The 57,671-nt window shown below is 52.2% G+C and carries 50 protein-coding genes (2 of these 50 cut by a window edge); 21 read left to right on the top strand and 29 right to left on the bottom strand.

What is annotated here, in order from left to right; genetic code table 11:
- The 3 genes in view from AJE_RS15665 to AJE_RS15655 are tightly spaced (at most 11 nt apart) and all read right to left on the bottom strand, a layout consistent with a single transcriptional unit that may run on beyond the window.
- Positions 1-2,466, bottom strand: partial view of an efflux RND transporter permease subunit gene (locus AJE_RS15665; protein ID WP_008951666.1) — the 5' portion only. The gene continues 582 nt to the left of window position 1, outside the view; only the first 2,466 of its 3,048 coding nucleotides appear in the window; the start codon lies at positions 2,464-2,466; the stop codon falls past the left edge of the window.
- Positions 2,467-2,477: 11 nt separating this feature from the next.
- Positions 2,478-3,530: an efflux RND transporter periplasmic adaptor subunit gene (locus AJE_RS15660; RefSeq protein ID WP_008607870.1), complete on the bottom strand. Its 1,053-nt coding sequence runs from the start codon at positions 3,528-3,530 to the stop codon at positions 2,478-2,480.
- Positions 3,527-4,069 carry a TetR/AcrR family transcriptional regulator gene (locus tag AJE_RS15655; RefSeq protein ID WP_008951665.1) on the bottom strand — a complete coding sequence of 181 codons (543 nt, stop codon included), beginning with the start codon at positions 4,067-4,069 and terminating at the stop codon, positions 3,527-3,529. Before AJE_RS15655 ends, AJE_RS15660 begins: the two co-directional genes overlap by 4 nt.
- 303 nt (positions 4,070-4,372) lie before the next feature.
- Between AJE_RS15655 and AJE_RS15650 the strand changes: the two genes are divergently transcribed.
- From AJE_RS15650 to AJE_RS15625, 6 genes are all read left to right on the top strand, one after another.
- Entirely contained in the window at positions 4,373-4,789 is a 417-nt protein-coding gene (locus tag AJE_RS15650) for a YccF domain-containing protein (protein WP_008951664.1), read from the top strand.
- Between the two features lie 50 nt (positions 4,790-4,839).
- On the top strand, positions 4,840-5,253 hold the full coding sequence (locus tag AJE_RS15645) for a DUF3429 family protein (RefSeq protein WP_008951663.1): 414 nt from the start codon (positions 4,840-4,842) through the stop codon (positions 5,251-5,253).
- Complete coding sequence (locus AJE_RS15640; protein WP_008951662.1) at positions 5,240-5,626, top strand: thiol-disulfide oxidoreductase DCC family protein; 387 nt, start codon at positions 5,240-5,242, stop codon at positions 5,624-5,626. Before AJE_RS15645 ends, AJE_RS15640 begins: the two co-directional genes overlap by 14 nt.
- Before the next feature lie 52 nt (positions 5,627-5,678).
- Positions 5,679-6,020 carry a hypothetical protein gene (locus AJE_RS15635; RefSeq protein ID WP_008607863.1) on the top strand — a complete coding sequence of 114 codons (342 nt, stop codon included), beginning with the start codon at positions 5,679-5,681 and terminating at the stop codon, positions 6,018-6,020.
- Between the two features lie 41 nt (positions 6,021-6,061).
- Positions 6,062-9,310, top strand: a complete 3,249-nt coding sequence (locus AJE_RS15630; protein WP_008951661.1) for a S41 family peptidase — start codon at positions 6,062-6,064, stop codon at positions 9,308-9,310.
- A gap of 130 nt (positions 9,311-9,440) precedes the next feature.
- On the top strand, positions 9,441-9,998 hold the full coding sequence (locus AJE_RS15625) for a TetR/AcrR family transcriptional regulator (RefSeq protein WP_008951660.1): 558 nt from the start codon (positions 9,441-9,443) through the stop codon (positions 9,996-9,998).
- A 10-nt stretch (positions 9,999-10,008) separates the two neighbouring features.
- Here AJE_RS15625 and AJE_RS15620 read toward each other — a convergent pair whose 3' ends face one another.
- Positions 10,009-10,881 (bottom strand): DMT family transporter, encoded by an 873-nt coding sequence (locus AJE_RS15620; RefSeq protein WP_008951659.1) that lies wholly within the window; start codon positions 10,879-10,881, stop codon positions 10,009-10,011.
- Positions 10,882-11,031: 150 nt separating this feature from the next.
- Positions 11,032-11,757, bottom strand: coding sequence for an SIMPL domain-containing protein (locus AJE_RS15615; RefSeq protein WP_008951658.1), 726 nt, complete (start codon positions 11,755-11,757; stop codon positions 11,032-11,034).
- 80 nt (positions 11,758-11,837) lie between these two features.
- On the opposite strand from AJE_RS15615, the gene AJE_RS15610 reads away from it, so the two are divergent.
- Positions 11,838-13,703, top strand: a complete 1,866-nt coding sequence (locus AJE_RS15610) for a M1 family metallopeptidase (protein ID WP_008951657.1) — start codon at positions 11,838-11,840, stop codon at positions 13,701-13,703.
- A 10-nt stretch (positions 13,704-13,713) separates the two neighbouring features.
- Here the strand turns inward: AJE_RS15610 and chrA are convergent, their stop codons facing one another.
- The 10 genes from chrA to AJE_RS15555 all read right to left on the bottom strand — a co-directional run bounded on the left by chrA (position 13,714) and on the right by AJE_RS15555 (position 26,085).
- Positions 13,714-14,907 (bottom strand): chromate efflux transporter, encoded by a 1,194-nt coding sequence (chrA, locus tag AJE_RS15605; protein ID WP_237709381.1) that lies wholly within the window; start codon positions 14,905-14,907, stop codon positions 13,714-13,716.
- Between the two features lie 675 nt (positions 14,908-15,582).
- Positions 15,583-17,505: an alpha/beta hydrolase family protein gene (locus AJE_RS15600; RefSeq protein WP_008951655.1), complete on the bottom strand. Its 1,923-nt coding sequence runs from the start codon at positions 17,503-17,505 to the stop codon at positions 15,583-15,585.
- 80 nt (positions 17,506-17,585) lie between these two features.
- Positions 17,586-18,809, bottom strand: coding sequence for an organoarsenical effux MFS transporter ArsJ (gene arsJ, locus AJE_RS15595; protein ID WP_039928904.1), 1,224 nt, complete (start codon positions 18,807-18,809; stop codon positions 17,586-17,588).
- A gap of 8 nt (positions 18,810-18,817) precedes the next feature.
- Positions 18,818-19,822: an ArsJ-associated glyceraldehyde-3-phosphate dehydrogenase gene (locus tag AJE_RS15590; RefSeq protein ID WP_008951653.1), complete on the bottom strand. Its 1,005-nt coding sequence runs from the start codon at positions 19,820-19,822 to the stop codon at positions 18,818-18,820.
- Positions 19,823-19,837: 15 nt separating this feature from the next.
- Positions 19,838-20,329 carry a phosphatase domain-containing putative toxin gene (locus AJE_RS15585; RefSeq protein ID WP_008951652.1) on the bottom strand — a complete coding sequence of 164 codons (492 nt, stop codon included), beginning with the start codon at positions 20,327-20,329 and terminating at the stop codon, positions 19,838-19,840.
- Between the two features lie 23 nt (positions 20,330-20,352).
- Positions 20,353-21,369: an ACR3 family arsenite efflux transporter gene (gene arsB, locus AJE_RS15580; RefSeq protein ID WP_008951651.1), complete on the bottom strand. Its 1,017-nt coding sequence runs from the start codon at positions 21,367-21,369 to the stop codon at positions 20,353-20,355.
- A gap of 22 nt (positions 21,370-21,391) precedes the next feature.
- Entirely contained in the window at positions 21,392-22,162 is a 771-nt protein-coding gene (locus AJE_RS15575) for a metalloregulator ArsR/SmtB family transcription factor (RefSeq protein ID WP_008951650.1), read from the bottom strand.
- Positions 22,163-22,263: 101 nt separating this feature from the next.
- A complete protein-coding gene (locus AJE_RS15570; RefSeq protein WP_050858399.1) occupies positions 22,264-23,163 on the bottom strand; it encodes a cation efflux transmembrane domain-containing protein in 900 nt (299 codons plus the stop codon).
- A 67-nt stretch (positions 23,164-23,230) separates the two neighbouring features.
- Positions 23,231-24,283 (bottom strand): aldo/keto reductase, encoded by a 1,053-nt coding sequence (locus AJE_RS15565; RefSeq protein ID WP_008951648.1) that lies wholly within the window; start codon positions 24,281-24,283, stop codon positions 23,231-23,233.
- A gap of 659 nt (positions 24,284-24,942) precedes the next feature.
- Positions 24,943-26,085 (bottom strand): dienelactone hydrolase family protein, encoded by a 1,143-nt coding sequence (locus AJE_RS15555; protein WP_039928902.1) that lies wholly within the window; start codon positions 26,083-26,085, stop codon positions 24,943-24,945.
- 99 nt (positions 26,086-26,184) lie between these two features.
- On the opposite strand from AJE_RS15555, the gene AJE_RS15550 reads away from it, so the two are divergent.
- Positions 26,185-26,571: a pectate lyase gene (locus tag AJE_RS15550; RefSeq protein ID WP_237709379.1), complete on the top strand. Its 387-nt coding sequence runs from the start codon at positions 26,185-26,187 to the stop codon at positions 26,569-26,571.
- Here the strand turns inward: AJE_RS15550 and AJE_RS15545 are convergent.
- The 5 genes from AJE_RS15545 to AJE_RS15525 form a co-directional block, all read right to left on the bottom strand.
- Positions 26,552-27,892 carry an esterase/lipase family protein gene (locus AJE_RS15545; RefSeq protein WP_008951645.1) on the bottom strand — a complete coding sequence of 447 codons (1,341 nt, stop codon included), beginning with the start codon at positions 27,890-27,892 and terminating at the stop codon, positions 26,552-26,554. The two genes, AJE_RS15550 and AJE_RS15545, sit on opposite strands and share 20 nt — an antisense overlap.
- A gap of 105 nt (positions 27,893-27,997) precedes the next feature.
- The gene (locus AJE_RS15540) at positions 27,998-28,594 is read right to left on the bottom strand and encodes a putative adenosine monophosphate-protein transferase Fic (RefSeq protein ID WP_008951644.1); all 597 of its coding nucleotides are present in this window, start codon (positions 28,592-28,594) and stop codon (positions 27,998-28,000) included.
- Positions 28,587-28,748, bottom strand: a complete 162-nt coding sequence (locus AJE_RS18640; protein ID WP_008607816.1) for a YhfG family protein — start codon at positions 28,746-28,748, stop codon at positions 28,587-28,589. The genes AJE_RS15540 and AJE_RS18640 overlap by 8 nt, the downstream gene beginning before the upstream one ends.
- 64 nt (positions 28,749-28,812) lie before the next feature.
- A complete protein-coding gene (locus AJE_RS15530; RefSeq protein ID WP_008951642.1) occupies positions 28,813-29,322 on the bottom strand; it encodes a GNAT family N-acetyltransferase in 510 nt (169 codons plus the stop codon).
- 8 nt (positions 29,323-29,330) lie between these two features.
- Complete coding sequence (locus AJE_RS15525) at positions 29,331-30,281, bottom strand: M14 family metallopeptidase (RefSeq protein WP_008951641.1); 951 nt, start codon at positions 30,279-30,281, stop codon at positions 29,331-29,333.
- A 218-nt stretch (positions 30,282-30,499) separates the two neighbouring features.
- Between AJE_RS15525 and AJE_RS15520 the strand changes: the two genes are divergently transcribed.
- Entirely contained in the window at positions 30,500-31,210 is a 711-nt protein-coding gene (locus AJE_RS15520; protein WP_008951640.1) for a helix-turn-helix domain-containing protein, read from the top strand.
- Positions 31,211-31,240: 30 nt separating this feature from the next.
- Here AJE_RS15520 and AJE_RS15515 read toward each other — a convergent pair whose 3' ends face one another.
- Positions 31,241-32,467, bottom strand: coding sequence for a hypothetical protein (locus AJE_RS15515; protein WP_008951639.1), 1,227 nt, complete (start codon positions 32,465-32,467; stop codon positions 31,241-31,243).
- Between the two features lie 131 nt (positions 32,468-32,598).
- Here AJE_RS15515 and AJE_RS15510 point away from each other — a divergent pair, with 131 nt between their 5' ends.
- Together AJE_RS15510 and AJE_RS15505 are read left to right on the top strand one after the other, a co-directional pair.
- Positions 32,599-33,360, top strand: coding sequence for an ion transporter (locus tag AJE_RS15510; protein WP_008951638.1), 762 nt, complete (start codon positions 32,599-32,601; stop codon positions 33,358-33,360).
- 10 nt (positions 33,361-33,370) lie between these two features.
- Entirely contained in the window at positions 33,371-33,901 is a 531-nt protein-coding gene (locus AJE_RS15505; RefSeq protein WP_008951637.1) for a hypothetical protein, read from the top strand.
- 15 nt (positions 33,902-33,916) lie between these two features.
- Here AJE_RS15505 and AJE_RS15500 read toward each other — a convergent pair whose 3' ends face one another.
- Positions 33,917-34,522 carry an acyl carrier protein phosphodiesterase gene (locus tag AJE_RS15500; protein WP_008951636.1) on the bottom strand — a complete coding sequence of 202 codons (606 nt, stop codon included), beginning with the start codon at positions 34,520-34,522 and terminating at the stop codon, positions 33,917-33,919.
- A gap of 331 nt (positions 34,523-34,853) precedes the next feature.
- Here AJE_RS15500 and AJE_RS15495 point away from each other — a divergent pair, with 331 nt between their 5' ends.
- The 5 genes from AJE_RS15495 (at position 34,854) to AJE_RS15475 (ending at position 41,156) form a co-directional block, all read left to right on the top strand.
- Positions 34,854-37,289 (top strand): TonB-dependent receptor, encoded by a 2,436-nt coding sequence (locus AJE_RS15495; protein WP_008951635.1) that lies wholly within the window; start codon positions 34,854-34,856, stop codon positions 37,287-37,289.
- Between the two features lie 230 nt (positions 37,290-37,519).
- Positions 37,520-38,545, top strand: coding sequence for a LacI family DNA-binding transcriptional regulator (locus tag AJE_RS15490; RefSeq protein ID WP_008951634.1), 1,026 nt, complete (start codon positions 37,520-37,522; stop codon positions 38,543-38,545).
- A gap of 236 nt (positions 38,546-38,781) precedes the next feature.
- The gene (locus tag AJE_RS15485) at positions 38,782-40,008 is read left to right on the top strand and encodes an MFS transporter (protein ID WP_008951633.1); all 1,227 of its coding nucleotides are present in this window, start codon (positions 38,782-38,784) and stop codon (positions 40,006-40,008) included.
- Between the two features lie 146 nt (positions 40,009-40,154).
- Positions 40,155-40,760: a hypothetical protein gene (locus AJE_RS15480; RefSeq protein WP_237709378.1), complete on the top strand. Its 606-nt coding sequence runs from the start codon at positions 40,155-40,157 to the stop codon at positions 40,758-40,760.
- 114 nt (positions 40,761-40,874) lie between these two features.
- On the top strand, positions 40,875-41,156 hold the full coding sequence (locus AJE_RS15475; protein WP_008951631.1) for a type II toxin-antitoxin system Phd/YefM family antitoxin: 282 nt from the start codon (positions 40,875-40,877) through the stop codon (positions 41,154-41,156).
- Positions 41,157-41,327: 171 nt separating this feature from the next.
- On the opposite strand, the gene AJE_RS15470 is transcribed toward AJE_RS15475, so the two are convergent.
- Positions 41,328-43,253, bottom strand: coding sequence for an amylosucrase (locus AJE_RS15470; protein ID WP_008951630.1), 1,926 nt, complete (start codon positions 43,251-43,253; stop codon positions 41,328-41,330).
- A gap of 169 nt (positions 43,254-43,422) precedes the next feature.
- On the opposite strand from AJE_RS15470, the gene AJE_RS15465 reads away from it, so the two are divergent.
- Entirely contained in the window at positions 43,423-44,370 is a 948-nt protein-coding gene (locus tag AJE_RS15465) for a carbohydrate kinase family protein (RefSeq protein ID WP_008951629.1), read from the top strand.
- An 88-nt stretch (positions 44,371-44,458) separates the two neighbouring features.
- On the opposite strand, the gene AJE_RS15460 is transcribed toward AJE_RS15465, so the two are convergent.
- Positions 44,459-46,585 carry a hypothetical protein gene (locus AJE_RS15460; RefSeq protein ID WP_008951628.1) on the bottom strand — a complete coding sequence of 709 codons (2,127 nt, stop codon included), beginning with the start codon at positions 46,583-46,585 and terminating at the stop codon, positions 44,459-44,461.
- Positions 46,586-46,747: 162 nt separating this feature from the next.
- Here AJE_RS15460 and nagB point away from each other — a divergent pair, with 162 nt between their 5' ends.
- Positions 46,748-47,542 carry a glucosamine-6-phosphate deaminase gene (gene nagB, locus AJE_RS15455; RefSeq protein ID WP_008951627.1) on the top strand — a complete coding sequence of 265 codons (795 nt, stop codon included), beginning with the start codon at positions 46,748-46,750 and terminating at the stop codon, positions 47,540-47,542.
- A 9-nt stretch (positions 47,543-47,551) separates the two neighbouring features.
- Here the strand turns inward: nagB and AJE_RS15450 are convergent, their stop codons facing one another.
- The 4 genes from AJE_RS15450 to AJE_RS15435 all read right to left on the bottom strand — a co-directional run bounded on the left by AJE_RS15450 (position 47,552) and on the right by AJE_RS15435 (position 52,152).
- On the bottom strand, positions 47,552-48,871 hold the full coding sequence (locus AJE_RS15450) for a sugar MFS transporter (RefSeq protein WP_008951626.1): 1,320 nt from the start codon (positions 48,869-48,871) through the stop codon (positions 47,552-47,554).
- A 52-nt stretch (positions 48,872-48,923) separates the two neighbouring features.
- Positions 48,924-50,039, bottom strand: a complete 1,116-nt coding sequence (gene nagA / locus AJE_RS15445) for an N-acetylglucosamine-6-phosphate deacetylase (protein ID WP_008951625.1) — start codon at positions 50,037-50,039, stop codon at positions 48,924-48,926.
- A 58-nt stretch (positions 50,040-50,097) separates the two neighbouring features.
- Positions 50,098-51,480, bottom strand: a complete 1,383-nt coding sequence (locus tag AJE_RS15440; protein WP_008951624.1) for a ribonuclease J — start codon at positions 51,478-51,480, stop codon at positions 50,098-50,100.
- 87 nt (positions 51,481-51,567) lie between these two features.
- Positions 51,568-52,152 carry a cytochrome b gene (locus AJE_RS15435; RefSeq protein WP_008951623.1) on the bottom strand — a complete coding sequence of 195 codons (585 nt, stop codon included), beginning with the start codon at positions 52,150-52,152 and terminating at the stop codon, positions 51,568-51,570.
- Between the two features lie 216 nt (positions 52,153-52,368).
- On the opposite strand from AJE_RS15435, the gene AJE_RS15430 reads away from it, so the two are divergent.
- Positions 52,369-54,387: a cation:proton antiporter gene (locus AJE_RS15430; protein WP_008951622.1), complete on the top strand. Its 2,019-nt coding sequence runs from the start codon at positions 52,369-52,371 to the stop codon at positions 54,385-54,387.
- 36 nt (positions 54,388-54,423) lie between these two features.
- Here the strand turns inward: AJE_RS15430 and AJE_RS15425 are convergent, their stop codons facing one another.
- Positions 54,424-55,488 (bottom strand): sulfate/molybdate ABC transporter ATP-binding protein, encoded by a 1,065-nt coding sequence (locus AJE_RS15425; RefSeq protein WP_008607783.1) that lies wholly within the window; start codon positions 55,486-55,488, stop codon positions 54,424-54,426.
- Positions 55,489-55,743: 255 nt separating this feature from the next.
- Between AJE_RS15425 and AJE_RS15420 the strand changes: the two genes are divergently transcribed.
- Both AJE_RS15420 and AJE_RS15415 read left to right on the top strand, forming a co-directional pair.
- The gene (locus AJE_RS15420; protein ID WP_008951621.1) at positions 55,744-56,664 is read left to right on the top strand and encodes a porin; all 921 of its coding nucleotides are present in this window, start codon (positions 55,744-55,746) and stop codon (positions 56,662-56,664) included.
- A gap of 76 nt (positions 56,665-56,740) precedes the next feature.
- A protein-coding gene (locus AJE_RS15415; RefSeq protein WP_083216315.1) for an IS4 family transposase crosses the window boundary here: on the top strand, positions 56,741-57,671 show its 5' portion. It continues 257 nt past the right edge of the window; 931 of the gene's 1,188 nt are visible here — the first part of the coding sequence; it begins with the start codon at positions 56,741-56,743; its stop codon lies beyond the right edge, outside the window.

The following is a 57,671-nucleotide window of genomic DNA, read 5'->3' as shown; positions in this document are numbered from 1 at the left end:
TAACGCCTGGTCAGCGGTATAACCCAGTGCCGGCTCCGCTTCGACGGTCAAGGTTCTTAAACGGTCACGGCGCTGAATTTTTGCCTCTTCGGTTTGCGTTTGCAGCCCATTAATCACCTGCGTGATCGGAATATAGGTATTGTCGCTGGAACTCCAGATCATCCGATCATGCAGGCGGTCGATATCAAAGCGCTCCGAGGCCGGCGGCCTGACCACGATCGGGATCTGCTTATCATGTTCACGGAAGACACCGCTGCGCACCCCGGTGCTGGCAAACTCCAGGGTTTGCGCCAAATCAGTACGGTTAATGCCCGCGACCCGTGCCCGCTCCTCGTTAAAATCCGGAACGATCACCAGCTCACGCTGCCGCCAGTTTTGCCGTAAATCGGTAATACTGGCATCCTGGCGCATCAGCTCAGTAATTTGCTGCCCCAACTGGCGCAAAATACGCTCATCCGGCCCTGATACCCTGGCCTGCAGCTTGGCACCACTGCCCGGACCGAACATCAGTTGCTGGGTGTAGATTTCAGCCTGCGGTAAGCGCGGCGGCAGTTCAGTGCGCAGCCGCTGCATCAGCGGTGGGATCTGATCGCGGTGTGCGGTACGGATAATCAACTGGCCATAGGCTGCATTCGGTTGCTCCGGTGCATAGGTCAGCATAAAGCGACTGGCGCCCGAACCAATAAAGCTACTGACCGATTCCACCTCAGGCTGCGCCATGACAAAGCGTTCAATCTCTGCCAGATCGCGTGAGGTCGCCCGGATATCCGAACCTTGCGGCAAAAAGTAATTCAGATAAAAGATGGGGGTGTTAGAGGCCGGGAAGAACACCTGCTTAACCTGACCAAAACCGATCACACTAACCAGGGTTAACAGTGCCAGACCACCCAGGGTTAGCGCCCGCTGGCGTAGTGCCAGGCGCAATAAGCCAGCATAACGCTGGTAGAACTGACCTGCATAAGGGTCCTGACTGGCACTGTCAGCGCTGACTTTAAACAGGTAATGCGCCAGTAACGGCGTGACACTGATGGCCAGCACCCAGCTGAGCAGCAGCGAAATAGCAATCACCGCGAATAACGAGAATAAGAATTCACCGGTGCTGTCCGGCGACAGGCCGATACCGGCAAAGGCCATGATACCGATCACCGTCGCTCCCAATAACGGGATCTGGGTCCGACTGGCTGCTTCGCCGGCAGCCTGGCGTGAACTCTGGCCGCGCTGCATATTAATCAGCATGGTTTCGGCGACAACAATCGCATTGTCAACCAGCATCCCCATCGCAATGATCAGGGCACCAAGCGAAATCCGCTCCATCTCGATATGGGCTAGCTTCATAAAAAATACCGTGCCCAATACCGTCAGCAACAGGGTACCGCCAACGACCAAGCCAACACGCCAACCCATGGTCAGACATAGCACCGCTATCACGATCACTACGGACAGCACCAGATTGACGATAAAGTCGTTAATGGCGTTATCGACTACCAGATGTTGCTGATAAATCGGATGTAGGGTAACCCCTAATGGGATCCGCTCTGCAAGACTGGCCAGATGCCGGTCGACCGCTTTGCCGACATCGACAATATTGGCGTCCGTCAGACCGGAAATAGCCAGCGTAAATGCCGGCTGGCCATTGAAGCGGATCAACTGTGTCGGCACCTCTACCTCGCCACGGCTTACCGTAGCGACATCAAAGATACTCAGTTGTTCAGTAGAACCAGGTTTGCCGATACGCAGATTCTCAATGGCACTGATGGAGTCTAAGCCCGGCTTGCTGATCAGCCGTACCCTTTTATCGCCGACCTGCACCGAACCTGCGGCCGCTACGGCATTCTCGGTTTGCAAGGTATTGACCACCAGCTGCAGCGGCAAGCCGATGCCCAGTAAGCGTTCCTGCGAAATTTCAACGCTGATTTGCTCTTCCGGCTCACCGGCTGTTTGCACCTTAGCGACGCCGTTAACCGTTAACATTTCGCGGCGTAAAAAGGTGGCCAGCTCACGGATTTCGCGATCCGAAAAGCCATCGGCGGTTACCGCATAAAAGATACCGAATACATCACCAAAGTCGTCATTGACGATCGGTTTCATCACCCCAGCGGGTAAGCGCATACTGGCGTCATTTACCTTGCGTCTGAGCTCATCCCAAATTTGCGGCATCTGACTGCCATCGTATTTATCCTGAATTTGTACCCGGATTTCCGATTTACCGGGCATCGACTTGGAGGTAATACGTTTTAACTGCGATAACTGCTGAATGCCGGATTCCAGCAGCTCTGTCACTTCTTCCTCCACCTCTACCGCCGTCGCCCCGGGGTAGTAGGTCATAATCACCGCTTCTTTCAGCGTAAAGGCCGGATCTTCCAACCGGCCAATACTGACCAGCGCCCATAAACCGCCTAAAAAACACAGCATAATCAATAACCAGGTATTGATTTGCTTTTCTATTGCATAACTGGCAATCCGCATCAGGCCGCTCCTTAATAGGCTACAAAGGGCTGAACTTGCTGCTCAGGTTGCAGCTGATAGATCCCGGCTGATACCACCTGCTCGCCACGGCTTAAACCACTGATAATCTCTACCTGCTGCTCACGAATACTGCCCACCTGCACCGGCACCCGCTGCACGCTTTGCGTCTGGGCCTGATAGCGCCAGACATAGAATTGGTCCGGTGTGGCGGTATCCAGCGCCGATACCGGGATCAGTACCGCACTGTTCGCCGCCACTTTTTCTGTGACGACGTTGACTGTCATACCCGGCAGTAAATTCACATCCGGCAAACGTGGCATAGCAAAGGACACCTGATAAGTCTGGGTCAGCGGATCAACCTCGGTTGCATGCTCACGGTAGGCCAGTGGATAGCGCTCAGTGGCAGACTCTGACAAGCGCACCGAAACCAGATAATCACTGGTATCCCGCACCTGGCGCATAATCTGCTCCGGCACATTGATATGTACCCGCAGCTCGGTAATATTTTGCACTCTTAATAACGGTGTGCCTGCAGCTACTGTCGCAAAACGCTCGACAATACGCCGGGTCACCAGCGCATCGAAAGGTGCTTTCAGTTGGGTATAGTCCAAATTACGTCGGGCATTTTCCAGCGCGACCCGGGCAATCTCAAAATTGGTTTGTAACTGATCAAAAGCAGACGGTGTTAAAATCCCCTGCTCACGCAACGGCTTGCCCCGCTCTAAATCACGGCTGGCCTGCGCCAACTGCACTTCGGCTTGTTCCACTGCTAACCGGTAATCTGCCGGGTCCAGCGCGGCCAGCAATTCCCCTGCCGGAACCACCTGACCTTGCTGCACGGGTAGCTCTGTTACTCTGCCGCCAACCTGAAACGCCAGATCCACTGTACTTACGGCATCAATACGCCCGACAAAATGCCGGCTACTGGCCTGATCTTCGCCATTAACGGTATAAAGTTTCACCGTTGGCACCGCCACTGTTGCCTGCTGTGGTGCGTCCGAGCAGGCACTTAGCCCGACGACTAAACTGGCAATCCACCATGATGATTTCAGTGTCAATTTCATGCTTGCAGCTCCCGTGCCTGTTGCACTAATAATTGTTCCAAATCGATTCGCTCCTGCTCAGTGAAGGGCGAAATCTGCAATAAATCGTGAAAAACTAGGGCTTCGCTGGCTAAAAACAATAACAAGGCCTGAGGTGATTGCTGATGCTCGGCCTGCACCTGCTGCAGCATCGCAATATTGTGCTGCTGTACCGGTTTAAGTAAGGCTGGTTGCTCAGCCGCAGCGGCCAAAATGGCCATAGCAGTATTGCCGGCAATTTGCCGGGTAAAGGATGCGCGAGTTTGCAGCAACGCAGCCAGCGTCGATTGCTCCAGTTGCGTCTGTTGCTCGCGCCGGCAATCGGCCTCATCCAGTAGATGCTGCACCATAGCGCTGATCAGTGCTTCCTTGCTTGGAAAGTGATAGATCAAGCCCCCCTTACTGACGCCTGCCGCTTTGGCAACAGCGTCCAGAGTAACTTTGCCGGCGCCCTTGTCTGCTGCAACGCTAAGCGCGGCTTGAATAATCTGGCTGACGGTGATCTGGGCCTTTTTGCTCAATATGTTACTCCTGTGTTCCGCCGGGCTGGGATTACGGCCTGGCAGGTCACAAAAAACCGACTGGTTGGTACAGTAAATTATTATAGAATAACTGGCTTAAACTGCAATAAGCCGGCTGAAAAATGACTATATTTTAGTTATTCTCGCTATAGGCTTGGGAAAGCAATAAATTAAAATCAATAAAAACAATGCATTAATACCTGGCATACTATTGGCAAGTATAGCAGGGAATTAAATCACTGCTGACGGATAGCGGCTGTCAGCGTGCGGGTTCAGCCTTATACACAAAAAAAGGATAGGATGATGAGCGTACTGCGGCTAATTTTTAATTTCTTCTGGTTTATTTTAGGCGGCTTTGTGATGGGGCTGGCTTGGTGGCTGATTGGGCTGATTTGTTTTATCAGTATTATCGGTATTCCATTTGGCCGCGCCTGCTTTGTGATGGGTGAACTGGCATTCTGGCCCTTTGGTCAGGACACCATCAACCGCCGCTATCTGAATAAGGCGGACGACATCGGCACTGGTGCCCTTGGTACTATGGGGAATATTATCTGGTTTGTGCTGTTTGGTATCTGGCTGGCCATTGGCCATTTGTTCCATGCTATTGTCTGCTTTATCACAATCATTGGTATCCCCTTTGGTCTGCAGCATCTGAAACTGGCCGGCCTGGCAGTAGCCCCCATTGGCAAAACGGTGATTAATAAGCAGCGTCTGGTCTGATCCCGGAACCTGGCCCAGGCGTAGAAGCGGCATCTGAGTAGCACTATAGTATGTCGATGATTACGCCTCTGGGTTATGCGGGTTTAATTCCCTTTGTTTTGTTACCATTTTGCAGCCTGCTCTGGCCTTTGCTTGCTCCAGCACAGGCCATGCTGTTGTTTCAGTTCTACAGCTGCCTGATCTTAGGTTTTATGGCTGGCGTGCTATGGCCGGTATTATACCAGGCGCCCGAGCCGTCAAGCCGGGCCCTGTGGGTAGTCAGCTTTCCGGTACTGGCGATCCTGGCATTAGCACTGCTGCCTGCATATAGCCTGCTGGCGCTCGCCCTGTTATTTGCAGCCTTAAGGTGTTATGAGATTATCAGCGGTATTAATCAGCGCTATGCTTTGCCTTACCGTAGCCTGCGCAATCAGCTCACTGTCGTCGTAATACTGTGTCATCTGGGGTTTTATGTCGCCTACTAAGGTCAGCACCACTGTAAATAAAAAAGTGGATAGAAAGCTGTTTTTCGATGGCAGCTGCAAACTATGCCGGCATGAAATGAGCTGGCTGGGTCCGAAACTCAGCGACAAAATTGAGCTGGTTGATATCAGTGCGCCCGACTTTACCGGCTTTGCCGGGGTTAAGCGCAGCGCCATGCAGGCTGAAATCCATCTGTGGGATGGCAAGCGCTTTATTACTGCCCTACCCGCTACACTTTACTACTGGCGTTTAGCGGGTCTGCGCTTTTTACCCTGGCTTTTGAGTTTACCGCTTATTACTACGCTGGCAAACCGGGCGTATTATTTCTGGGCAGCCCGCCGCAAAGGCTGTAGCGATGGCCAATGTGACCTTTAACCGACGCAATATGCAGTCAAATCTGAACAGCCCGAGCCCAGAGAGTAAATAAATGCGTCGTCCCCGTCGTGCGCCCAGCCGGGCGCAAATTCATACCGATGCCCAGCTGTTGGCGCTGCACCAGCTAATTGCCGATAAGCTATTGGCTCAGCCTGAGTTGGCAGCGCCGCTACTGGAAAAACTGGAACTGCGCTATCAGAGCGGTTTAATTAAACATTGGGGCTATATCCGCTGGTACAGTATGCTAAGCCAGCTTGACCAGCCGGAACTGTTTCGTCGCGCCCTACTGGAAGACAGTGAGAGTATGCGCCGGCTACGCCGCAAAACGCTGCTAACCGGTATTCTGACCGAAACCGAACGACAACAGGTGTTAAGCCAGGAATTTTCTGGCTAAGATAAGTTAATTACTACAACAACTACTCCAAGGAACTGCTTATGCACGCTCGATCCTATCTGGCGCTGTGCTGCACGCTTGCCCTGTGCGGTACCGCTATGGCCAGTGAAGGCAGCCGGCTATTACGCCAACCCGATATTTCAGCCAATCATCTGGTATTTGTTTACGGTGGCGACCTGTGGCTGGCGAACCGTGATGGCTCGTCACCACGGCAACTGACCAATCACCCGGCGGCAGAGTTTGCGCCAAAGTTCTCACCTGACGGCAAGTGGATCGCATTTTCAGCCAGTTACGATAACAATACTGATGTCTATCTGATGCCGGTAAGCGGTGGTCCGGCACAGCGTCTAACCTGGCATCCCGGTGCCGATACCGTCAATGGCTGGAGCCCGGATGGTCGCAAGGTCTTGTTCGCCTCGAACCGCGAAGTGGCTAATAGCCGCAGCAATCAGCTGTATCAGGTCGCCGTAACCGGCGGCTATGAAGAAAAACTGATGCAGGCTGTCGCCTTCGAAGGCCAGCTGTCGGCCGATGGCAAAAAATTGGCGTACCGTCCAAACAATATGGCGTATAGCGGCAGCAGCGGCTGGCGGCTGCATCGTGGTGGCAGCACGCCACCGATCTGGATCCTCGATCTGGAACAAGCTCAGCTGGAAAAAGTGCCACAACCCAACGCCAATAACCTCAATCCGTTTTGGTTAAATAATGAGGTGTATTTTTTATCCGATCGCGATAATCAGGCGGTTAATCTGTTCCGCTATCGCAACCAGCAGGTAGAGCAGTTAACCACACTGCGGGATTGGGATATCCGCTCGGCAGCCGGTTTTGATAATCAGGTGGTATATGAGGCTGGGGGCTATTTATACCAGCTGGATCTGACCAGCGGTCAGAGTCAGCAATTGGTGGTGCAACTTAATACGCAATCGGAACAACGGCGGCCGCAGTGGAAAGATGCCAGCAAAACGCTGACCTCGGCCCGTTTATCTGCCACCGGCCAGCGAATTCTGGTTAGTGCCCGCGGTGATATCTTTACCGTACCGGCCAAAGAGGGTTCGACGCGCAATCTGACGCAAAGTGCCGGCGTGCGGGAATTTGATGCCCACTGGAGCCCGGACGGCAGCAAAGTGGCCTATATTTCGGATCAGGGTAATCAGCATCAGCTGCTGATCAGTAATCAGGATGGCAGCAGCCAGGCAACCACTATTGCTCTTGGGAGCAGCGGTTACTACAACCTGCTGAGCTGGTCACCGGATGCCAATGTGCTGGTCTATCAGGACAGCAACCTGAATTTGTATGCTTATGATTTAAAGCGCAAACGCGAAGCCAAGCTGGATACGTCATTACGCCGGCAGAATTTTAGCGTCAGTTTTTCACCGGATAGCCGCTATCTGGCTTATACCACCGTGGGCGAAAATTACTTTAGCCAAATCAAGATCTATGACTTTACGCTGCAACGCAGTCAACAGTTAACCGATGGCTTGAGCCATGCCACCAGCCCGGTATTTAGTCAGGATTATCTGTACTTCGCGGCCTCGGTAAATACCGGCCCGGCTCAGGTGGGGCTGGATCTGTCGACGCGGGAGCGGCCGGTGCGCTCAGCGCTTTATGCTGCAGTGCTTGCCGCTAACGGCAAGTCGCCGTTGTTACCGCGAAGTGATGAAGAGAGCCCGAAAGCGACGGCAGCAAAAACCGAGGCCGATGATAAGGCGGCGACTGTCAAGCCGGTGCAGCTGGACCTGATCGGCATTCAGGATCGGATTGTCGGCTTACCGGTTGCCGAGCGCAACTACAGCCGGCTTAGCGTCGCCAGTGATGGTGCCCTGTTCTATCTGGAGCTGCCACAAAGCGGTGCCAGTAACGAGCCACCAGGCAGCGATAACCGCAATAGCGCCAGCTTGTATCGCTTTGATTTTACAGAGCGTAAAGCAGCGTTAGTTCAGCAAGGGCTGAATGACTACGAGCTGAGCAGTGATGGCAAAAAATTGTTACTGGTCAGTTTACCGAACCGGCTGCAACTGGCTGATGCGGTCGCCAAGCCTGAACCTAAAGCCCTGGATCTGAGTCAGGTGCGTAGCTTTATCGATCCGGCTGTGGAATGGCAGCAAATCTTTGATGATGCCTGGCGGATGCAGCGCGATTACTTCTACGATCCGGCGTTGCATGGTATTAACTGGCAAGGTATTTACGATAAGTATCAGCCGATGCTGGCGCATGTGCAGCGCCGGGAAGATCTGAACGACGTGCTGGTCGAGATGATTGCCGAGCTACAGGTTGGCCATAACCGGATTGGTGGCGGCGATGTATACCAGGCCGCTGCGACGGGTGTTGGCTTACTGGGTGCCGATTTTGCAATTGATAATAATCGCTACCGAATCCAAACTGTATATCAGGGCGATCGCTGGAGCCCCTTCCTGCGCGCGCCGCTGGCGACGCCTGGCGCCAGTGCCAAGGCCGGTGATTACCTGCTGGCCATTAACGGTGTCGAGCTCACTGCTGCGCAAAATATCTATCAGTTGTTAGATAATACGGCCGGCAAGCAAGTTCGCCTGACACTGGCCGACGATGTGCGTGGCCGTAACAAACGCGATATTACTGTAGAGCCCGTGACCGATGAAAGTCAGCTAAGACTCTGGCATTGGGTAGAAAACAATCGTAAACGGGTTGAAGAAAAGACTCAGGGCCAGGTTGCCTATGTTTACCTGCCAAATACGGCCGATGGCGGTTTCTACTTCTTTAACCGGATGTTCTTTGCGCAAACCGAAAAGCCGGCGCTGATTATTGATGAGCGGAAAAATGGTGGCGGTCAGGCGGCGAACTATATCACCGAAATTCTGGCCCGGCCTTTCCTGGCCGGCTGGAAAGATCGGGCCGGCGCCGGCTTTACCACACCAGGTGCCGGTATCTATGGCCCGAAAACCATGCTAATTGACCAGGATGCCGGCTCAGGCGGCGACTTCCTGCCCTGGGCCTTTAAACGGTTGGGCCTGGGCAAAACCATTGGTACCCGCACCTGGGGTGGTCTGATTGGTATTTCGGCGAATCCAGCGATGATCGATGGTGGCTTCCACGTAGTGCCTTATTTCCGCTTCTATACGCCGGATGGTGAATGGCGGGTAGAAAACGAAGGGGTGGCGCCGGATATTGAGGTAGAGCTCGATCCGATCGCCGTCAACCGTGGCATCGATGTGCAGCTGGAGCGTGCAATTGAACACACGCTGCAACAGCTAAAAGCCAACCCACCGCAGGACCACCGGCAGGCACCAGCCATGCCAACCAAGTTGGGATTATAAGCATTAGTGCTGCATACAAACGCAGCACGCTCTAATCAAACGCCGGCACAGATTTCACGCTGTTGCCGGCGTTTTTTCGCCCGGCACCACTATACTTAACCCAGTATTTAAGCCGGAGCCAAAGCGACCAATGGAAGCCCCCACTAAAGCACAAATTCTCGACACCGCCTTACAGCTGGCTACGGCCAGCAGTTGGGAGCAATTGCGGCTATGCGATATCGCCTCAGCCCTCAACTGTCCGCTCAGTGCGCTCTATCAGCAGATCAGCACCAAAGATCAGCTGGCCGACGCCTGGTTTGATCGTGCCGATCAACAAATGCTAAGCCACTGCTATCAGGGGCGGTCAGCAAGCGAGCGCTTATATTTGGCCATTAGCAGCTGGCTTAATGCTCTGGCCCCTTATCAACAGCAAACCGGGCAAATGTTGCTGTATAAGCTGGAACCGGGTCATGTTCATCTGCAGGCAGCGGCGCTGCTTAGGATCAGCGCGACGGTGCAGTGGCTGCGCGAAGCAGCAGCACTTAGTGCCAGTGGCCTGGCGCGAATTGGTCAGGAACTGGCACTCAGCGCGCTTTTTGTCGGGGTTTTTGTGCATTGGTTAAATGACCGTTCAGACGGGCAACAGCAAACGCTGCAGCTGCTGCAACGAAAACTGAGTGCCGGCGATAAGCTGGGCTTGTGGCGCTGATGTTGGTAAGCTAATGACCGCGCCTTTGCTGCCACAGCAGATATAAACCACAGAGCATAATCACAGTGGCACCAAGCAAAACACTGCGCCCCGGATACAGTTGCCATAACGCAATATCAAAGCCAATGCCCCACAGCAGGGCTGTATACTCAAAGGGCGCGACTATTGCCGCCGGCGCAATGCGAAAGGCTTCGGTAATCGTAATTTGCCCCAGAAAGCCACAGACACCAATCAGCAGATAGACCGGCCATAGCTGCGCTTGTAACGGCTGCCAGTTCGGCAATGCCAGCGCCGTGGCGCCCAGGGTTAAAAAGGTCATCAGCCAGAACACCATATTGGCAGCACTGTCTGAGCGCGCCAAAACCCGCACCGAAATTGCCGACACGGCGTAGCAACAGGCCGCCAACAGTGCCGCTAAAGCCCCTAAACTTAGCCACTGCCCGGCATCCGGTTTTAACATATAACACACCGCCGCCAGGCCAATCACCAACACCAGATACTGCCGCGGTGCCACATACTCTTTCAGCCACCAGGCCGACAGCAGGGTAATAATAAAGGGCGCGGCAAAGAAAATGGCATAAGCGTCGGCCAGTGCCAGCGTTTGCAAGCTAAACACAAAGGCCCAAAGCATAGTAATTCCGAGCGCTGCGCGCAGCAGATGCAGCGACCAGCGGGTTTGCAAAATCTGCTTAATGGCACCACTGCTGCATAACCAAATTACTACCAGCGGCCAGGCTAAGGCGCCACGCAGTGCGGTGATTTGCATCGGGCTATGGTAAGCAGTCAAGGCTTTCATACCGGCATCCATCGCCGAAAAAAACGCCACCGCCAGCAGCATAGCGATAATACCGCGCAGCGGACGGTCAATCAGGGGTTGCGACATGAAGCAGGACCTTTAGCAAGCACAGCAGCAGGATAGTGAGGGCGCAGATTATACCAATTTGCTAAGGCAACTGCATCAGCGCTTATCGACGCGTTACACCGTTCGACTCCGGTATGCTTGTCGTACCGGAGTCGCGATCTGCGATATGACTTAAGGATTGAGCTTATAAATGACATTCACGCTTTTTTGCAACGTAATCTGCTTCGGCGCTAATAAGGCCCCGGCCATGCCGCTGTCAGCACTCATTTTCTCCAGCCGGCCATAACTTACCTGGCCACCGCCAAAGCCAAAATCACCGGCCAGATTACCGAAACCGGCGTTCTCGGTTATGGCAAACACGGTGCTAAGCTTTACGCCTTGCGCCGCGGCTAAGCGGTTGGCACGGGCACGGGCATCCGCGCCGGCTTTTTCACTTAGCGTCAGTTCAAATTCCTCGCGTTTGCTGTGATCAAAGCTGCTGTGAATAGAAAAAATCTGTGGCTGGGTAAACAAATAATCCATCACCGTCACATACTGCTCCAGATTGGTCAGCGTCAGGGTGATCGGCTGGCTGGCTTCATAACCGGTAATGGTTCTGTCCTGATAGTCTTTATACAGCGCTTCTTTATTGATTTGTGCCGCATCCAGTGCTTTCTCAGTTAAGCCTTGTGTTTGCAAAAACTTCAGCAAACTTTCGCCTTGCTGATACACAGCCCGGGTAGCCTGTTCAGCAGTTGCCCCCGTCTGGCGTAAGACAAAGCGGATCTGAGCTTTGTCGGGGGCCACTTCCAACGTCGCCTGACCGGTAACATTGATAAACGGAAAATCAGGTAACGGACTGGCGGTGACACTGGCAGCAGCAACTAACAGACTAAAAGCGGTGGTTAATCTCAGCATGATGGTTCTTCCCTTTACATAAGTGCGACTATTACATACCTTGTTGACTGTACTTTAGCTGAATAAGAATAAGGTTTGCTATGTTACTGCGTTTTTCTGCACTATCTTCTGCACGTGCTTCTGCACTGGGCGCGTTGCTGTTAGGTAGCTCATTAATCCAAGCCGCTGATGATGCCTATACCTACGCCAATTTAAAGGATGTGAAAGTCAGCCATCTCTATCTGGATTTGGCGGTCGATTTTGAACAAAAAACCCTGACCGGTTTTGCCGATTTGACGTTAACCTGGCAAAACCAGAGCGCCAATACCGTTTATCTCGATACCCGGGACTTAATCATTAAACAGGTGTATGCCCGCCGCGCTGATGGTCAGTGGCGTAAAGTGCCCTTTAGTCTGGCCGCAGCTGAGCCGGTGCTGGGTAGTAAGCTGACGATAGAGCCGGGTTTTCAGGCCGATACGCTACGAATTCACTATCAATCGCAACCGCAGGCCTCAGGCTTGCAATGGCTGAGCAAAGAACAAACTGCAGCGAAAACTCAACCCTTTATGTTTAGCCAGAATCAGGCGATTCATGCCAGAAGCTGGATCCCCATCCAGGATACGCCCGCGGTGCGCCTGACTTATAGTGCCCGCATTCAAACCGATAAAGACCTGCTGGCGGTAATGAGTGCGCCAACCGCACCCGGCGCAGCGCGTAGTGGCGATTACCGCTTTACTATGCCGCAGGCGATCCCGCCTTATTTGCTGGCCATCGCCGTCGGTGATCTGGAATTTAAAGCCATGAGTGCGCAAACCGGCGTTTATGCCGAAGCTTATATTCTGGAGGCCGCCGCCAAAGAGTTTGCCAGCACGCAACAGATGATCGATGTAACTGAACAGCTATACGGTGACTATCGCTGGGGCCGTTATGATTTACTGATCTTACCGCCCAGCTTTCCGTTTGGTGGCATGGAAAACCCGGTGCTGTCTTTTATTACGCCGACCGTAGTCGCTGGCGATGGCAGCCTGGTCAATCTGATTGCCCACGAGCTGGCGCATTCCTGGTCCGGCAATCTGGTCACCAATGCGACCTGGCAGGACTTGTGGTTAAACGAGGGCTTTACCTCCTATGTCGAGAACCGCATTATGGAGCAGGTGTTTGGCACAGACCGCGCCATTATGGAGCAAGCCCTGTCGGTGCAGGATCTAAAGCAAGAATTGTCCAGTATGGATCCGGACGATAGCCGGCTCTACCTCGATCTGAAAGGCCGCGATCCGGATGATGCTTTTAGTGGCGTGCCCTATACCAAGGGACAACTGTTTCTGATGTTTTTGGAAAGCCGCTTTGGCCGTGAGGTCTTTGATCCTTTCGTTAGAAAATACTTCGATGACCATGCCTTTCAAAGTATCACTACGGCCGCCTTTGAGGCTTACTTAACAGCGAATTTGCTGGATAAGCATCCCGGCAAAGTCAGTGCCGCCGAAGTGCAGGAATGGATCCATGGCCGGGGTTTACCGGCGACAGCCCCCAACCCGCAATCAGATGCCTTTGTCAGGGTACAACAACATAGCAATGCCTGGTTATCAGGTTTACGCACCCTGGATGAGCTACCAACGGCAGACTGGACAGTGCACGAGTGGCTGTATTTTATCAATAACCTGCCGCTGAGCATTAGCCCCGGCCAGTTACAGCAGCTGGATAATGGCTTTAACCTGACGCAATCGACCAATAGCGAAATTGCCCACGCCTGGTATCTGTTAGCCCTAAAAACCGGCTACCGCGAAGTGCTACCGGCATTAGAGCGCTATCTGATTAGCATCGGGCGGCGCAAACTGATCCTGCCACTGTACCGCGAGCTGGCGAAAACGCCGGATGGTCTGGCCTTTGCCCGTAAGGTCTATCAACAGGCGCGGCCAGGTTATCACCCACTGGCGCAGGGCAGTGTCGATGAGATTCTAAAGCAATAACAAAAGGGCTCTACAGCACCCTTACCATGCCAATCAGGGCGCCAGCCAGCACCAGTAACCAGGCTGGCAGGCGCCAGAATTGCAGCGCAATAAAACCCAGCAGTGCCAGCGCAAAATCAGTGGCTCCGAACACACTACTTTGCCAGATTGGCTGATATAGCGCTGACAGCAAAATGCCGGTGACACTGGCCCCCACGCCAGCCATTAAGCGACTGACGTTATTAGAAGCGCGCAGTTTCTGCCAGTACGGCAGTACCGCAGCCAATACCAGAAAAGACGGCAAAAAGATGGCCAGCAGCGCCACTACCCCACCCCACACACCGCTTAGTTCACCATTACTGGCGGCACCTAAAAAAGCGGCAAAGGTAAACAAGGGGCCGGGTACCGCCTGCGCTGCCGCATAACCGGCAATAAAGTTATCAGCGCTGACGAGATCCGTTGGCACCACTTCGGCCTGTAACAATGGCAACACCACATGCCCCCCGCCAAACACCAGCGCACCGGCACGGTAGAAAATATCGAACATGGTGACAACAGCACCGGGATAGAGCTGCGCCACTAGCGGTAAACCGAATAACAAGACCAGAAATAACAGACCGTAAGCCTTGGCTGCCGTATTCGACACGGTAAGAGGTAAGGCAGAGGCTGCAGCGGCTGCTTCCTGCTTTAACAAAAAATAACCGAGCAGCGCGCCAAGCAGGATCACTACAGGTTGTAACCAGATAACCGGAAATAACAGCAACAACACCGCACTTAGCGCCATAATGCTGACTTTTGACACCGTATTACATAAACTTTTTGCCATCCCCCAAACCGCATGAGCGACCACCGCTACTGCCACCAGCTTTAAACCCTGCAAGGCCCCCTGCAACAGCGGGCTTTGTAACATCGCCAAACTGAGGCTAAACGCAATCAACACCGCGGCAGATGGCAACGTAAAACCAAGCCAGGCCGCCAACGCACCGCGATAACGGCCACGTAATAACCCAAGCGCTAAACCAACCTGACTACTGGCCGGGCCGGGTAAGAACTGGCACAACGCCACCAGTTCAGCATAGTCGCGTTCAGTCAGCCATTTACGTTTTTCAACAAACTCGGTACGAAAATAACCAAGATGCGCTACCGGCCCGCCGAAGGAGGTCAGGCCCAGTACCAGGAAAATCCGGAAGATGCTCCAGAAGTTATTTGTCGATGTCTCAGTCATGTTTTTAATCATTATTCCTTGCTAAATTCTGCTCGCTCGCAGATGTCATTTAAGCCCTTAGCCACTCTATTTTAAACGCTACCGTTACACATAGTTACGCAGATTCAAACCCGTTGCATCCGGCGGCAAGCACACCGTACAACTTTGACGGGACACGCTGTTAATACATCCCTGTACGGTTACAAACTTCATCCTGAAGTTTGCCCTACGGGCCAGCTAAAGCTGTTCAAATTTGCTCCCGGCAAATTTGTGTCATTTTTCATCCCTGAAAAATACATTCCCTTACAAAGTGCACGGAATGCTTACCACCTCGTTCACTATCGTGCCGCCAAAAGTATTATCAGAGGGCATGAATGTCATTCACCAGCTTCGGATGATCATTGCCGCTGCGTTAGCAGTTTTCGAACGAGGCGGTAAATGCATAGTACACTTTGGCTGGGGACGTCTTTCGCATGGATGCGAAAGAGGAGCCCCCAGGGATGGGTTCACGGCGTGCCCCAGCAAAGTTGTACGGCGCGTTTAGCCGCCGGATGAACCTATCCAGACGATTCAGCATATCAAACCGAAAGCTAACTTACCCATGCTGTATGACGGTAATATTACTGCAACAATCCGTCACCAACAAAAACGCCGCAGTACTTAGCTACGGCGCTTTAATGAAATAACACGAATCCGTTATTTCAGATGCGTTTGCAGGAAACTTAAATACGCCTCCTGCGCTTTAATCCGGTTAGCTTTTACCGCAAACCCATGACCTTCGTCCGGGAACAACACATACTCCACCGGCACATTATTAGCACGGATCGCCGCCACCATCTCATCGCTCTCAACCTGTAACACCCGCGGGTCGTTAGCGCCCTGCACGACCAATACTGGGGCTTTAATATTACCGGCATGAAACAGCGGCGAAATACGACGCAAACGTTCACCATCAACGGCCGGATCGCCCAACTCATCGTACAGCGACTGACGGAAACTCTCCCACCATGGCGGAATGCTCTCCAGCGTTCGAACCCAATTGGTAACACCGAAGATATTAATGCCAGCATCAAACTCATCGGTAAAGGCCAGTGCCGCCATCGTCAGATAGCCACCATAGCTACCACCCATGACCACTATCTTGTCGCCATCAATCCAATCCAGGCTTTGCAGGTACTTTTTGCCATAGACGATGTCTTGTAAGTCATCTTCACCATGCCGTTTATCATCAAGATGATAGAAAGTTTTACCGTAACCGGACGAACCCCGGTTATTGACACCAAACACCGCATAACCATGATTGACCAGATGCTGCATCATCGCACTGTAGCCCTGGCGGGTTTGGCCGCCCGGACCACCGTGGATCCAGATAATGCCGGGGACTTTGTTGCTGCTACTGGCCTGCTTAGGTTTATACAGTAAACCGGGAATTTCCAGGCCATCGAAACTTTTAAAGCGCTCGATCGAGCTTTGCACCAGATGCGCGGCATCCATACCCGCAGCCAGGGTTTGGGTTAGCTGGGCCACGCTATCGGTGCCCAGACGCCAGACGAACAAGTTTGACGGTGAGGTATCTGAGTTCACATAAAACACCATGGTGTTTTCATCGGCCGAGAAACTGACACCCCGTAAATCGCCGGCTGGATAAGCCGGCATTTGCAGTTTTTGCCCGCTGCTCAGATCGGTAATGGTTAACTCAGTACGGGCATCGGCATTCACCCCCACCACCTGATAACGGCCTGATTTCGAGAAATACAGGAAAGAAACATCCCAATCGGCGGCGATATAGGCACTGTGTTCAGCCGTCGCCAGATCATAACGCCAGGCTTGATTAAATTCGCCATGACCATTGGTACTGTAAATCAGGGCCTTATTATCAACGGTAAAGGTATAAGCCCCATGTTGGATATTGCCATCGGTAGGCGTAATCAACTTAGGTTCTGCTTTATCGGCCTGTAAATCGACCAAAAACAGATCGGAATCAGAGTTAGAGTTAGTGCGGCTAAGCGCCAGATAGCGGCCATTCGGACTGACCGCTTCTAAATTAAAACCGGTATTGTTTTCAAACAACATGCTACGGCTGTAGTCCACACTGCTGTATTGATACAAATCGAAAAAGCGGTTATCCCGCTCGTTGGTCATAATAAAGAAATGCACATCGTCCTGATGCCAGCCCACCATCTGCGCCTTTAGCTTGTCGCCCGGCGTTAAGTCTTTACTGCTGCCATCGGGCAGTTGCACATAAACGTGGTTTAACTCATTGCCACCCTGATCGGCGGTATATAAAAAGCGATCATCCTTAGGAAACCAACTGATACCGTTATATGCATCGCTGGTCGATTGGGTTAACTGCGTTGGGGCGCTGCCATCTACCGGATAACGGTAGACATTAAAAATACCACTGGCATCGCTGGTTACCAGTACCGCAGTGCCGTCATGACTTAGTGAAGAGCCATAGAGGGTGGTGGTGTTAAAAAAGGTTTCAGCCGAATACTGCGGCACTGTCTGACTTACCGCTGCCTGTGGTGGCGGAGTAGCCGTTTTTTGCTCTGCCGGTGGCGAGCAGGCCGCTAATAAAGCGGCGCAAGATAACGCTAAAATTGAAGCAGACCAACGCATATCACTCTCCTCTTGCTGTTTTTTTGTTCCAGTCCGCTTCAGTCTAGTGTAAAAAAACAACAAAAGAAAAATTAATCTGCTCAACCCGTTACCTGTGCCGATATCTGACAGCGCCGCAATGCCCAGGTACAAGCCACAGCCCCGAGCAACAGTAACCCTGAGATCCACAAACACGCCACTAAACCATAGGCCTGAAACGCCCAGCCGGATAATAAAGTGCCGACTAAGCGCCCGGCCGCGTTTGCCATATAATAAAAGCCGACATCCAGCGAGACACCGTCACGATTGGCACTGGCCACAATTAAATAGCTGTGCAAACTGGAGTTAATGGCAAATACCGCACCGTAGAGCAGCAAACCGAGCAGCAGCGCCCACAACGGCTCGCCACTAAATAGCATCGCCAGGCCGATCAGCCAGGGTAAGGCAGCCAGCACCAACGCCCAATGCAGCGCTGTACCGGCTGCCGGTGGCGCCTTTTTACTGCTGCGGGTAAGTGCTGGCGTAAGAGCTTGCACTATGCCATAACCAATCACCCAGCAGGCTAAAAAGGCCCCGACCGCACTTTGTGACCAACCGGCGCTGCTGGCAAGATAAATGGGCAGTGCTATGACAAACCAGACATCGCGCGAGGCAAACAAACAAAACCGCGCCGCCGATAGCCAGTTTAAACTGGCACTTTTTGACAGCAACTCGGTAAATTTGGGTTTGAAACTTTTTCTCCCCAGATCCTTTTTCAGCAGCAACAAACTGAGGATCCACACCAGCAAGAGCGCAGCCGCCATCGCTGCCATTGCGCCCTGAAATCCCAGCAACGCCAGCAATAGACCACCGAGGAAAAACCCGACGCCCTTTAGCGCATTCTTGGAGCCGGTTAGTACCGCCACCCACTTATACAGCGCCCCTTGGGCCTCATCCGGTAGCAATAACTTGATGGCGCTTTTCGCGCTCATTTTATTCAGATCTTTGGCAATACCTGAAATCGCTTGCACCACCATTACCCACAGTACCGTTAGCATATCGGCAGGAACTAACAACATACTGAGCGCAATAATTTGCAGAAACAAACCGATATTCATCGTCTTGTTTAAGCCGAGCCGGGCACCGAGCCAGCCGCCGGTGAGGTTAGTTACAATCCCGAAAAACTCGTAAAACAAGAATAACGAGGCAATGGCCAGTGGCGAGTAACCCAGCTGATAAAAATGCAGCACAATCAGCATGCGCAGCGCACCGTCGGTCAGCGTGAAGGCCCAGTAATTACCGGTAACGACCAGATATTGTTTGATATCGCTGCGCATAGTCATCATATCGTCATTTAGTCTGCCAAACCGACTAATTTCGCCAGTTCGACCGTGCGATTGGCATAACCCCATTCGTTGTCGTACCAGGCATAAATTTTTACCTGAGTACCATTTACTACCATAGTCGATAAGGCATCAATAATACTGGAGCGTGGGTCGGTTTTATAATCCACCGATACCAGCGGCCGGCTTTCATAACCCAAAATACCTGCCAGCTCACCTTCAGCTGCAGCCTTAAGCATGGCATTCACTTCCTCTGCGGTAGTGGCGCGCTCGACTTCAAACACGCAATCCGTTAACGAGGCATTAGCCAGTGGCACCCGCACCGCGTGGCCATTTAAGCGGCCCTTTAACTCCGGGAAGATCTCGGTAATAGCGGTCGCTGAACCGGTGGTGGTCGGAATTAAACTGGCACCACAAGCGCGGGCCCGGCGTAAGTCTTTATGGGGTGTATCTAAAATCGATTGCGTATTGGTTAAATCATGAATCGTGGTAATAGAGCCATGCTTAATCCCCAGTTGTTCGTGGATCACCTTAACCACCGGCGCTAAACAGTTAGTGGTACAACTGGCTGCAGTAACAATGCGATGTTCTGCGGCATTAAATAACTGCTGATTCACGCCCATCACCACATTCAGCACTCCGGCTTCTTTTACCGGTGCACTTACCACCACCCGCTTTACGCCCTGCTCCAGGTAAGCTTGTAGCGCGGCTTTGGTTTTCATCTTACCCGAAGCTTCAATCACCAGATCACAACCGGACCAGTCAGTATCGGCAATGGCTTTATTGCCGCTGACCTGAATGGTTTTGCCATTAATAAGTATGGTATCGCCAGCCGCCTCAGCTTGATGCTGCCAGCGGCCATGCACTGAGTCAAAGTTCAGTAAATGGGCAAAGGTTGCAGCATCGGCTGCCGGATCATTGATCTGTACAAACTCAAACTCTGGCCAATCAAAGGCCGCACGCAGGGCCAGGCGGCCAATCCGGCCAAAGCCGTTAATACCAACTTTAATCGTCATCAGTAAATCCTTCTGTCAGGCGCCAGCTAGCGCGTTAAAATAATCAATATGTGGCGGCAGGCTTAGCGCATGCGGCCGGATCTGCTTAATACTGCTCAGGATCTGTGCTTTAGCGACACCGCGTTCGGCCAGCAATTGTGCTGCTGCCAGCGAAGTGCGACCTGAGCCGCCTTTGCAATGAATCGCCACGCTCTGCTGCTGGCTAAGTAACTGCTGTATGGCGGGGCCGGCACTTTGCCAGGCCTGCTGAAAGGCTTCACCCGGCGCACAGTCATCCTCTATCGGGCAATGAAACCAGGTTAAGCCAGCTGCTGCGCATTGCTCAGCCAGATCCGTGACCTGAAGCGCCGCCAGCTCAGTTGCCGGTGTTAGCGTTAACACGGCTTTGGCACCCGCTGCTTTAAGTGTCGCTAACGCCTCAGCCACAGAGGTGCCCTTGGTACCGGGGCAAGGGGTGAAAATAAAGTTCACATCATTAACCTGTAGCACATCATAAGGGTGTGACATAAATCGCTCCAAAAGGCTGAGTGTCAGCTTGTTTTAAACCAGTGCCGGGTACGATTGGCAAACCATACCAACGATAGCATCACCGGCACCTCGACCAGGACGCCAACCACGGTCGCCAGCGCAGCTGCCGAGTGCAAACCAAAGAGAGCAATGGCTACTGCAACCGCCAGTTCAAAGAAATTACTGGCGCCAATCATGCTGGCCGGTGCCGCGACTTGATGCGGTAACCGCAATTTACAGCCGGCAAAGTAGGTTAAGGCAAAAATCGCATAGGTTTGGATCAACAGCGGTATCGCAATCAGGCCAATCGCCAGGGGTTGCCGGATAATGGTCTCTGCCTGTAGTGCGAATAACAGCAACACGGTGGCAACCAGGCCAGCAATGGAAAAGGGTTTAATTCCGGCAAGAAAGGCAGCCAGTCTGGCAGGCTCTTTCGCCAGCAGCTGGCGGGTTAATACACCTGCGATCAGCGGTAAGACAACATACAGCAATACTGATATCACTAACGTTTGCCAGGGCACAAAAATCTCCGTTACACCCAGCAACAGCGCCGTTAAAGGCGCAAAGGCAAAGATCAGAATCAGGTCATTTACCGATACCTGTACCAGCGTGTAGTTGGCGTCGCCTTTAGTTAATTGACTCCAGACGAACACCATAGCGGTACAGGGCGCTACCCCAAGTAGAATCATACCGGCGATATATTCAGTAGCGGTTTGCGGGTCAACCCAGCCGGCAAACAGCACTTTAATAAATAACCAGCCAAGCAGCGCCATCGTAAAGGGTTTGATCAGCCAGTTGACCACCAGCGTCAGCACTATTCCCGCTGGTTTTTTGCCGACGTCTTTAATGGCACTAAAATCAATCTGCACCATCATTGGATAAATCATGATCCAGATAAAGACGGCGATCACCAGATTGACATGAGCAAATTCCAGCGCGGCAACTTGCTGAAATACGGCAGGTACCGCCAGACCACCCAGCACGCCGGCGAGCATCGCCAGTGCCACCCAAAGGGTTAAATAGCGTTCAAAAATGCCCAAAAGATCACTCCAGATTGCGTTATTAACTACAGCAAAGCTGTTCACGTACCGGCCGTTCGCCCATCGCGTTAAGGTTAGCTAATAGCGGCTGGATGCTGTTGGCGGCAGCAGTGGCAAAGTGCTTAATGCTTTCGCTGGCCCACAGCGGTAAATCTTCGGCCAGGCGATAATACACCCACTGCCCTTGCCGGCGGTCTTGTAACAAGCCAGCTTTACGTAACATCGCCAAATGCCGGGAAATTTTTGGTTGTGTTTCCATCAGTGCCGCCGTCAGCTCACAGACACACAGCTCCTGCTCCGCCTGGATCAGTAGTACGGTATTAAGACGGGTGTCGTCAGACAGTAATTTGCACAGATTTAGTGCGGTGAGTGGCTCGTGCTGATGTTGTTTGTCATACAGCAGCACAAACATACTCAGCCGTTCAGCCAGTTCATGCAAGGTCGTTTCAAAGGCTTTGAGAGTACCCTGTTGTTTGGGATCGCTAAAATCCCAGGCCAGCAGATGTTTGGCTGAAATATCATGGGCACACTCAGCAGCGGTTTTGCTGCACAGTACGATGGCATAATCGAAATGCTGCTGCCGGTGCGCGCTCAGGGGCTTGGAAAACAAACCTTCGGTGCTAATGCCATGCGAGTTTAATACTGCCAATGCCCGGCTATCGGCGGTGCCCGGGTGGCTACCGGCGCTATAAACTTCAAAACGATCGGCATATTTATGTCGGGCTATCGCTTCCGCCATAATGGATCGCGCCGAATTTTCGGTGCAGATAAAAAGGATTTTCGCTAACGCCATGCTGAACCCATGTACGTAAAAACACATATGCACTGCATTGTATATATGTTTTTTCACATATCAAGTCATGGCGCTAAACTTCATAAAACTGTCATAAAACGCTAGCGTCTTAACGCCAATATCCGTTTGGCGCCCAACAACACGATAGCGCCAACAACAGCCCCTACCAGCAAATCCGGATAAGCCGAGCCGGTCCATGCGACTAACAACGCGCCCAGAATCACTCCAAAGTTAATCAATACATCGTTAGCCGAAAAGATCCAGCTGGCTTTCATATGAGCGCCACCCTGCCGATGTTTAGCCAGTAACACCAAGCAACTAACGTTTGCTACTAACGCCAGACTGGCCATGCCCAGCATCAGCGTTGACTGCGGCTCACTGCCATATAGTGCTCTGCGTACAACCTCGGCTAACACGCCAAGCGCCAGAATCGCCTGTAACCAGCCTGCTACTTTGGCAGCCCGAAGCTGTAACTGTAATCCTTTGCCGACGGCGAATAAGGCCAGCAAATAAACCGCTGCATCAGCAAACATGTCTAATGAGTCGGCGAGCAGCGCCATTGACTGCGCGACTATGCCAACAGCAAACTCCAGCACGAACATCATAGCGTTGATTGCCAGCAACCAATAAAGTGTACGTCTTTCAGCTGCCGGATCAGCGGTAAAGCTTTGGCGATCAGCTACGGATGCGGCACGTGAGATGGAAAGCTGTGCTCCCAACCCCAAACTTTGCAGCTTTTTGGTGATCATCGTTGCATCGCCCTGATGCAAGATGGCCAGCTGACGCTGTGCCAGATCAAACTCGAGTTGCACAATCCCATCCAGGTCCTGCAATGCCAGACGGATTAATCGCTCTTCCGATGGACAATCCATTTTCGGAATATGATAAAGGCTATGCCACTTAGCATCGTGGCTGGCGGCTTTAGTAACAGGCTCTTGCTCAGGCTGCACTTTTGCACAACAAGCTGATTGCTGGCAATCCGATTGATTCTCTCTGGTCACGGTAATACCTCAACTGCTGCATATTAGCTGTTACTGTAACACCTGCCCCCCAGCCATTGTAAAGTGGCTAAAACGGCAGTGAGTGCTGGCGCAGAAATTCGGTTACGCCAGCCAGTAGCTCGTGATTTAATGTCAGCTCAAAGGCGGCCAGATTTTCTGCTAACTGGCTGGTACTGGTGGCGCCGATAATGGTCGAACTGACACCATCAACCTGATTCACCCAGGCCAGCGCCAATTGCGCCGCGCTTAGCTGATGGGCGGCAGCCAGTTCACAAAAAGCACGGATCGCCGCATTTGACTCTGGTGTATCGCGAAATAAACCATTGCGCTGCACCAGGGTCCAGCGGCTGGCAGCCGGTCGTTGCCCGTCCAAATATTTGCCGGTTAGGGCACCGCCCGCCAGCGGTGACCAGGGCAAATAGGCGATATTATCGTGCTGGCATTGCTCGATTAGATAGGGCCAGTCTTTGGTATGCAGCGGGCCAAACTCGTTTTGAATCGAGACTATCCGCGGTAAGTTGTGCTCTGCACTGAGCTTTAGGTACTGGCTAATCCCCCAGGGCGTTTCATTCGACAGGCCGCAATAGCGGATCTTGCCAGCCTGCACCAGCTTGCCAAGCGTTTCCAGAATCGCCAGCATCTCTGCTTGCTGCGCTATGCTATCCGTTTCACTAAAGCGTACCTGATTCACGGCATGCCGGCCAAAGTGCGGCGAACGGCGATTTGGCCAGTGTAGCTGGTATAAATCGATATAGTCTGTCTGTAACCGCTTAAGCGAGCCGTCGACTGCGGCAACCAGACTTTGCGGGCTAATATCGCTCCCGTCGCGGATATGCGCCAGGCCGTTGCCGGCGATCTTGGTAGCAAGCACTAACTGCTCTCGTTTGGCGCTATTACGGCTTAACCAGTTGCCAATAATCTGCTCGGTGGCGCCATAGGTTTCTGGCCGCGGTGGAATCGCATACATTTCTGCAGTGTCGATAAAATTCACGCCGGCATCCAGTGCCAGCGCCAGTTGTGCATCGGCATCTGCCTGGGTATTTTGCTGGCCCCAGGTCATGGTACCCAGACAAACCCGTGACACCCGCAGGCCGCTGCTGCCTAAAGTGGTGTATTGCATATGTTGCTCTGTATTCAGGGAAATAAGCGGACTATACCAGATCGCAGGGGGTTTAGATCAGTAGTGCTCTTGCTGATGCCGCACCGATGTTGTTTAAGCCCTTAGCTGCGGTAGAATTTTCGTAACAGCAGCAGGGATGCTGCGGAGGCTGAAAGGGCACAGGGATGTGATCCTTGAAGCCGGTGGAGAAAATTACTACCCTGCTAAGGGCGCTGCTCCGTTCTAAAAGCTACTGTTATCGAAAGTTACGCAGGTTCCAACCTGGTGCATCCGGCGGCTAAACGCGCCGTACAACTTTCCTGGGGCACGCCGTAAACCCATCCATGGGGGCTCCTCTTTTTCATCCCTGAAAAAGACGTCCCCAGAAAAGTGTACTCTGCATTTACCGCCTCGTTCACGATCGTGCCGCCAAAAGTATATTGTCGTGATGCCTAACCGATGCTCTTTAAGCCCTTGGCTGCGGTAGAATTTTCGTAACAGCAGCAGGGATGCTGCGGAGGCTGAAAGGGCACAGGGATGTGATCCTTGAAGCCGGTGGAGAAAATTACTACCCTGCTAAGGGCGCTGCTCCGATCTCAAAGCTACTGTTAGTCATCGTTACACAGATTTTAATTCCGAGCATCCGGCGGCTAAACGCGCCGGATGCTCGGCTCCCAACTCTAGTGATTATCTTCTGCGGCCGGCATGGTAAACACCTCCTCCAGCCAACGCCATACCCGCTGCTGCTGCGCCGCCGAAAACTGATGCCCGTACTCCGGCCAAAGCTCAGTCACCAGCTTTTCGCCGGCGCCATTCGCCTGCCAGATTTGTCGCATCGTGGCAAAAGCCTGCTCAGTGCCAACCGCTGGCATCAGACGATCTTTAGCACCACTGATAAACAATGCCGGTTTAGGTGCTGCTATACCCGCCAGATGCGGGTAATCCAGTTTCGCTGCCAACCCGGGATGTAACATCCAGAACGCCGTTTGGCCGCGTAATTGATTATTGCCCGGCGTCATAGCAGTATCACTGGTGGTCATCCAGCTGATGGTCGCTGCGGCTTTGATATCATCCGTCAGCGCCGCCAGTTGCCAGGCCCGAAACCCGCCCATTGAAAAACCCAATGCAGCAATGCGAGTGTTATCGACCTGCGGCAACTCGGCAAGAAAGGCTGCCAAGCGCAAGTCTTCATAAGCCGCCAACCCGGCCAGCGAGCGCCCGAGCTGAAAAAAATTCGCGGCCAGCGCCTGCTGGGCATCGGCATTTAAAGGTCCCCGTTCACCAAAACCCAAGGAGTCCGCTGCCAGCACCAGATACCCCTGAGCCGCTAGCTCATCACCGATAAAACGGCCATCGTAATAACGTTTAGTCCAGGCCTCCGCCTTGGCAAGATCGGGATCCCTGGCAAAGGGTTTGATCAGCTTGGCTTTACCAATTAAAAAATAAGCGCCGTGATCATGCAGCAGCAGTACCGCCGGGAAAGGCCCCTCACCTGCCGGGCGCAGCACCGAAACGGTAACCCGGTTTTCTGGCGTCAGATTAAGCTGCCAGCGCTCGGCCTGATAGCCATCGCGCTGCTCAACCATCAGTTGTTCAGCCGCAAAATCCAGTGGCTGTTCAGGCCACAGCAGTGCGTCGCGCAGTAGTTGCCGCGCCTCAGTGCGCCACTGCTGAATTGGCGTAGCGCTATCCGGGCGCCAGGCGGCACTAAACTGTTGCTCTGCTTTCAGCTGCTGATAAAAACCCGGTAATTGCTGCGCCAGAATCTCTGCCGAAAGCGGCGCTGCAAAAGCTAATGCCAGCATGCTTAGCAATACTCTCAATTTGCACTCTCCGTAATAGACCGTGTTACAGACTAAGTGATTTTCCGCGACAGGGAAATTCCAGATACGAACAAAAGCACAAAAACCCCAGGCCTGACTTTGCCTGCGAGGCCAGCGCTGGCGGTAATGGAAAGTGCCAGCCTGCTGGATTTTTTGCTTAGTTTGCCCGAGCCATCCGATGAGTTACAGCGAGCTATTCATGCGGCAGCTAGCTGGTTGGCGCGCCATGCTATCGCTGATCAACACTGGCATCCGCAACTGCGGGTGCTGCAAGCCAAAGCCGGCGCCGGGCCGCTGTGGCCACGCTTTGCAGAGCTTAATACCAACAGACCGATCTTTGGCGATCGTGATGGCGAACTGTATTATGACGTGCATCAGGTCTCATTCGAACGCCGGCAAGGTTATGCCTGGTATACCGAGCGCCCGGCACCAACGCTTGAGCGTTATCAACGCTGGCGTGCGGCCTTTAATGACGCTGCAAAGTAAAAACCGACTCAGCGACCTGGCGCGTTAATTCCACATCCAACAGCAGTGTTTGATGCGGTGCAAAAATCTGCGCCAGTTCCTCAACCGCCAAGCGCAGCCCTGCAGCTGCACTGGCTGGCACCACGCTAAAGCCTGCGGGTTGCCGAGGTGGCTTAAACAGCGGCTGGGCATGGAAACTTAAAAACAACTGCTGAAAGTTCGGGCTTTGTTTAAGCTCGTTTAATGCCGCCACATCAAAATAAAACGCCCGGTTTTGTGGCTGCTGGCTATGCGGATGCACGTGCCGTAAAAACTGCTGATACAGCCTTTGTTCAAAGCGACTATCGGCATTTGCCGTGCGATACATTTCTAAAAAGTAATCGGTGACCGGATCGCCATGCTGATCCTGTAGCTTACAAAGCACCTGGCTGCGCAAATCCGCTTGCCAGTTGGCGGGCGGGTTTTGGCTATCCAACTGCTGCTGATAGGCAAAATGACCTGTGCTGCCCACCTGAAAATCGGCATCTTCGACTTGCAGTGCCTGCCGAATCAGCTTTAAGGTCAGCGGGTTATGCGGAGCTTTTTTACCATTACCGATAATACTGCCATGATGCTCATCTGGCAGCACCGAAAAGGCGATTTCACCCTGACTTTTTCGCAGCTGCAAACTGCCAGGCTTAACGTTTTGCTGCTTATCCAGCGCCACTTTCAGATAACGGCAATTCAGGTTTGCCCCGGCAATGCGCACCGTACCATCTGAGCCGGCTTCGTTGGCGATAGCGCTGATCCCGCTGTAACCACGATTACCAATTAAAATGGTGCTGAGCATTCTGCCCGCACCATACCAAGACTCAGTGGCAAAGAGATCGGCTTTAGCCAGTTCCCGGCTATAGTCGGCCGCCAGCTCCAACCCATATAACAAATTGGCGCCGGTTTGAAAGCCCGGTTGCTTCCAGCCTTTAACGGCCCGACCATAGAAGCTGCGGCCTTTATGCGCCAGCGGCGAACCAAAGTTGGCCGGCGCCAGTTGCAGAAAACGTTTAACCGGATTGGTGGCCGCAACATAATAACGGGTAAACCAGTGCCGGCTAACCAGGGCACCGGTGCTGTGGACGATCAGATCAACACTTTGCGGCGAAGTGGGCAGCTGCATACCCAGCCAGGCTTGTTGCATCGCCGCGGCCAGATCGCCATAACTGATCTCATCCTGTAATGACAACCAGTCAGCCAGATACAGATGTTGTACCGCAGCACCAAACTCGGTTTGCAGAAAGTGGGCTAAGTCACGAAACGAGCGGCTGTTATCACTCCAGCCGTGCAGGATAACAATGGGATTACGCATGGCGGTTCCTCTGCCAGTTGCTGCTTTAAGCAGCAATCAGTATAGCTGCCGCTGTCGCTATAGGGCAAAGTTGTGGTCACCGCTAAGTGTAGAAAGCGGAATAACTTAAATATCGATAGGTTTTGTCGCTAACCTAAACAGCCGGAATAATGGCATTAGGTCCCCCTGATAACCTGCAATGTTTGTTAGCAACCAGTCTTCCTGCGAAATATGGTGCCAACTTAATTCATAACCCGCCTGCAATGCTAAAACCTCACAAAACAATCTTAGGCTTCTGCCATTACCCTCTCGAAACGGATGAAGCACATTAACTTCACAGAAAAAGTCCGCAAGATTATTAATAAATACTGGGAGCGGCATCTCTCGGAAGTAATTATTTCTCGGCAGTACTTCAAAACACTTTTCCGCTGACTTTGAAATAAATCGAACATTACAAAAATGCGTCGATTGTTTTGCAATATCGACAGTTCTGATTTGTCCGGCCCAACTGTATAAGTCTTGAAATAGATGATAATGGATATGGCAAAGATAATCGAAGCTCAGATTATCAAAGTCTGGGATAAAGGTGCTCAACCGGTATGAGGTGAACTCAACTTCCGCTGCTATAAGTTCCTCTTCAGACTTTAAATCCAGCAGATTGATCAATAAAGAAGAGTTTGGGTAACAGTAGGGATCTTGTCCAACACCATACTTATCAGTCATGTAACTCTTGTAATTGCTTGAGTCTAGCTAAAATTTTGGGGTTCAAGCTAGCTTTGTCTTTGGTAGGTTTTAACCCCTCAAGACGCAGGCTCTCAGCAAAATTGCTAACCTTTATTGCTTCAAAGCGCTTTTGTAACTGCTGCTTGCTGACCATATTTAGCCCCTTGATTAAACTATTGGTAATTCTAGCGCTTAATCGGTTTTGCAACAAGTTACTGTCAAGCACCATCTTTGAACATATACCGCGCCTGTTCCCCGGTATAACTCTGCAGTGCCGCCCCGGCATCGGGGCAGAGTGTATCTTGTACGAGAAACCCCTGCCGCTGCCAGTAGCTTACCGAGCCCTGTACTGCTACCAGCGCTAACCGGGTTAATCCCTGCTCTCTGGCAAAGTATTCGGCCTGCTGCAGCAAGCGGCTGGCCAGGCCTAAACCCCTAGCCTTAGCGCTAACCGCCATATCGTGCAGATACAGCAGCTCTGGCTTGCTGGCAACCTGAAACGGACTGCCCAGTGGCACTACCTTGCCAGCTACAGAGGGGTAGCAAAACAAATAAGCGAGCAGCTCACCGGCTGGGTTTTCTGCCAGCCAGCAACTATCCGGCGCAGCAGTCAGGCGCTTTACCAATAATTCCGGTGGCTCATACAGATTATCGCTATAACAGCTATCCTGCAGCGCCACCACCGCCGCCAGATCGGCAGCGCTGATTAAGCGGATCTGAATACTCATGTTGCTTACTATGCCGACTGTTCCGACTTTGCTAACAGCAGCGCCCGAACATAGTTTAAGCCACCCACTACCGCCGCTACCTGCGCCAGAATACACTGCTCGGGCGTGGCACTGGGGCTGTCCGGATAAACTTCGGTGGTGGTAACAAAGCGCGCAGCGGTCATGCCGCCACAAAGCCCCAGGGATTTTTTCGGGTAATTGACGACGCCAAACTGCGCCAGCGGCTCGCCAATCAAACAACCTTGTTCATCAGCAGGGGCGATATGCGTCACTTTAACCACTTCATCAATCATGGCTTTTTGAAAATCCGGCTGTGGGTTTTCACTATCGCCAACCAGATAAAAGCCATCCGGAATATTCCAGTTGGTGTTTACCGTGCCATCGCGTGCTGCTTTGGCCGGACGAAACTCACTGTTATCCGAATCCGTGGTTTCATGCAGATCGATATGAACTAGAGGTGTAACACCCAACGCCAGCAGATAATCGCGCAACAAACCAGCTTCGGCTGCCGGGCTATTGGCAATAAAGGAACGGTTTGGATCGACCGCCAATGGGTTCCAGCGATTGATCGTTTCATAGCCCCAGGGGCTGATACAGGGTGCAATCAACAGGTTAAAGTCGGCAACATAGGCCGCAGCATGAGCTTTGGCAAAGCGCAACGCACCATGCACACCACTGGTTTCATAACCGTGCACTCCGCCGGTGACCAGCGCCAGCGGTTTATCAGCCTGCCAGTTGCGGCTTTTTAATAACAATAGCGGATAACGGCCAAAACCCTGCGCCTGATAATCCAGCTCACCGTATTGGATCACCTCAAACTGCGACTCCAGCGCACTAAGCTGACTTAACACATCGCTCTGATAGCTGCGCTTGATGCTTTGCTCGGCAAGCCATTGTTGTTTTTCTGCCTCGCCCCAGGCTTGTCCCTGAGTGCCGATATGATAGATAAAGGGTTGCATAGTGCCTCGCTATAATGCTTGTTCGAGCCGGAAATAGTGGCAGCCTAACGGCTTTGGCTATTTTGTAAAGCCCTGTGCCGTCAGTTGCCGAAAAAAAGCGCTGTGACGGCGATTTGGCGGCTTTCTGGCGGTAACTTGACCGCCCAAACAGACCATTTTCGCTTGCAGCCTGGTCATGGTAACCCCTAAGCTACCCAGAAAGAACAAGGAGATGATAGATGGATATTAGTGCAGAAAAGCTAAAGCAGTTAAGATTGGAACGTGGCTTAAGCCAGGATCTGTTAGCCAAACAGAGTGGTCTCAGTTTAAGAACGATTCAACGTTTGGAACAGGCAGGTGGTGGTTCGCCCGAGTCTTTACTGGCGCTCTCTGCATCATTGAATGTCTCACCCCAGGCGCTGCGCCACAGCTCTGTCCCGACGATCAGCCACTGGTCCTTTGCCCAACGCAGCGTCCAACTTAGTGCCTTGCTCCTTTTGCTGGCATTACTATTGGCCCTAGTCAGCCTGGCCTCACATGGCCAATTCAGTATTTATCTTGATCTGGTTTCCCTGCTATTCCTGCTGTTATTTGTCCCCGGCGTAACCTTAGTCGCTGCCGGCCCAATGGGTCTGATAATGAGCATCATTAACCTATCATTACTATGGCAGCACGCTACTGGCTCCTTGGCTGAGCGGCGTTTTTTACAGCAGCTATACCAACTGCAATACCGATTATGTTATGGCAGTGCTCTAGTACTCAGTCTGCTCGGTTTAGTCAGCGTGTTTTACCATAGCCCGCACTTATCCACCGCAAGCCTGCAGGGAGCACTCGGCGTACTCTGCCTTGGTTGGCTCTATGCCGCCTGCGCTGCAGAGTTACTGTTGCGTCCAGTGCTGTTCAAACTCAACGTAAGCATTCAAGCAGAACAGCACACGCTAGCCAACTGACTGCCAATGAGTGCTCTGTCCAGCCAAGAATTAAAATGGCACAAATACCTGAATATTGCCGCCACCAAATTGCAGATTATGTAATTTAACCGTAGGGTTGATCAGCAGATAAGCACCGCTGCTTTGGCTAAGCTGCCAAAGCAGATTGGGGCTAATTTTGGCCAGCCAGCCATTATCTTTTAACGGTTCATCGCTATTTGTTCTTAGCTCGCTACGGACTGCACCATAGCCAACATAAAGCGTAGGCCGCCAGCGCCAGTTATCGTTAAGGCTGCGATCTTGTCGCAGATAAGCAAAGGCTTCACGTCGGGATTCAGCACTTTGTGTCGCATTGGCAAAGCGGCTATCGTACTCAGTTAAGCGGTTAAGTTGTAAGCCTAATGCTGTTGGTCGTTGCTGCCAGGGTTGCTGCCACTCCAGATTCAGCTGTGCAAAGCGCCGGGTAAGTTGCCAGTCGGCATCGCTATCAGCAAGCGGGCTGTCGGCGCGGCGTTTGCCATACAGTCCCTGGCCTTGCACGCTAAGCTGGCGCTCGCCTTGGAAACTGCGCTGCCAACTGATGCCGGCGGAGTATTGTTCATCCTGTAGCAATTGACCGAGGGTGGCATCGTTAAACTCGGTCGGTAAGTTGATATTGATAAAGGCCGACAGCTGCTGATCGACGAATTGCTTAGCTCCCGCCAAATAGAGCGTGAGCGGATTGCGCTCGTAACGATTGTCGCTGTAGGTTTTACTGTTATAAAACACATCGGTCAGCACCACCGCCGCCGTCAGATAGCTGCCATCATCAAAATAGCGGTTGGCCTCAAATTGCAGATCCATTTCTTCTTTCGCGCCACTGACATCGCCCCAAACGCCCAGGTCCCAGTTGGTGCGGGCCTGATAGCCTACTCCGAATAAAGCCCGGTCATACCAACCGTCAAGATCCTCCGAGCGCTTATGTCGGAAGCCGGCAAAGAGCGGCGCATCAAAGCGCACTTTTTGCTGCAATAAGGAATGCACATAAAACTCTTTACCCCGGCTGCTGCCGCCAGTGCCATACCAACCATTTTGCTGCCATAGCGGCACACCACTGCTAATCGGTTGTTCGGTAAAGCTCAAACGCTGTAAAAAACTCTCCAGATTGTAATCAAACTGACGCCCGTCAAAGCGCTCCAGCCGGAATGGCTCCGGGCCATGCCAGCCATTCGCCGCCTCGACCAACGCTGCACTGCAAAGAAGTGGCAAGGCCAACCAGGAGTATTGTGCGTTTTTCATCATCACCGCCTGCTATCCGAAAAAATCGTAGTATGCTGAACCTCGACTGAACCCTATCTGAATCTTCGCTTGAGCGCCCAGATACCAACTGCTAAGCTGTTGATCATTCATCTATTCAGCCTTTAAGCCTTATGCGGCAACTCCTAGTGCAGCAAATTGATCCCCAGGCGTGTCCTACGCAGGGCCTGTCAACTTTTAACAAAGTGATTTGTCTGGCGATCCTGCTTTCTACCCTGCTTGCCATTATCGAGACCGAGCCTGTATTAACCACCAACTGGCCACAACTGTTTTGGTGGGCTAATCTGGCTTTCTTGCTGCTATTCAGTGCCGAGCTGGCGCTCCGGATCTATATCGCCCCCTATACTCAGGCGCATTTGGGACAAAGCCGCTGGCGTTTTTTAAGCAGCGGCTGGACGCTACTGGATTTGCTGGTGCTGTTAACCTTTATGCCATTATCAGAAGAACTGCAGCTGCTGGTGATCCGGCTGCTCAGGGTGTTCCGAATAGTTCGCCTCTCGCGGCTTAGCCGCTTTAATGCCTCATTAAATTTACTTATTCAGGCGGTAAGAAAACGCAAAATGGAACTGGGTATCAGTTTTATTATTGCTATGTCGCTGTTGTTAACCACCTCTATCCTGCTTTATCTGGTTGAGGGTAGTAGTAATCCGGAAGATTTTGGCAGTATTCCACGGGCCATGTGGTGGTCAATTGCTACTCTGACCACGGTTGGCTATGGCGATGTCACACCGCTCTCGCCGCTGGGGAAAATTTGTGCAGGTATCACGGCCCTGATTGGTATCGGTATTGTCGCTATGCCAACGGGGATCCTGGCGGCAGCCTTTAGCGAAGCCTATCAAAAAGCCAAGGTCCAATCTGGACCTACAGAACAATAAGGAGCACCTTATGCCAATTTCGATGTCCGAAGCGGCAATTGAGAAAGGGAGTGGCCAGAGCTGGGCACATTGGCTGGCGTTGCTTACTGCCCGACAGGCCGAGCAACTTAGCCATAAAGATATTGCGATCCTGTTAGCCGAACAGGGCGTTAGCCCCTGGTGGTGTCAGATGCTGGCAGTGCAGTTTGAGCAATACCTTGGCCGGCGGGTAGTAGGTCAGGATTGCAGCGGCAGCTTTAGTGTTTCGGTTAATAAAACACTCAGTGGCAGCATGGACGACGCCCTTGCATTCTGGCAACAACTTGTTGCCGGGGAGCAAGCCTTTGCCGATATTCCACTTAGCCGCGGCCCTGATATCAGCCAAACTGAAAAATGGCGCTACTGGCGCTGTGGCCTGGCCGACGGTTCACGGCTAAATATCAATATCTATCAGAAAGCACCGGATAAAGCCGCGCTGTCGATACAGCATGAAAAACTGGAAAGTGAAGCCCAGGTCGAATTCTGGCGCAGCTACTGGAAAGGCCGGCTGGCTGCAGGCTAATACTCTCTCTGGATTTTACCGGCCCAAGATTTGGCAAGGCTGCTCTAACCCCAATTCAGCGACATGCGCCTGCAGTTCAGGGTAAAAGGCTAGAAAAACCCGCTCCAGCCGGGGGTAATGGCGTTCAATATCTTGCCCGGCACCGCTAAAACGGTTAGCAAAGCGAATGCGCTGTGCGATACGGTCCAGCGCCATTGCTACACCATCTAACTGCTGATAGGCCGCCAACCAGTCTTGCTGGCGTACCTTGCGCATTACCACCGCCATCGCTTCCGGCATCAGAGGCTCCGCTGTCGCCAATTGCAGGTAGAGCTCTGACTTGGCTTGCAGATAAGGCGTAGCGTAAAACTGCCGCCAATGCCTGATTAAGAAATGATCGAACAGCACATCCAATGCCACTGGCGCAAACCGTCGGCGCTCGGTACTAAAAAAGGCGCGCGCTTCGCGTACCTGCGGATAACTATCGGTAAAGCGATCCACCGCCCGGTGATTGGCTAAACCGGCCTGAATTGGCCGCGGTAGCGTATCGATGGCAACACCTTTGCAGAAGTCACCTAATAAATTGCCGACTAAAGATTGCGGCTGAGGCTGCGCCAGCGCCGCATGCGCCAGATAATTCACTCGTTACTCCAATACCAGGGCTTGTTGTAGTTTACCCTGCCCGCGCCAGCGGGTCACAAAAAAATTGTTGTGTAGTTATTAAACAGTCTTGACGCCCACAAAATTTAGGGGTAAAACGTTTAAGACAATTTTAACTGATAAAGTTTTACCAAAATAATAAGAGTTGTACCTGAACCAGCCAGCAGCTTTAGCGTGTCATCTAGCTGTTATCACGCTGTACTGGTCGGTCGCCCTACTGAAAATGCCTGCTGGCATTTTTTTAACGGCAACAAACTTAAACGTTTCAGCTTATAAAAAATAATATTCCAGATCGACAAGGGAGACACCCAAGATGCAACAGCAACCTGCGTTATCCAGCCTGGCGCTGGCCATTACTCTCGCTTTAACTTCTCATCAACTTACTGCGCAGGAAACTGCGCCTGAACCGAAGGCTGCAGAACAAACTGACGCGGCCGCAGAAGCTGCCCCCAGTGGCCTCGGCTTTGAACGTATTCTGGTAACGGGTGCAGTATCGCGCAACCAAACCGTAATGCAATCCAGCGTCTCAGTTAGTACCCTGACCTTTGAAGATATCGATGCGTCAGCGCCCCGCTCTACTGCTGAAGTGTTCCGCATGCTACCGGGTGTGCGCAGTGAAGCCAGTGGTGGCGAGGGTAATGCCAATATCGCAGTGCGCGGCTTGCCGGTGGCTGCAGGTGGCGCCAAATTTCTAACCCTGCAGGAAGATGGTCTGCCTGTGCTCCAGTTTGGTGATATTGCCTTTGGTAACGCCGATATTTTTGTCCGCGCTGACGCGACTCTGGCGCGACTGGAAGTGATCCGCGGTGGCTCTGCCAGTACCCTCGCCAGCAACTCACCGGGCGGTGTGATTAACTTTATCAGTAAAACGGGTCAAGAGCAGGGCGGAAGCGTGGCGCTGACCTCCGGCTTAAATTACGATCAGTTCCGTACCGATTTTGAATATGGCGGTGATATCAACAACGATATGCGCTTTCATATTGGCGGTTTTGTCCGCCAGGGTGAAGGCGTGCGGGATCCAGGTTATCAGGGCGAGCGTGGCTATCAGCTAAAAGCCAACCTGACCAAAGACTTTGACAGCGGTTATGTGCGGCTTTATGCCAAGCACCTGAATGACCGGGTAACCAGCTATATGCCAATGCCGATGTTGGCCGATGGCAGTTCGCTTCCCGGCTACAACGCCAAAAAAGATACGCTGCAATCCGCCTATTTAACCCAGACAGTGCGGCTAAACGGCGACAACCAGATCTCACGTGGCGATGTTCGCGATGGCATGAACCCACAGGTTAATAGCTTTGGTATCGAGGCGCAGTTTGACCTCGATGATAACTGGACCCTGGATAACCGCTTTCGGATCAGTGAAATCAGCGGCAACTTTATAACGCTGTTTCCGGCCGAAGTCGACAGCGCCCAGTCTATTGCCAATAGCATTGCCGGCAGTGGCGCTACAGTACGCTATGCGGTAGGTCCGCAGGCTGGCGACTTGTACGGCAACGGCAATGCAATGCGCATTCATACCTTTGATGTCGAACTGCATGACTTTGGCTCCATCGTTAACGATCTGAAATTGTCTCGCCGTTTTGGCGAGGTCGATGTCACCTTTGGCTACTACCTCGCTGACCAGAGCATCAGTATGTCCTGGCTGTGGAACTCCTATCTGATGGCGTTAAAAGGTGACAATGCTGAGCTGCTAAATGTGTTTGCCGCTAACGGCACAGCCTTCTCCGAGCAGGGCCAGCTGGCCTATGGCGTGCCGTTCTGGGGCAACTGCTGCCAGCGCAATTATGATACTGACTACAGCATTAAGGCTCCTTACGCTGCAGCCAGCTGGGCCTTTGGCGACTGGTCGTTGGAAGCCAGTGTGCGTCGCGATATAGGCAGTGCCAGCGGCACCTATGCCGGCGCGGTACAAAGTAGCCGTGATATGAACGGTGATGGGGTGATCAGTATTATTGAGCAGAGTGTTTCCGGTATTGATCTGGCCAATCCGCAGTTAGTGAATTATGGCTGGGCTTACAACTCGTACTCAGTCGGTGCCAACTATCAGTTTAATAACGACTGGGCCATGTTTGGCCGCGTCAGTAAAGGTGGCCGTGCTAATGCCGATCGTCTGTTGTTCGGTAAGGTTAACGCCGATGGCTCGGTGGCCCGCGAAGATGCCATTGACCAGGTGAAACAATATGAACTGGGTAGCAAAAGCCGCCATGGCAACCTGAATTTGTTTGCGACGCTGTTTTTCGCCGAAACGGATGAGCAGAACTTTGAAGCCACTACCCAGCGCTTCTTTGACCGCGTTTATCAGGCCAAAGGTATTGAGCTGGAAAGTAGCTACCGTATCGGCGATCTGGACCTGCGCGGCTCCATTACCTGGACCGATGCCGAGATCAGCAAAGATGCGCTGAATCCTGAATTAGTCGGCAATACGCCACGGCGTCAGGCCGATGTGATTTATAATCTGTTAGCCCGTTACACCCTGGATCAGGCACAATTTGGTGTCAGTTTAATTGGCACCAGTGCTGCCTATGCCCAGGATAATAACGACTTGAAATTCGGCGCCTATACCCAGGTCAATGCCTTTGCCAGTTACGAGCTGGCCAAGGATCTGACAGTATCACTGAATATCAATAACCTGTTCGATAAGGTCGGTTTAACGGAAGCCGAGCAAGGCAGTGTGCCGGCCAATGGCATTATTACCGCCCGTACCATCAATGGTCGTACTGCCTCTGTTGGCTTACGCTATCAGTTCTAAGCGACCGCTGCTTTATACTTTAAGGCGACTGCGGTCGCCTTTTTTTATACCTGCGAGATTTAAGCCCGGTACCGGAACCTCTGCTCCGCCCCCCCACTCCGGAAAGCTCGCTCCTGATAGCATGCACCTAAAACCAAAGCACAATTTATCTTAACGTTTAAGATAAACTGGGTTAGAGTGGTTTTATCTGTCGGCTCTGTCTGCTAACACGCAAAAACCCGGAAAACCTGATGCCAAAAGTTACCCTTAAAGCGCTGGCCAAACACCTTGGGGTGTCGGTGGCGACTGTATCTAACGCCTTTAACCGCCCGGATCAACTCTCGGCAGAGCTGCGCAAACATATTCTGCAGGAAAGTGAAAAGCTCGGCTTTAGCGGCCCGAATGCCACGGCCCGCAGCCTGCGTACCGGCCGCTCCGATATGATTGCCATTCTGCTGTCGGATACGCTGGAATATTCGGTCAGCGATCCGGTTGCGAATCAGTTAATTAAAGGCATCGCCGAGGTGCTGCAAGACGCCGGCAAGGATATGTTGCTGTTATCCGGTGCCAAAGCGGTACATAGCACCGCCGAAGCCCTACCCGATGGCTTTATTATTTACGGCAGCCCAAAAAATCCGGAGCAACTGGAGCGGGTTAAACAAAGCGGCAAACCGCTACTCTGTGTCGACTGTAATCTCAGTGGTATCGGCTCGGTTAATATCGACAACTATCAATATGCCTATGATATTGCTGAGTATGCGCTGAAAAAACAGCCTGGCAAGGTCGCAGTACTAGGGCTTAGGTTGATAGATTCCGATCGGGTCTGCCGGCTACAACAACACGAGCTATACGATGCGAATGAGGCGATTTCCCGCCGCCGGCTCGAGGGCTATCTGGCCGCCGCCAAGCAGCAGCAACGCGAATTAAACGCGGAGCAAATCTGGCATATACCGGTTAATAACCATCATTACGCGCAAATCGCCGCCCGTGAGGCTCTGACGCAACATCCCCGCCCAACGCTGCTGCTTTGTATGAGCGATCGGATTGCGCTCGGAGCTATTAGTGTCGCCCGGCAATTAGGTCTTAACATCCCGCAAGATCTGCGGATTGTCGGCTTTGATGGCATTGAAGAGGCCGAGCGTAGCTATCCGGCGCTGACTACCGTCGCCCAGCACAGCGATGAAAAAGGCCGTATTGCCGCCAGAATGCTGCTGGCCGGCGATACCGCTGAAAATGTGCTTTTACCTTGTGAGCTACGCCTGCGCGACAGCTGTTAAAAAACGTTGTATTTTTCGCCAGAAAGCGGGTTCTTAGCTTGCAACTTAAACGTTTAAGGTGTAATTTTAAGCCGTAACAACGAATATAGCGGGGTTAGCGTAAATGGCCAGTGTCTGCTGATAAGCAGTCCCCTGAGCCACTGATGCTACCTGCGGCTAAGGCCAGCTGCGCATAGCGCAGACTGCCACACTAATAAAACGCTGCACTTACGACAGCGATAAGACAGGGTTAGACTATGCAACAGCTCAGCAGCGCAGCGGCAACCGCCGTGCCGACGCACACCTATACCCAGGTTAAATGGATGACCTGCCTGATGTTCTTCGTCTTCGCCATGACCACGGATGCCGTGGGGGTGATTATTCCCGAAGTGGTCAAGCAGTTTGACCTTAGCCTGACGCAAGCAGCCGCCTTTCATTACGTGCCGATGATTTTTATCGGTTTATCCGGTCTATTCCTGGGCCAACTGGCCGACCAGCTTGGCCGGAAGAAAATTATTCTGTTTGGCTTACTGATCTACTCCCTGGCCTGCTTTGCCTTTGCGCTGGGGCAGAGTTTTTACTTTTATAACTTATTGTTGGGGCTATGTGGCCTGAGTATCGGTTTATTTAAAACTGGCGCCCTGGCACTGATTGGCGATATCAGCCCGAATTCTGCCAGCCATACCCGGCTGATGAACCGGGTTGAGGGTTTCTTTGGCCTGGGCGCCATCGTTGGCCCGGCCCTGGTTGCGATCCTGCTGATGTTTGATATGGCCTGGGAGCAGCTGTATTTTGTGGCCGGCTTTATTTGTGCGCTGTTACTGTTGATTGCCTACCGCATGGACTATCCGCTTTACTCACCACAGCCTAAAGCCTCGATCTGGCAAACTCTGGCTCTGGTGAAAAATCCTTATGCGCTGGGCTTCTCGCTGGCCATTGCCTGCTATGTCGCAACTGAAGTGGCGGTCTTTGTCTGGTTACCTACTCTGTTACAGCAATATGAGGGTCAGTGGACCTTACTGGCCGCACATGCCATTACCGTATTCTTTATTTTGCGGACTATCGGCCGCTTTCTTGCGGAATGGTTACTGACCCGCTTTAGCTGGACCATTCTGCTGGCCTGGTTTAGCAGTGTTATCGCGCTGTGTTTTGTCCTTAGTATGTGGCATGGCGTAGCCTGGGCGCTGTGGTTGATGCCCTTATCCGGCCTGTTTATGTCGATGATGTACCCTACGCTGAACTCTAAAGGCATCAGCTGTTTCCCACGCAAACAACATGGCGCAGCGGCAGGCCTGATCCTGGCCTTTACCGCTCTGGCGGCCGCGCTGGGGCCACTATTGATGGGTATAGTCGGCGACTGGTTTGGCGACGTACGCTACGGCTTTTATCTGGCTACCGGCTTTGCGCTGCTGCTGGCAGCGGCAATGTGGTGGAACCATCTGTTTAATCCGGCTGAGGCTCAATTACAGGCGATGTCCGACTAAGGCGTAATAACCGCTATTATTGATTTTCTCTCGTGCTGTTGCCCCGCTTTAACGGGGCTTTTTTTATTGCTAAAGCCAGCACCAAGTTGCAAGGCTCCCGACCTTGCAGTAAGGTAGCGCCGCGCTATTACTCTGATCAGGTAGATATGATGTCCAGACCCTTTGCTACTATTCTGCTACTTGCCAGCCTGTTTGTTGCGGGTTGCGATCAATTTAAAACCCTGACCGAAGCCGAGCAGATCGCGCGCAGCATTCAACAGGAAGTTAAACGTAACGAACGGGGTCTGGATGCGTTGATCGCAGCCGCAGATAACACTACCTATGATGGTTTCGCCTGGCGGCGCGGCGAACGGATCCAGATCCGCCAGCGCCTGACTGAGGGGGAACAACAGGGCGAGCTGCAGTTACTGGCCGAGGCAGAAGCGCCTGAGATCATTGCCACTGCGGTGGCCAATAACCTGCCCAGCTTTAGTATAGTGCGCTATCAGCAAGGCTGGCTGGTGGTGTTTAATACCTATCTGACCGAACATTGTCAGGCGGTTTATGCCTATGCCTACCGCGGCCAGCTACCCGAGGTGCCGCCTTGCAGCGAAGAGCGCTTTGCCGAAACAGCCAATGGCCAGTGCCAAAGTCCGATCACGCCCAATTGGCAACTGTTTAAAGAATGGTTCTTTGCCGAGTCGCTGGTGGCAGAAGGTAACCCCAAATGCATCAGCAAAGCCGAACAAGGCTGGCGGGTTAGCGCCAATTAATTGCCAAGCCTACTTACGCAAACTCAAGCAAACTTAATATTAAATCGATTCCTTGCTCTGAACGTTCTGTGAGACTATTATTTGTACGTTAATTTGTACTAAGTGGAGTTCAGTATGAGCCGTATTCACCTTGATCAAGATATTCGACCCTTGTCTGAGTTCCGTGCGGGCGTCGCATCTTTTATCAAGCAAATCAATGAAACTCGTCGCCCACTGGTTATTACACAGCGTGGTAAAGGTGTCGCCGTTGTTCTCGATGTTGCTGAGTACGAAGCCATGCAAGAAAAAATCGAATTACTTGAAGAAATGCGTGCTGCAGAAGTGCAGCTAGCTGCAGGTATGGGTATATCGAGTGAAGATGCGCGCTCCCAAATACTGCGCCGTCTGGAAAAATGAAAGTAGTTTGGTCACCTCTAGCGTTACAAAAACTTGGTGACGCGGCAGAATTTATCGCCGCGGATAATCCTGTCGCAGCAAACAAATAGGTTTGTCGTTGATTTGAATATCTTTTGGCAAGCGCCGCGCCCTTAAGCGCGGTGTAAGAAAAGAATAAGCCTTGTGCCCAACTTACAGTGCCGTTAACCACAGTACCTGATAAGGCTGCAGCTCAAGCCGGGCGCCCTGATACATGTTACCGCTTAACTCATCCCGCCACTGGCTGCTGGCCGGCATCGCCAGCGTCTGACTGTGTTCGCTAAAATTGACCACACACAGCAAACTTTGCTGATCCTGATAACGACGATAGCTAAACAGATGCGGATTGGCGCTGGCCAGAATTTCGGTTTTGCCCTGCCCCAGTAGCGGCAAGTGCCGCCTTACGCCCAGCAGCTGCTGCAGTTGCTGATAAATTTTACCGGACAGCTTAGTACTGTCGGTGGCGCTTTCAAGCTGCTGCTCGTTAACCGCCACCCGGTTCACCCAGCGGCTGTCATCTTTTTTCGCTGCATCCTGCTGATAGCTGTAATCATTTAACAGGCCCAGCTCATCGCCCATATACAGCAGCGGCAAACCGCCGATACTCAGGATCACGCTATTAAGCAGGTAAATACGGGCCAACGCATGCTGTAAATGCACCGTATTACCGGTTTTCAGAGCCTGCTCAACGCCGGTCAATGACGCCAGCATGCCGGCAACGCGGCAATCGCCGGTTTGCGGATTTTGCTGAAACGGCACCCCGCTGGCAAAGCTACCGGCAAATTGCCCGGTATAGAACTGATTTAAAAATTGCCGGTGATGCTCCGGGTTAATCCCCAGCTGCCAGGCGACATTATCGTCAAAGGTCCAGCCGATATCATCATGACAACGGATATAGTTAACCCAGCTACAATGCGGGTCAATCGCAAAGCGCCGCTGTAACGACTCGGTCAGCAGGCGGGTTTTACGGGTCGCCAGACTATTCCACAGTAAAGCCATTAGCAACGGGTTGTATGACAGCTGACACTCCTCCGGGGCGATATATTTTACCACCTCATCCGGATGCACTATGGCTTCTGATTTAAACTGCAGCGCCGGCGCCGCTAGCCGTGCCACCTGATTAAAGGCGCGGATCAAGGTGTGTGCCAACGGCAGGTTTTCGCAGTTAGTGCCGGCCTCTTTCCAGACAAAGGCTAATGCATCCAGGCGCAGTACGGCAGCACCCTGATTGGCCAAAAATAGCATTTCTTCCGCCATCGCATTAAATACCGCCGGGTTAGCGTAATTCAGATCCCACTGGAAACTGTTAAAGGTGGTCCAGACCCAGTGCCCGGAATTGGCTTCCCGCGTAAAACAACCGCGGCGGATTTCCGGAAAAATTTCCCGTAGATAAGGCGCATAGCGATCGCGTTCCGCTTCATCAAAAAAGAAGTAATAATCCTGGTACTCTGTGTCGCCCGCTTTGGCTTTTTGCGCCCAGCGGTGCTCATCTGAGGTATGGTTAAACACAAAGTCCAGCACCGGTCTGATGCCATGCTGATGCAGCGACTGCATCAGATCTGCCAGCTCAGTCATAGTGCCCAGCTTAGGCATGGTGGCGCGGTAATCTGATACCGCATAGCCGCCATCGCTATTTGGCTCGGGCGCTTTAAACAGCGGCATCAGATGCAGATAATTAATCCCGGTTTGCTGTAAATACGGAATACGCTGCTTTAACCCCTGAAAATCGCCGGCAAACAGATCGACATAACAGGCCGAGCCAAGCGCCTGCTCCGATTGATGCCAATCTTGCGGCGCAGCATCTTCCGCCAGCAGATAATCTGGCCGCTGCGCTATGGCTTTAGCCAGAATTTTTAGCAGCTGCTCCAAATGATAATAGGCATCAAAGCGTGCACCATAAAGCGGCAGATACAATGCCAGCAAAGCCGGTAACTGCTGCTGTAAGCGCTCCGCCAGCAGCGGCCAGCGCCCTTTCGCCAGTGTTTTTAGTGACGAGCTATAACGTTTAAGTAAAATATCAGAAAAATGCGCTAATTGTGCAGGATCAGCTGTCATGGAGCGGGTCAGATACTGTGGCATAATCAAGGGTCCAAACCAAAGTTTTATTCGCTATCTTTGCTTTATTTTTGCCGCATTGCAAGCTTTTGCTAAAAATTTAAGCAATTTTAGCCAGCGTCCAATTTACAACAGCAGGCGAATAGGCTAGCTTAAACTTAAACATTTAAGTTAAATCTTTACGGGTACCATAATGTCACTACCAGTCTATTGTTTTGGCGAAGTCTTAATTGACTTCTTACAGGATCCACAACAAGCCGGTGTCTTTCGCCGCTTCGCCGGCGGTGCACCGGCAAATGTCGCTGTAGCCGTAGCGAAACTGGGTGGCGATGGCCGCTTTGTCGGCATGCTGGGGGCCGATATGTTCGGGGATTTTCTGCAAGCCGAGCTTGAACATTATGGCGTTAATGTCGGCGCCTGTGCCCGCACGGCAGAGGCAAAAACAGCGCTGGCCTTTGTTGCGCTCAATGCCGACGGCGATCGCAGCTTTTCATTTTACCGGCCACCGGCAGCAGATTTGTTGTATAGGCTCAGCCATCTGCCGGCAGATTTCTGGCAGCAGCAGGCTATTTTGCATTTATGCTCGAATAGCCTGACCGATAGCGCCATTGCCGATACCAGTTTTGCACTGGTAGCCGAAGCCAAACGCCACGGCTGGTTAATTTCTATCGATGCCAATTTGCGGCATAACCTCTGGCCAACCGGGCACGCCAACCGCGAGCTGGTGCAACAACTGCTACAACAGGCCGATATCATTAAACTCAGTGACGATGAACTGCGTTATCTGGCCGGGGCTGGCGACGAGCACGACTGGCTAAACGCGTTAAATGCGAAGAAGCAGCGCTGGATAGTGGTTACCGCCGGTAGCGCAGCCGTGCAGAGTTATAGCAAGCTTAATCTGAGCATCCCGGTGCAACCGGTAAAAGTGGTCGATACTACTGCCGCCGGCGACGCCTTTGTCGGTGCCTGGTTATATCAGCTTAGCCAAACTCTTATCTATCAAGACTGGCAAAGTCTATTGGCCGATCAGGTGTTACAGCAACTGATATTACAAAAAGCCATTAAAGCCGGCTCCCTTACCTGTCAGCATTTTGGGGCCTTTACCGCCCTGCCCACCCGCTTTGAATGGGATGCCAGCTAGCCTTCGTTAGTCAGCCGTGCTGGTGTTTTGACCAGTGTAAAAAAGGGCTGTTAATGACAGCCCTTTTCACTGATATCAGCTAATGCGGTTAGCTTAAACCGTGTTGATAGCCATACCAGGCGGCGATAATACAAACAATCAGTATTATCAGATATTGACCCCAGGGCCGTTTTTTCTCGGCAAAGGGATCATTGAGTGAACGTTTAGCGCCCTTCGGCAAATGCGCTAATCCGGTCAAGGAGGCGCCAAAAGGCACGTTAATTTTCGCCCGGGCATTCACTGCCCAACCATTGGCATCCAGTAAGGGGCCGATATTGCGCCGGCGTAATGTTAAATAGGCCAGCAGCATCGACGGTGTTGAGATCAGCAGCATTACCCCGAGTAGTACCAGCGGGACTTGCCACCAGCTAAGCGAAAACAAGCCCGCTACGATCGCGGCCAGTGCAGTACCTAAGGCACCTAACGCCAGACCAAAGGCAGCAAAAATACCGGCGAATTTGGCAATATCAAAGCTGCTTGGCGCCGTTGCCGGTGCAGCAGCCGCATCAGCCACGCCACTGGTAGTTTGGGTTTCGATATCCTTATCGCGGGAAGCGGCAAATTTCTGGATCTGACCTTCGATAAAGGCAGCAACCCGCTTATAGGGCGACCAGAATGCCTGGCGGATACTAACCGGTTGCGCCACCACTTTAGTCACTGTTGCTCGCCAGTCACGGCCCTTGCGGTCATAGAAGATGCCGTTACGCCCGGCAACCATCAGCTCATCGACATCGCCACCGGTTAGCGCCGCGACGATATTAATCGGCGCTTCGCCCTGACGCATACAGCTACAATATACCAGGTAGCAACCACTAAAGGGGGCCATAGTGGCGTGCCGGCCTTGATCGGCAACCTGCATCACCAGCTCACAGCTGCGCTGATCCAGATACAGGGTACCAGCCTGGAAAATGGCTTTGTGTTCGCCCTGATAAAAATCACTGAGGCTGACAAAGTTACGTAGCAAGGTCACCAGATCCCGCTGATAACGCAGTAACTTTTCCAAGGCTAACAGATGATCGGCAAAAGTACTGGCGGCAAGATCGTCATTAATCAATGCTTCCAGCCGGTTTTTTACGTCACCGGCAACCAGTTGTTGCAGATATTCCAGTTCCAGACTATGGAGGGCGGTATCCGGTTTCGCCGCCTGCCAGCTACGCCAGGCTGCCAACCTGGCAGAAACCTGTTGCCAGTCAGCCGCAGTCAGCACTTCATAATCAGCCCCCAGTAACGGAGTCAGCACTTTGTCTTTTAACGTGGCGATAGCGCAAGCCCAAGCTGGGTTAATACCAAGACTTAAGTCCAGAGGGCGCTCCGCCGCAATGGCAGACAATGGTAAAGCCGCTATCTCGGCATCAGCATCAGCTACCACGCGGTTAGCCAGCACTTCATAAACCGAAGCAGACGGATTTAAGGTATCGGCAGCGCGCTGATCAAAGGCGGCCAATTGACAACGTACAAAATAATCATCAACTTTCGCTTTAACCGCTTCAAAAGCGGCAACGGCATCGGCAGTGGAATCGGCCAGCGGACAAAGCTGATTCTGCTCTGCCGTAAAAGCCGCGTGCCAGTTAACTACCGCTTCGGCCTGCTCAAAAAATGCCGATAAGGTATCCTGAGTCACACCAAGACCGCCACTGCGGTCGGCAACCCCACCCTGAGTTTCGACGATCTGCAGCAGCACCGATTGTAAGCTTTCATCTGTAGTCAGCTCCGGCATAATCACGCCATCGCCATTAAAGTGATCAGCCGAGAATAACCGTGTTGTATCCAGCACATCCTCCACCTGCAGGCTCTGCTCAGCTGTTTTATCGCTATAGCGCAGTACCAGTTCGGCGGCATGTTTAATGCCGGCACCTTCGGCGTCCTGATCAGCAATCGCAGCAAGCGGCAAGCCAGGTGGTGCAAACATAATGCTAGCATCCGTCAGGCGCTGGCAACTCCAACGCACTGCCGACAGGATCTCCGGTACCCGGATTTGGCCGTCGCCGTCACCATCCATTAGCGCCAGGGTACGGTCGTCAAATTCCAGGCCGGTAGTTGGGCAATTAAGTACAGTCCATAGCTTAGGATCGAGTTCGTGCAGATGCAGTAAATCACCTGCAGTTTCAATCGCGACTTGATCAAAACCGCCGGAGCGGAAGAAACGCCATTGATGGGGTTTGGTTGCAGCAGTCAAGGTTTCTCTCCGTGAAGTGTTATTTTCGCTCTCAGCATATGCCAGCTGAGGCAAAGTTGCCAATAACTAAAGAAAAAACAGCCAGATCAGCAGATGTCAAACGCCGTTTTTCACAACGGTTTTATGGTAGGCTAAGTCAAATTTGTTGACAGGAGTATCAGGGTGCAGATCGTTATTCAACCAGATGCACAAGCTGTGGCCCGTTATGGTGCCGCTGCAATTATCCGGCAAATCAGGCAACACCCTGCCTCTGTGCTGGGGCTGGCGACAGGTGCGACACCCATTCTGCTGTATCAACAATTAATTACTGCCTATCAGCATGGCGAGGTGTCATTTCAGGCCGTTAAAACCTTTAATCTGGATGAATATATTGGTTTAGCGGCAACGCATCCACAAAGCTACCGCTATTTTATGCAACACCACTTATTTAATCACATTGATATTCAGCCAGAAAATACCGCAGTGCCAGAGGGTGACGCCGCAGATCCGTTACTTGCCTGCGAGCAGTATGAGCAAAAAATCATGGCCGCAGGTGGTATCGATATACAGCTGCTGGGCATTGGTCGTAATGGCCATATTGGCTTTAACGAGCCCTCGTCCGGATTGCGTTCACGCACCAGGATTAAAACCCTAACACAGCAAACCATCGCCGATAATGCCCGTTTCTTTGCGCCCGGTGAATATCAACCACATCTATCAATCACTATGGGCATCGGCACCATTCTGGATGCTCGCAAAGTGCTGTTACTGGCAACGGGTAAAGCTAAAGCTAAGGCATTAAAAGCGATGGTAGAGGGGCCACTGAGTGCCAGCTGTCCGGCATCAGCTTTACAGCTGCACCAGCAGGCTACAGTAGTACTGGATGAGGAAGCCGCCAGTGACTTAGAGCAACTGGCATTTTACCGCCATATTGAACAGGAAAACGCGGCCCTGTTGCGCCGCCTGAATCGTGATTAGCCGCCGTTGTTATGACCAGCGTCGTAGCTTATGGCCTTTCATCGCATAAAATAAGATATAAAGATAGGCTGGAATGAGAATCCAGTACGCACCCTGGCTATTGCCGGACAGTTCGGCCAGATAACCATAACTTAGTGGTAAAACCGCGCCACCGGCAATACCCATTATCAGCAAGGCTGAGCCGGTAGCGGTTAACTTCCCGAGGCCTTCCAGCGCCAAGGGCCAAACCGCCGGCCATACCAACGCATTGGCCAACCCCAGTAAGGCAACGAACACCACGGTATCCGGCACCAGCGGAATACCCAACCAACCAAATAACCAGGCTGATAATTGCTGACTCTCGGTTGCGCCAAACAGGACACCTAAACTGAGCAAGACGCCCGCGACCGCCGACAACTGCAGAGCACGGCCTTGTGACAGGTAGCGCGGGATTAGTAATACGCCAAGGAGGTAACCCAACACCATAAAACCCATGGTATAAGAGGTCAGCACACCAAAATGTGCTACGCCCAGTTGCTTACCATAGAGCCCGATCGTATCGCCAGCAATCACTTCGACGCCGACGTAACAAAACAGCGCTAATACACCCAGCACCAACTGCGGATAGGCCAGTACTGCTTTTACGGCCCGCAACTCAATACCACGATCATTTTGCTGATCGGGCAACTCGGGTAAGGGCGCAAACCAGATGAATACCGATAACAGCAACAGCATCAACGTCATATAGATGTACGGCAGCACTAACCGATTCGATAACTCCGCCAGCTGCACCTGCTGCTCTGCCGCAGGCAATAGCGCCAGCGCGTCAGCACTATATTGTTCAATATTGGTCAGCACCAGGGTGGCAAATACCATCGGCACTACTATACCGGCAGCTTTGTTAACCAAACCCATAACACTGATCCGCATCGCAGCACTGTCGCGCGGCCCTATACAAACCAAATAGGGGTTAGTTGCGGTTTGCAAAATCGTCAGGCCAGTACCCAGCATAAATAACGCCAACAAAAACAGTGGGTAAGCCGCTATTTTCGCTGCCGGAATAAACAGCAAGGCGCCAAAGGCCATAATCAGTAAGCCAGCCAGCATGCCCTTTTTGTACCCCAGATAGTTCAGTAAAAACGACATCGGGATCGCCATGACGGTGTAAGCGATATAAAACACAAAGGTCACCAACAGTGCCTGAAATTCGTTTAACTGACAGACAATCTGCAAAAATGGAATAAGTGCACCATTAAGCCAGGTCACAAAACCGAACAGAAAAAACAGCACCGCCAGAATCAGCATTGGCACCAACACCTTGGGTGCTGGCGTGGTTGGAGTGTTGGGCATCTTCGGCTCCTTATTGTTATTTTTATTGTCGTTACCGGCTTAGATTACCGGCTTAACCCAGTTGCGCTTCGCCGTTAATCCAGCATTGTTGTACCTGTAGCTGCGCGTTCAATTGCACCAGATCAGCCCTATGGCCGGGTTGTGCCTGGCCGCGGTCAGTCAGCCCCAGCGCCTGCGCCGGATATAAGGCTGCCATGCGCAGACTTTCAGCAAGGTCAAGCTGTAAAGTATTCACTGCATAACGCACGGCGGCCGCCATATCCAGCACTGAGCCTGCCAGTGCGCCGCTACTGTCAGTCAACTTATTACCCTGGCGGGTTACCTTACCGGCAAAGAAATCAAATTCGGTCTCGTCGGTGCCAACCGGAGACATCGCATCTGTGACTAACAGCACCTTGCCGCGGGGTTTTGCTATTACTGCCAGCTTTGCAGCTAACGGATGCAAATGTAAACCGTCCAGAATCAAGCCACACCAGCTTTGACTGTCGGTTAGCGCAACGCCCACCATGCCGGGCTCACGCGAAGTTAGTGGCGACATTGCATTATATAAATGAGTAAAGCCCTGCGCGCCGGCAGCGAGGGCTTGCTGTACCTGCGCGGCACAGGCATTAGAGTGGCCAAGCCAAACTTTAACACCGGCGGCGGTTAAACGTTGAATTTGCTCTGGCGTCACATTTTCCGGCGCCAGCGTAACCAAGACACACCCAAGATCACGGCGCAGATACAGCTGCATCTCTGCCTCTGCCAACGGCCGGATATGTTGCAGCGGATGCACACCTTTTTTCGGTGCCGATAAATGCGGCCCTTCGAAATGAATTCCCAAAATGCCTGGCTCACCAGCAGCAATGGCTGCGGCAATCACATCGGCACTTTGCTGCATCACCGCCAGTTGGTCGGTGATCAGGGTTGGCAGCAGTGCCGTGGTACCAAAACGGCTATGGGCTTGTCGCATCCGGCGAAGCGTGTCAATCGTCGGTGCGTTATTAAACAGCACGCCGCCACCGCCATTCACCTGTAAATCGATAAACCCCGGCACCAAATAGGTTGCCTGTGGCGTATCACGACAGGGTCGGATGTCTGCAATACGACCGTTTTCAATCAACAACTCGACATTTGACTGCCAGACAAAACCATCAAAAAATTGGGCAGCGCTAAACACTTGCTGCATAAAGAACCTGTAAGGAAAGACGTTATGCCATCTAAACTAACGCCTATGCGCGAAAAGCTCAAGTATTCGCGATGGGGACCCGTCCCGCTTTCACAAACCCAGACCACAGGCGCGGTTGTGGTGCCAACACAAACAGATCACCGTTTTGCCCCTGCAGTTGTTGCGGCACCCCAACCTCGCGGGCAATGGCAGCATTGGCTTGCATATGCGCAGCTTCGCCATGGACCGGTATCGCCACGGCCGGTTTTACCGCCTGATACATCTCAGCCAATTCCCCCTGATTCGGATGGCCAGAGACATGGATTGGCAATAAGGTATCCGCCGCCTGCAACACTTGCAGCTGTTTGGCTTTCAGTTTGTCCACCAACCGGCTGACCAGCATCTCATTACCGGGGATCAGATTGGCACTGAAAATAACTAAGTCATCTTTTGCCAGCAGCAGCTGAGGATGACGATCTTCAGCCAGTTTACTCAGGGCGGCTCTGGGCTCGCCCTGGCTGCCGGTTGCTGCGACCAGCACTTCTTCCGCTGGCAAAAAACCAATATGGGCGTTATCAATCAGCGGCAGATCATCCGGCCAATAACCGCAGGCACGCGCCGCACCGACCATATTCTCCATCGCCCGACCGAACAGTGCCAGGTAACGGCCGGTTTGCTGGGCAATGCGCCCCAGGCTAATTAAGCGGCCGATATTACTGCTAAAACCGGTTACCAATACGCGCTTCGGTGCCTGACTGACCACCTCACGCAGCGCATGAAAGCAAGCGGTTTCCGACAACGAAAAGCCACTTTTTAGTGCATTGGTTGAATCACAGACCATAGCAGTAATACCTTGCGCTGCCAGCCGTTTAAATACCTGCGGTTTGAACGGCCGGCCCAGCATAGGTGCCGGATCCATTTTCCAGTCGGCGGTATGAAACACCTTGCCGGCCGGGGTGCTGATTAACAGTGCCTGACATTCCGGGATCGAGTGGGTGATATTTAGCCAATTGACGAGAAAAGGCCCGATCTGACAGGTACCGCCGGGCGGGATTTCAATAATGGGCATCTGCTCAATAAGGTCGGTACGCGCCAGTTTACGGCGCAGCACCTCGGCGGCAAAGGGGGTGCAATACACCGGCGCTTGCAAGCGCGGCCATAAATACGGCAAGGCACCAATATGATCTTCGTGGGCATGGGTAATAATAATGCCGCACAGATTTTCGCGTTGTGCGGCAATAAAGCTGGGATCGGCGGCCTGCACTTCAGCCGTGAGCTGCGGTGGCTGTGTCTGCGGCTGCAGCGGATTATAAAAGGTGACACCGCAATCCACCATTAACCAGCGCCCGGCATGACCGTATAAATTCAGGTTCATCCCAATTTCGCCGCAACCGCCAAGCGGCAAAAACCAGAGATCCTGCTCGCCGGCTAAGGTCATTTCAGCGCTCGAACGGCTGGCCATGTCACCTCGTATTACACTACTATCAACTGCTAAGTGCTACGTATGATACGCCATTCACGTTCACAGACCCAGCAGACATTTCCGCTATCAGCGACGGGGTGGCAACATTTTTAGCAGCGTGCGATCTTTTAAATGATAGTGATGGTAAAGCGCGGCCGCGGCATGCCCCAAAATCAATAGCCACACCAGATAAGCTCCGCCCTGCTTGTGAATAAAATCCATCGGCGCTTCAAATTGCTCAAAACTCAGGCCCATACCATCCGCAACCAGCGTCTGAAACAACCAGGTATCGGCAAATTTCGGGATCTCAAATAAAAAGAAAAACTCGGTTGCCACGCCGGTACCTAAATAGCCGGTCAATGGCATCACAATCAGCACGCCATACAATACCAGATGCCCCAGATGCGCAGCCTTTTGCATCAGCGCCGAACCCGGCTCAGCCTCAGGCTGAACATTAGTCAGCCGCCAGTAGAGCCGCAGCACTACCAGCACCGCGATAGTCACGCCAAAGGATAAATGCAGCTGCAGTGCGGTCCAGTTCTCCGGCGTCCGGGCCTCAGTAAACCATTGCCGGTAATACACTGCGACATAGGCCAGTAAAAACAGCAGTGCCGTCAGCCAATGCAGCGCGCGGGCAACCTTGCCATAGTGAGTTGGGGAGTTTTTTAGCATAACGAAATCCAGTAGCCTTTGTTAACCAAACTATTAGCCTAGTTTGACGCCCTAGTGCACTGGCAACAACAGTATTAGTTGCTCACTTTGTTGCAGAAATTCGAATAACGTCAGGCAAAAGCGCTCAGCAAGGTGTAATCAACGCTATCAGGCGCCATGAACTTTGATTACACTAGCCACTGCTATTTTTACCGTAGTTTGAAGGATAACGGACAGATGTCTGAGTTGTTTCCTATAGCCAATCCGGTTGTTGTGTTTGCGATTGTGGCCAGCCTGATCCTGATTTGCCCTATTCTATTAGCGCGCTACCGCTTACCCGGTATGCTGGGTTTACTCTTCGCCGGTGCCCTGCTTGGCCCCAATGCGCTGAATGTGCTGGCCCGTGATCAGTCTTTTGTGCTCTTTGGCACCGTTGGCTTGCTGTATATTATGTTTATTGCTGCACTAGAGATTGATATGCAGCAATTAAAACGCTCCAAATCGCATACCTTGCTGTTTGGTCTATTCACCTTTGCCATCCCGCAGGCAACCGGCACTGCCGTTGGCTTATTGCTTGGCTTTGACTGGCTGGCCGCAATACTGCTGGCCAGTATGTTCGCCTCTCATACGTTGCTGGCCTATCCTATCGCCAGCCGCTTAGGCATTAGCCGCAACCCGGCCGTAACGACTGCCGTTGGCGGTACTATTATTACCGACACCCTGGCTCTCTTGGTACTGGCAGTGATTGCAACCATGGCCAAAGGCGAGCTTAGCGAGCATTACTGGCTGCAACTTGGCATAAGTTTAAGCCTGTATATCCTGCTGATCTTAGTGTTATTACCCAGGCTGGCACGCTGGTTCTTTCGCAGTGTCGGCGGCGATGGCGTGGCGGAGTTTGTGTTTGTATTGGCGACGGTCTTTATCTGCGCCAGCTTCTCACATCTGGCCGGTGCTGAGCCGATTATCGGTGCCTTTTTAGCCGGGTTAGCCCTTAACCGTATTATTCCGCATAACAGCACCCTGATGAACCGGCTGCAATTTACCGGTGAAGCGATATTTATCCCATTCTTTTTGTTATCGGTTGGTATGCTGCTGGATGTCGGGATTTTCTTCGCCAGCCTTCGTGCCTGGGTAATAGCCTTTGCTATGGTCGCCACAGTGATTTTAACCAAATGGGCCGCTGCGGAGCTGTGCCGGCTATTTTTGGGCTACAGCAAACCGCAAGCGCGGGTCGTATTTGGCTTAAGCGTGGCCCAGGCCGCCGCCACACTGGCCGCAACCATGGTCGGCTATGAAATTGGCTTGTTTGATGAAGCGGTGGTAAATGGCGCCATTCTTATGATTTTGGTTACCTGCTTTTTGGCACCCTGGCTGGTTGACCGCTACGGCCGGAAAATTGCGCTTAGCAGCCAACAGCAGCCCGAGGAAAGCCTGGCGGAGCAACGGATTATGGTAGCACTGGCACCGCAGCAACAGATGGAACCCTTTTTACAGTTGGCGAAATGGCTGCGCGCGCCGGGCGCCCGTCAACCTGTGTACGCGATGACAGTGGTAGAAGAGCAGCGTGACCACAGCCTGCCGTTACAACAAGCCGCCAGTCGACTGGAGCAGGCGGTCAGTTATCTGGCTGCCGCCAATATTCCGGCTCAGGCCAAAACCCGGCTGGATCTGAATATCAGTGATGGTATTTTGCGTAGCCGCCGGGAACTGAATGCGACTGAAGTTATTGTAGGCTGGAGCGAACACAGCAGTACCGCCGAGCTGCTATTTGGTTCAATGTTAAGCCGCTTGCTGGCCGATCCGGGTTATACACTGCTGGTGAAGCGTCAGCTGTCACCACTACAACACGGTCAACGCTTATTCTGGCTTATTCCACCGAATGCAGAAAAAGAGGCCGGCTTTGCTGAAGCGCGCGAGTTGGTGCAACGTCTGGCGCAACAGTTAAGTCTGACGGTACAGCTCTGTTGTCAGGATAACCAGGTCGCGGCTATCAAAGCCGCGCTGAATAAAGCCAATATCAGTGGTTACATTACCGCGCCGCAGTATCAGTTGTTACCCGATCAGCTGCATAAGCTGGCACCGACAGGTGACTTACTGGTGCTCTACGGCGTGCGTCAGGGTGGTCTGGCCTGGGATGCTGATCTGCCCCGTTTACAGCAAAGGCTGAGTCAGGCACTGCCGCACACTAATTTGCTGGTGATTTATCCGGCCGAACGGCAAGATCCCATCGTGACTGCCACCGTCGCTATCGCCTAGCCTGTCAGCAAAATATAGCGGGCTTTGCCAGCCCGCTTAGATCCCTTCCCCTAAAAACACCTTGCTATAACGTGGCAGGATCCAGGCTTGTTCGCCCTGCTTCAGGTTTAGTTGCTTAAACTGCTCTTTCGGCAGTTCAACGTGAATCAGCTGTTGATCGGATTCAGCCAGCACTTCCAACCGCACTGACGGACCAACAATGGTCACCAGATCCAGTTTTACTTTAATGGCATCGGGCTGTGGCAGGTTAAAGACATCAATTTCATGCGGCCGCACATAGGCCAGGCCGTCTTGCTCTTCGCTGTTGGTATATTCCGGTGACGGCACCCTTAACTGTCCGATACTGCTCTGGCCTTGTTTTACCCGGGCATGAAACAGATTTACATTACCTAAAAACTCATACACAAAGGGATTGGCCGGGTTGTCATACACCTGCTCCGGCGTACCTTCCTGCTCAATGCGGCCTTTGTTCATCACCACGATACGATCAGCCACTTCCAGCGCTTCTTCCTGATCGTGGGTAACAAAAACACTGGTGACATGAATTTCATCATGCAAGCGGCGCAACCAACGGCGCAGCTCAGCGCGCACCTTGGCATCCAGCGCACCGAACGGTTCATCCAACAATAACATTTTCGGTTCAACTGCCAGAGCCCGGGCCAGCGCAATTCGCTGCCGTTGTCCGCCCGAGAGCTGTGACGGATAACGATCGGCTGTCCAGCCCAGCTGCACTAACTCCAGAAGATTGTTCACTTTTTTGGCGATCTCCGCCTTCGAGGGGCGGAATTTTTTTGGTTTAACCGTTAAGCCGTACGCCACGTTTTCAAACACCGTCATATGCTTAAACAACGCATAGTGCTGAAACACAAAACCGACACCGCGCTCGGAGACATGCTGACCGGTAATATCTTCGCTATTAAAGCGGATAATGCCACTGTCCGCTTGTTCCAGCCCGGCAATAATCCGCAGCAAGGTGGTTTTACCCGAGCCGGATGGCCCCAGTAAAGCGGTAAGCTCACCGGTTTTTATATTTAAATTAACGTTGTCCAGCGCCACAAAATTGCCAAAGCTTTTCCGAACCTGCTCAATACAAATGCTCATGACTGTCCTCTTTGCTTAAGCAAAGCTGTGTTATTTTTCACCGAAAATCTAATCTGGATCATAGCAATGCTTTTGGATAACTTTAAAATCACATTTTCAATGCTGATATAGCCAAAAGGAATAAATAGCTCCATCTTACTGTTATAAGTTATTCCTAAATCACTGACGAGTCCGCTTTTCACTCACACAAAAGCGTATTACAGTATTATGACAACGGTGGAGCCGTTAATCACAATCTCAATCCGGAAAACACAGATGAAACTATTTAATCTCTCTCTACTGGCCGCATCCTTGCTGGCTGTGGGCACTGTTCAGGCCAATAACGTCGAAATCTATGGTCTGGCGCATCTCTCGCTGGACCGCTTGGATAATGGCGTCGACAGCGGCACCAACGTTTCCAGTAACGCCAGCCGGTTGGGGTTTCGTGCCAGTACCAAACTGGAAGGGGACTTAGAAGCCTTTGTGCAGCTGGAACAAACCATTCGTATCGATGAGGGTGCCGGTAGCTTTGCCGATCGCGATTCTTTTGTCGGCCTGCGTGGCGATTTTGGTACAGTAAAAATTGGTCAGTTCGATACACCGCTAAAAGTATTGCGCGGTAAGGTCGATCAGTTTGGTGATCGGGTGGGTGATATCCGTAACGTCAGCCGGGTTAGTGGCGGAACCATTGGTAATGTGTTTGACGAGCGCTTTAAAAATGGTGTGGCTTATCAAAGCCCGACCGTCAATAACCTGACCTTTGCCTTTCACTATACGCCGCATAACAATACCGGCGCTACCGTAGATAATCTGCGCGAGTCTTACAGCAGCTCCATTACCTATGAGCAAAAAGGCATTTATTTAGCTGCGGCCTTTGAGCGTTTTGAAGGCACTGATGGTTTAGATCCGCAGGCGATCCGCCTGGGTGCTTACTATGATATTACGGATGCCATCCGCCTGACGACATTGTGGCAAAGCGCCAAGGATATTCCGGGTGGCGACCGCAATGTTTATGGTGTTGGTGCCAGCTACAAGCAAGGTAACTATGTCTGGCGCGGCCAGGTTTATCAAACCGGCGACAACGATACGGCAGACAGCGGCGCAACGTTATTCGCTGTGGGTGTAGACCGTAATTTTGGCCGTGAGTTAGTGCTTTATGCTGTTTACCTGAGGTATCCCCAGAAATTTTGTAGTTAAAATAAAAATTTAGGTAATTAGGGAACATTCATGGCGGTTCCCGATCTGATCATTCGCCAAAAATCCCACACCGCGGATGCTCGCCATGAATGTTAAAACTATGCTCGCTGATTTCCTCCGATTTGTCACCCCAAAAACCATGCATAAAGCCAGATTTTCTGTCTTGTTAGATGCGGTTACTGCTCTTGCTAAAGACGCTCGTTGCACCGTTACAGCAATTGGTCGCGCTATGCCAGGGCCCTCAGACAAAATCAGCATCAAGCGAGCCGACAGATTACTCAATAATGCCAATCTGCAACGAGAGCTACCATTGATTTATGCCGCGTTGACTGCTTCTGTTGTAACCCCCCATTCCCATCCAACGATTTTAGTCGATTGGAGTAATGCGGATACCGCCAAGCGTCACTTTATTTTACGAGCGAGTATTGCTGCGGACGGCAGAGCATTAACGTTGTTGCAAAAAATCGCTGCTGAAGAAGAGTACACCAGCCCCCGTTTGCATCAGGCATTCTTAGAACAACTTAAAGCTATGTTACCAGAAGGCTGCAAGCCAATTATCGTGACAGACGCCGGATTTAAAGTGCCTTGGTTAAAACAAGTACGCGAATTCGGCTGGCATTATGTCGCCAGAGTCAGAGGGAATGTGAAGCTGAAAGTGGCAGAGCAGGAAGAGTTTATCACTGTTAACCAATTTTATCGTAAGGCCAAAGCCAAGCCCAAGCATGTCGGCAACATCTTACTCACCCAATCTCAGAGCTATGAAACACAAGCTGTTTTGGTTGGAAAAGGTTACAAGTTATTGAAAAGAGATAAAAACAGGCAATACAAAGAGCCTTGGCTATTAGTTTCCTCTTTACCAGAAAGTCATGGATATGCCGAGAAAATTGCCAAATGCTATAGCTGCCGAATGCAGATAGAAGAAAGCTTCCGGGATCAAAAAAGTCACCGTTACGGGTTAGGTAGCGATCTACATGGTACTCGCAAGAAATCACGCTTGGAGATCTTAC

Source organism: Alishewanella jeotgali KCTC 22429 (assembly GCF_000245735.1).
Classification (GTDB): Bacteria; Pseudomonadota; Gammaproteobacteria; order Enterobacterales; family Alteromonadaceae; genus Alishewanella; species Alishewanella jeotgali.
The sequence above is the reverse complement of the archived record's forward strand: the minus strand, read 5'-3'. Positions and strand labels throughout refer to the sequence as shown.

Coding starts and splice junctions, on each gene's coding strand:
- AJE_RS15470 (WP_008951630.1), bottom strand. CDS start 43,253: ATGCCACAGTATCTGACCCGCTCCATGACAGCTGATCCTGCACAATTA.
- AJE_RS15430 (WP_008951622.1), top strand. CDS start 52,369: ATGTCTGAGTTGTTTCCTATAGCCAATCCGGTTGTTGTGTTTGCGATT.
- AJE_RS15585 (WP_008951652.1), bottom strand. CDS start 20,329: ATGTCACACCCTTATGATGTGCTACAGGTTAATGATGTGAACTTTATT.
- AJE_RS15480 (WP_237709378.1), top strand. CDS start 40,155: ATGATGTCCAGACCCTTTGCTACTATTCTGCTACTTGCCAGCCTGTTT.
- AJE_RS15640 (WP_008951662.1), top strand. CDS start 5,240: ATGTCGCCTACTAAGGTCAGCACCACTGTAAATAAAAAAGTGGATAGA.
- AJE_RS15590 (WP_008951653.1), bottom strand. CDS start 19,822: ATGACGATTAAAGTTGGTATTAACGGCTTTGGCCGGATTGGCCGCCTG.
- AJE_RS15625 (WP_008951660.1), top strand. CDS start 9,441: ATGGAAGCCCCCACTAAAGCACAAATTCTCGACACCGCCTTACAGCTG.
- AJE_RS15635 (WP_008607863.1), top strand. CDS start 5,679: ATGCGTCGTCCCCGTCGTGCGCCCAGCCGGGCGCAAATTCATACCGAT.
- AJE_RS15545 (WP_008951645.1), bottom strand. CDS start 27,892: ATGCGTAATCCCATTGTTATCCTGCACGGCTGGAGTGATAACAGCCGC.
- AJE_RS15515 (WP_008951639.1), bottom strand. CDS start 32,467: ATGAAAAACGCACAATACTCCTGGTTGGCCTTGCCACTTCTTTGCAGT.
- AJE_RS15650 (WP_008951664.1), top strand. CDS start 4,373: ATGAGCGTACTGCGGCTAATTTTTAATTTCTTCTGGTTTATTTTAGGC.
- AJE_RS15525 (WP_008951641.1), bottom strand. CDS start 30,281: ATGCAACCCTTTATCTATCATATCGGCACTCAGGGACAAGCCTGGGGC.
- AJE_RS15630 (WP_008951661.1), top strand. CDS start 6,062: ATGCACGCTCGATCCTATCTGGCGCTGTGCTGCACGCTTGCCCTGTGC.
- AJE_RS15575 (WP_008951650.1), bottom strand. CDS start 22,162: ATGGCGTTAGCGAAAATCCTTTTTATCTGCACCGAAAATTCGGCGCGA.
- AJE_RS15440 (WP_008951624.1), bottom strand. CDS start 51,480: ATGGCCAGCCGTTCGAGCGCTGAAATGACCTTAGCCGGCGAGCAGGAT.
- AJE_RS15600 (WP_008951655.1), bottom strand. CDS start 17,505: ATGCGTTGGTCTGCTTCAATTTTAGCGTTATCTTGCGCCGCTTTATTA.
- AJE_RS18640 (WP_008607816.1), bottom strand. CDS start 28,748: ATGGTCAGCAAGCAGCAGTTACAAAAGCGCTTTGAAGCAATAAAGGTT.
- AJE_RS15465 (WP_008951629.1), top strand. CDS start 43,423: ATGTCACTACCAGTCTATTGTTTTGGCGAAGTCTTAATTGACTTCTTA.
- AJE_RS15485 (WP_008951633.1), top strand. CDS start 38,782: ATGCAACAGCTCAGCAGCGCAGCGGCAACCGCCGTGCCGACGCACACC.
- AJE_RS15615 (WP_008951658.1), bottom strand. CDS start 11,757: ATGCTGAGATTAACCACCGCTTTTAGTCTGTTAGTTGCTGCTGCCAGT.
- AJE_RS15620 (WP_008951659.1), bottom strand. CDS start 10,881: ATGTCGCAACCCCTGATTGACCGTCCGCTGCGCGGTATTATCGCTATG.
- AJE_RS15435 (WP_008951623.1), bottom strand. CDS start 52,152: ATGCTAAAAAACTCCCCAACTCACTATGGCAAGGTTGCCCGCGCGCTG.
- AJE_RS15505 (WP_008951637.1), top strand. CDS start 33,371: ATGCCAATTTCGATGTCCGAAGCGGCAATTGAGAAAGGGAGTGGCCAG.
- AJE_RS15565 (WP_008951648.1), bottom strand. CDS start 24,283: ATGCAATACACCACTTTAGGCAGCAGCGGCCTGCGGGTGTCACGGGTT.
- AJE_RS15425 (WP_008607783.1), bottom strand. CDS start 55,488: ATGAGCATTTGTATTGAGCAGGTTCGGAAAAGCTTTGGCAATTTTGTG.
- AJE_RS15420 (WP_008951621.1), top strand. CDS start 55,744: ATGAAACTATTTAATCTCTCTCTACTGGCCGCATCCTTGCTGGCTGTG.
- arsJ (WP_039928904.1), bottom strand. CDS start 18,809: ATGATGACTATGCGCAGCGATATCAAACAATATCTGGTCGTTACCGGT.
- AJE_RS15610 (WP_008951657.1), top strand. CDS start 11,838: ATGTTACTGCGTTTTTCTGCACTATCTTCTGCACGTGCTTCTGCACTG.
- AJE_RS15520 (WP_008951640.1), top strand. CDS start 30,500: ATGGATATTAGTGCAGAAAAGCTAAAGCAGTTAAGATTGGAACGTGGC.
- AJE_RS15495 (WP_008951635.1), top strand. CDS start 34,854: ATGCAACAGCAACCTGCGTTATCCAGCCTGGCGCTGGCCATTACTCTC.
- AJE_RS15490 (WP_008951634.1), top strand. CDS start 37,520: ATGCCAAAAGTTACCCTTAAAGCGCTGGCCAAACACCTTGGGGTGTCG.
- AJE_RS15645 (WP_008951663.1), top strand. CDS start 4,840: ATGTCGATGATTACGCCTCTGGGTTATGCGGGTTTAATTCCCTTTGTT.
- AJE_RS15660 (WP_008607870.1), bottom strand. CDS start 3,530: ATGAAATTGACACTGAAATCATCATGGTGGATTGCCAGTTTAGTCGTC.
- AJE_RS15530 (WP_008951642.1), bottom strand. CDS start 29,322: ATGAGTATTCAGATCCGCTTAATCAGCGCTGCCGATCTGGCGGCGGTG.
- nagA (WP_008951625.1), bottom strand. CDS start 50,039: ATGCAGCAAGTGTTTAGCGCTGCCCAATTTTTTGATGGTTTTGTCTGG.
- AJE_RS15450 (WP_008951626.1), bottom strand. CDS start 48,871: ATGCCCAACACTCCAACCACGCCAGCACCCAAGGTGTTGGTGCCAATG.
- chrA (WP_237709381.1), bottom strand. CDS start 14,907: ATGACTGAGACATCGACAAATAACTTCTGGAGCATCTTCCGGATTTTC.
- AJE_RS15510 (WP_008951638.1), top strand. CDS start 32,599: ATGCGGCAACTCCTAGTGCAGCAAATTGATCCCCAGGCGTGTCCTACG.
- AJE_RS15540 (WP_008951644.1), bottom strand. CDS start 28,594: ATGACTGATAAGTATGGTGTTGGACAAGATCCCTACTGTTACCCAAAC.
- AJE_RS15475 (WP_008951631.1), top strand. CDS start 40,875: ATGAGCCGTATTCACCTTGATCAAGATATTCGACCCTTGTCTGAGTTC.